This is a genomic window from Oleiphilus sp. HI0128, from assembly GCF_001635365.1.
In genome coordinates, this window is the sequence record NZ_LWGG01001009.1 from 1 (window position 1) to 44,738 (window position 44,738).

At 43.1% G+C, this 44,738-nt stretch carries 44 protein-coding genes and 2 tRNA genes; 20 read left to right on the top strand and 26 right to left on the bottom strand.

The features are described 5' to 3' along the window. Positions 1-407: serine dehydratase beta chain (locus A3763_RS17080; protein ID WP_369823131.1), on the bottom strand; the 407-nt coding region annotated here is incomplete at its 3' end. Between the two features lie 197 nt (positions 408-604). Between A3763_RS17080 and A3763_RS17085 the strand changes: the two genes are divergently transcribed. Together A3763_RS17085 and A3763_RS17090 are read left to right on the top strand one after the other, a co-directional pair. Beyond that, entirely contained in the window at positions 605-1,360 is a 756-nt protein-coding gene (locus A3763_RS17085; RefSeq protein ID WP_068507339.1) for a glutathione S-transferase N-terminal domain-containing protein, read from the top strand. A gap of 124 nt (positions 1,361-1,484) precedes the next feature. Continuing rightward, positions 1,485-2,399 carry a lysophospholipid acyltransferase family protein gene (locus tag A3763_RS17090; RefSeq protein ID WP_068515098.1) on the top strand — a complete coding sequence of 305 codons (915 nt, stop codon included), beginning with the start codon at positions 1,485-1,487 and terminating at the stop codon, positions 2,397-2,399. Here the strand turns inward: A3763_RS17090 and A3763_RS30180 are convergent. Continuing rightward, a complete protein-coding gene (locus A3763_RS30180) occupies positions 2,349-2,606 on the bottom strand; it encodes an efflux RND transporter permease subunit (RefSeq protein ID WP_197469648.1) in 258 nt (85 codons plus the stop codon). The two genes, A3763_RS17090 and A3763_RS30180, sit on opposite strands and share 51 nt — an antisense overlap. 272 nt (positions 2,607-2,878) lie before the next feature. On the opposite strand from A3763_RS30180, the gene A3763_RS17095 reads away from it, so the two are divergent. Beyond that, positions 2,879-3,835: an AEC family transporter gene (locus A3763_RS17095; protein WP_068515095.1), complete on the top strand. Its 957-nt coding sequence runs from the start codon at positions 2,879-2,881 to the stop codon at positions 3,833-3,835. Between the two features lie 36 nt (positions 3,836-3,871). Here the strand turns inward: A3763_RS17095 and A3763_RS17100 are convergent, their stop codons facing one another. Both A3763_RS17100 and A3763_RS17105 read right to left on the bottom strand, forming a co-directional pair. Beyond that, entirely contained in the window at positions 3,872-4,651 is a 780-nt protein-coding gene (locus A3763_RS17100) for a crotonase/enoyl-CoA hydratase family protein (RefSeq protein ID WP_068515092.1), read from the bottom strand. Positions 4,652-4,690: 39 nt separating this feature from the next. Further along, a complete protein-coding gene (locus tag A3763_RS17105) occupies positions 4,691-6,505 on the bottom strand; it encodes an acyl-CoA dehydrogenase (RefSeq protein WP_068515089.1) in 1,815 nt (604 codons plus the stop codon). 130 nt (positions 6,506-6,635) lie between these two features. Between A3763_RS17105 and A3763_RS17110 the strand changes: the two genes are divergently transcribed. Next, entirely contained in the window at positions 6,636-7,628 is a 993-nt protein-coding gene (locus tag A3763_RS17110; protein ID WP_068515087.1) for a GlxA family transcriptional regulator, read from the top strand. A gap of 305 nt (positions 7,629-7,933) precedes the next feature. Here A3763_RS17110 and A3763_RS17115 read toward each other — a convergent pair. Further along, positions 7,934-8,024 (bottom strand) — tRNA-Ser (locus A3763_RS17115). A 237-nt stretch (positions 8,025-8,261) separates the two neighbouring features. Here A3763_RS17115 and A3763_RS17120 point away from each other — a divergent pair. The 6 genes from A3763_RS17120 (at position 8,262) to A3763_RS17145 (ending at position 11,458) form a co-directional block, all read left to right on the top strand. Then, complete coding sequence (locus A3763_RS17120; RefSeq protein WP_068509429.1) at positions 8,262-8,912, top strand: Bax inhibitor-1/YccA family protein; 651 nt, start codon at positions 8,262-8,264, stop codon at positions 8,910-8,912. A 75-nt stretch (positions 8,913-8,987) separates the two neighbouring features. After that, positions 8,988-9,380: a sulfurtransferase complex subunit TusD gene (tusD, locus tag A3763_RS17125; protein ID WP_068513642.1), complete on the top strand. Its 393-nt coding sequence runs from the start codon at positions 8,988-8,990 to the stop codon at positions 9,378-9,380. An 11-nt stretch (positions 9,381-9,391) separates the two neighbouring features. Then, on the top strand, positions 9,392-9,754 hold the full coding sequence (gene tusC / locus A3763_RS17130; RefSeq protein WP_068509772.1) for a sulfurtransferase complex subunit TusC: 363 nt from the start codon (positions 9,392-9,394) through the stop codon (positions 9,752-9,754). A gap of 17 nt (positions 9,755-9,771) precedes the next feature. Beyond that, positions 9,772-10,062, top strand: a complete 291-nt coding sequence (gene tusB, locus A3763_RS17135) for a sulfurtransferase complex subunit TusB (protein ID WP_068513640.1) — start codon at positions 9,772-9,774, stop codon at positions 10,060-10,062. Positions 10,063-10,087: 25 nt separating this feature from the next. Further along, complete coding sequence (locus A3763_RS17140) at positions 10,088-10,420, top strand: TusE/DsrC/DsvC family sulfur relay protein (RefSeq protein WP_068513637.1); 333 nt, start codon at positions 10,088-10,090, stop codon at positions 10,418-10,420. Between the two features lie 30 nt (positions 10,421-10,450). Continuing rightward, on the top strand, positions 10,451-11,458 hold the full coding sequence (locus tag A3763_RS17145; RefSeq protein ID WP_068552770.1) for a glycosyl transferase family protein: 1,008 nt from the start codon (positions 10,451-10,453) through the stop codon (positions 11,456-11,458). On the opposite strand, the gene A3763_RS17150 is transcribed toward A3763_RS17145, so the two are convergent. Then, a complete protein-coding gene (locus tag A3763_RS17150) occupies positions 11,455-12,999 on the bottom strand; it encodes a sulfotransferase (RefSeq protein WP_068510798.1) in 1,545 nt (514 codons plus the stop codon). The two genes, A3763_RS17145 and A3763_RS17150, sit on opposite strands and share 4 nt — an antisense overlap. A 141-nt stretch (positions 13,000-13,140) precedes the next feature. Then, the gene (locus A3763_RS17155; protein WP_068510800.1) at positions 13,141-14,349 is read right to left on the bottom strand and encodes an HD-GYP domain-containing protein; all 1,209 of its coding nucleotides are present in this window, start codon (positions 14,347-14,349) and stop codon (positions 13,141-13,143) included. Positions 14,350-14,539: 190 nt separating this feature from the next. Between A3763_RS17155 and A3763_RS17160 the strand changes: the two genes are divergently transcribed. After that, positions 14,540-15,595 (top strand): methyltransferase domain-containing protein, encoded by a 1,056-nt coding sequence (locus A3763_RS17160; RefSeq protein ID WP_068510803.1) that lies wholly within the window; start codon positions 14,540-14,542, stop codon positions 15,593-15,595. A gap of 53 nt (positions 15,596-15,648) precedes the next feature. Here the strand turns inward: A3763_RS17160 and A3763_RS17165 are convergent, their stop codons facing one another. Both A3763_RS17165 and A3763_RS17170 read right to left on the bottom strand, forming a co-directional pair. Beyond that, entirely contained in the window at positions 15,649-16,524 is an 876-nt protein-coding gene (locus tag A3763_RS17165) for a hypothetical protein (protein WP_068510805.1), read from the bottom strand. A 31-nt stretch (positions 16,525-16,555) separates the two neighbouring features. Beyond that, positions 16,556-17,587, bottom strand: coding sequence for a hypothetical protein (locus A3763_RS17170; protein ID WP_068510807.1), 1,032 nt, complete (start codon positions 17,585-17,587; stop codon positions 16,556-16,558). 116 nt (positions 17,588-17,703) lie between these two features. On the opposite strand from A3763_RS17170, the gene A3763_RS17175 reads away from it, so the two are divergent. Next, positions 17,704-19,137, top strand: a complete 1,434-nt coding sequence (locus A3763_RS17175; protein WP_068510809.1) for a 3-oxoacyl-ACP reductase — start codon at positions 17,704-17,706, stop codon at positions 19,135-19,137. Positions 19,138-19,197: 60 nt separating this feature from the next. On the opposite strand, the gene A3763_RS17180 is transcribed toward A3763_RS17175, so the two are convergent. Both A3763_RS17180 and A3763_RS17185 read right to left on the bottom strand, forming a co-directional pair. Next, the gene (locus tag A3763_RS17180; protein WP_082880459.1) at positions 19,198-20,061 is read right to left on the bottom strand and encodes a M23 family metallopeptidase; all 864 of its coding nucleotides are present in this window, start codon (positions 20,059-20,061) and stop codon (positions 19,198-19,200) included. After that, positions 20,045-22,447: a Lon protease family protein gene (locus A3763_RS17185; RefSeq protein WP_068510812.1), complete on the bottom strand. Its 2,403-nt coding sequence runs from the start codon at positions 22,445-22,447 to the stop codon at positions 20,045-20,047. The genes A3763_RS17180 and A3763_RS17185 overlap by 17 nt, the downstream gene beginning before the upstream one ends. A gap of 226 nt (positions 22,448-22,673) precedes the next feature. Between A3763_RS17185 and A3763_RS17190 the strand changes: the two genes are divergently transcribed. After that, positions 22,674-23,072, top strand: coding sequence for a hypothetical protein (locus A3763_RS17190; protein WP_068510814.1), 399 nt, complete (start codon positions 22,674-22,676; stop codon positions 23,070-23,072). Between the two features lie 6 nt (positions 23,073-23,078). Here the strand turns inward: A3763_RS17190 and A3763_RS17195 are convergent, their stop codons facing one another. Next, positions 23,079-24,107 (bottom strand): AraC family transcriptional regulator, encoded by a 1,029-nt coding sequence (locus A3763_RS17195; RefSeq protein ID WP_068512642.1) that lies wholly within the window; start codon positions 24,105-24,107, stop codon positions 23,079-23,081. A gap of 144 nt (positions 24,108-24,251) precedes the next feature. Here A3763_RS17195 and A3763_RS17200 point away from each other — a divergent pair, with 144 nt between their 5' ends. Beyond that, positions 24,252-25,013 (top strand): SDR family NAD(P)-dependent oxidoreductase, encoded by a 762-nt coding sequence (locus tag A3763_RS17200; protein WP_068512644.1) that lies wholly within the window; start codon positions 24,252-24,254, stop codon positions 25,011-25,013. Between the two features lie 105 nt (positions 25,014-25,118). Further along, the gene (locus A3763_RS17205; RefSeq protein ID WP_068512646.1) at positions 25,119-26,273 is read left to right on the top strand and encodes an acyl-CoA dehydrogenase family protein; all 1,155 of its coding nucleotides are present in this window, start codon (positions 25,119-25,121) and stop codon (positions 26,271-26,273) included. A gap of 5 nt (positions 26,274-26,278) precedes the next feature. On the opposite strand, the gene A3763_RS17210 is transcribed toward A3763_RS17205, so the two are convergent. From A3763_RS17210 to A3763_RS17270, 13 genes are all read right to left on the bottom strand, one after another. Further along, positions 26,279-27,586, bottom strand: coding sequence for an AarF/ABC1/UbiB kinase family protein (locus A3763_RS17210; protein WP_068512650.1), 1,308 nt, complete (start codon positions 27,584-27,586; stop codon positions 26,279-26,281). Positions 27,587-28,048: 462 nt separating this feature from the next. Then, the gene (locus A3763_RS17215) at positions 28,049-29,035 is read right to left on the bottom strand and encodes an AgmX/PglI C-terminal domain-containing protein (protein WP_068512652.1); all 987 of its coding nucleotides are present in this window, start codon (positions 29,033-29,035) and stop codon (positions 28,049-28,051) included. 2 nt (positions 29,036-29,037) lie between these two features. Beyond that, positions 29,038-29,532 carry a biopolymer transporter ExbD gene (locus A3763_RS17220; RefSeq protein ID WP_068509548.1) on the bottom strand — a complete coding sequence of 165 codons (495 nt, stop codon included), beginning with the start codon at positions 29,530-29,532 and terminating at the stop codon, positions 29,038-29,040. Then, on the bottom strand, positions 29,529-30,053 hold the full coding sequence (locus A3763_RS17225; protein ID WP_068512655.1) for a biopolymer transporter ExbD: 525 nt from the start codon (positions 30,051-30,053) through the stop codon (positions 29,529-29,531). The genes A3763_RS17220 and A3763_RS17225 overlap by 4 nt, the downstream gene beginning before the upstream one ends. An 89-nt stretch (positions 30,054-30,142) precedes the next feature. Continuing rightward, entirely contained in the window at positions 30,143-30,781 is a 639-nt protein-coding gene (locus A3763_RS17230; RefSeq protein WP_068512663.1) for a MotA/TolQ/ExbB proton channel family protein, read from the bottom strand. 335 nt (positions 30,782-31,116) lie between these two features. Next, positions 31,117-31,449 carry a hypothetical protein gene (locus A3763_RS17235; RefSeq protein ID WP_068506862.1) on the bottom strand — a complete coding sequence of 111 codons (333 nt, stop codon included), beginning with the start codon at positions 31,447-31,449 and terminating at the stop codon, positions 31,117-31,119. After that, a complete protein-coding gene (locus tag A3763_RS17240; protein ID WP_068512665.1) occupies positions 31,450-32,073 on the bottom strand; it encodes a tetratricopeptide repeat protein in 624 nt (207 codons plus the stop codon). Beyond that, entirely contained in the window at positions 32,054-34,870 is a 2,817-nt protein-coding gene (locus tag A3763_RS17245; protein ID WP_068512667.1) for a tol-pal system YbgF family protein, read from the bottom strand. The genes A3763_RS17240 and A3763_RS17245 overlap by 20 nt, the downstream gene beginning before the upstream one ends. Before the next feature lie 71 nt (positions 34,871-34,941). Next, positions 34,942-36,702, bottom strand: a complete 1,761-nt coding sequence (locus tag A3763_RS17250; RefSeq protein ID WP_068512669.1) for a lipopolysaccharide assembly protein LapB — start codon at positions 36,700-36,702, stop codon at positions 34,942-34,944. Beyond that, complete coding sequence (locus tag A3763_RS17255) at positions 36,696-37,289, bottom strand: hypothetical protein (protein WP_068512672.1); 594 nt, start codon at positions 37,287-37,289, stop codon at positions 36,696-36,698. Before A3763_RS17255 ends, A3763_RS17250 begins: the two co-directional genes overlap by 7 nt. A 142-nt stretch (positions 37,290-37,431) precedes the next feature. Continuing rightward, a complete protein-coding gene (locus tag A3763_RS17260; protein WP_068512682.1) occupies positions 37,432-38,610 on the bottom strand; it encodes a VWA domain-containing protein in 1,179 nt (392 codons plus the stop codon). Positions 38,611-38,666: 56 nt separating this feature from the next. Beyond that, a complete protein-coding gene (locus A3763_RS17265) occupies positions 38,667-39,509 on the bottom strand; it encodes a MoxR family ATPase (RefSeq protein ID WP_068512684.1) in 843 nt (280 codons plus the stop codon). A 189-nt stretch (positions 39,510-39,698) separates the two neighbouring features. Continuing rightward, the gene (locus A3763_RS17270) at positions 39,699-39,908 is read right to left on the bottom strand and encodes a hypothetical protein (RefSeq protein WP_068512686.1); all 210 of its coding nucleotides are present in this window, start codon (positions 39,906-39,908) and stop codon (positions 39,699-39,701) included. A 99-nt stretch (positions 39,909-40,007) separates the two neighbouring features. Between A3763_RS17270 and A3763_RS17275 the strand changes: the two genes are divergently transcribed. The 5 genes from A3763_RS17275 (at position 40,008) to A3763_RS17295 (ending at position 44,522) form a co-directional block, all read left to right on the top strand. Next, entirely contained in the window at positions 40,008-40,349 is a 342-nt protein-coding gene (locus tag A3763_RS17275; RefSeq protein ID WP_068509768.1) for a hypothetical protein, read from the top strand. 74 nt (positions 40,350-40,423) lie between these two features. Then, positions 40,424-40,499: transfer RNA gene (locus A3763_RS17280), tRNA-Glu, on the top strand. Positions 40,500-40,712: 213 nt separating this feature from the next. Continuing rightward, positions 40,713-41,930, top strand: coding sequence for an EAL and HDOD domain-containing protein (locus tag A3763_RS17285; RefSeq protein WP_068512688.1), 1,218 nt, complete (start codon positions 40,713-40,715; stop codon positions 41,928-41,930). A gap of 42 nt (positions 41,931-41,972) precedes the next feature. After that, positions 41,973-43,187: an acetate/propionate family kinase gene (locus tag A3763_RS17290; RefSeq protein WP_068512696.1), complete on the top strand. Its 1,215-nt coding sequence runs from the start codon at positions 41,973-41,975 to the stop codon at positions 43,185-43,187. A 96-nt stretch (positions 43,188-43,283) separates the two neighbouring features. Then, complete coding sequence (locus tag A3763_RS17295; protein WP_068760251.1) at positions 43,284-44,522, top strand: AAA family ATPase; 1,239 nt, start codon at positions 43,284-43,286, stop codon at positions 44,520-44,522. Here the strand turns inward: A3763_RS17295 and A3763_RS27070 are convergent. Continuing rightward, positions 44,431-44,738, bottom strand: a 308-nt coding sequence (locus A3763_RS27070; RefSeq protein WP_255376626.1) for a DRTGG domain-containing protein, incomplete at its 5' end; no start/stop codon positions are given. The two genes, A3763_RS17295 and A3763_RS27070, sit on opposite strands and share 92 nt — an antisense overlap.

The following is a 44,738-nucleotide window of genomic DNA, read 5'->3' on the forward strand; positions in this document are numbered from 1 at the left end:
CTGAAACCATTCGGATGTTCCGGGTACACGAGCTTCATATCAAACTCTATTCCCGACGCTGGGCCAAAGTTTACACACACACCTTGAACAATTTCGATAAAGTTTTTTTGCTGAAAACTATCAATCGCTTTTTCTAAATTACCGTTGAATGAAAGCTTAGCGGCCTGTGCCGGCGAATAGCCATTGAGACCCAGAAGGATTGCCGTATCTGTACCATGACCAATACCCGTATACGCTAAGGAACCTGTCAAGCGGCACCTAAGATTAAGGCGCTTGCCTTTAAGAAAGGTGGGATTTATAGCCTTTATCTTAGTGACGAAGTCCTTTGCGGCAATCATAGGGCCATTAGTATGAGAGCTGGAAGGTCCAATACCTAGTTTAAATAGATCTGTAATACTCGTGAACATAATACAACCTCACGCGTGATTTCTTTCTATGCAGGTAGCAACAAACCATAATCATCTTATTATAGCCTTAAACCCGTAACTCAGCCTGAACTTACAGCCTCATATAATAATTTATGGGTAGACACAGCCGATATTTGTCTATGACAAACAAACGATTAAGCCTTACAATGCAGCCGTGCTTATTATGGAGGATCGCTATGAAAAACTTATTCGACATCACCACGTCTACCCTTGCATCAACACTACGTGTTTGGCGTGGCACGTCAGCGAGCAAGGTTGCAATACAACCTGAGCAGGAGCTGGTTATATTCGACAGAGAAGGTTGCCCGGAATGTCGGTTTGTCAGGGAAGCACTGACCGAACTCAACCTTGATGCAATGGTAGCCCCCTGCCCAATCGGTGGGCGTGATATAAAAAAACTTGCACAAGAATCCGGCAGCCAGACGCTCCCAAGGTTATTCGACCCCAACACTGACCTCAATATTGCTGGCCGCGATGAAATTGTTACTTACCTATTTAAAGAGTACAGGGGCTTGGAAGTCCCTAAGCAACTCCGCCGCAGTTTAATGAATGATACGGCATCCAAACTGGCTAGTGTTTTACGTAATAATGCAGGTGTCCACGCGCGCCCTGCAAAAGCGGCTAAACTCCCATTGACGCTATATAGCTTCGAATCCAGCCCTTTTTCTCGTGTAGTAAGAGAAAAACTATGCGAACTTGAATTGCCATACTTACTGATCAATTTGGGCAAGCAGCAACTAGCTGATATGGGTCCGGCAAACTTCCGCTTCAGCATTGGCGCTTATCAACCATTAGAAAACACCAAGCGCGATGATTTCTTTAAAAAACATGGAAACGTGCAAGTACCGTTTCTTATTGATCCCAATACCGGAACAGAAATGTTTGAGTCTCAAGAAATTGCTCGCTATTTAGAGTCCACTTACGCGCAATAAAACGCGTTGACACAGCATATATAGCCTCTTATTTTCTTTAGTTAGCCATAAGCGCTAGTGTTACAACTTTAAAACCAGTAATATCCGGCGCTAATTTTGTTCCTTTGATACGGCATTACACCTCATGGCTAAACCTAAAAAACAACGACCGCTTTGGCACCCCTCATTTCTGCTTACCTGGCTCATTGTGTTTGTACTGTTCTCCATTGCACACCTACCCTTATTGTGGAAGCACTCTATTGCTAAAAAGTTGGGCAACCTCACTCACAATAAAATGAAAAGCAGAGTTAAGGCATGCCGACAGAATATTGATGCCTGCTTTCCAGAGTTAAGTGATAATGAACGCGAACAGTTGGTAAAAGATGTATTCACATCTACGTCTGAAGGCTTCATAGAAACACTTCAGTCCTGGTGGCGTGACCTTAGCCCTTATATGAGCAAGGTAGAAGTCTATGGCCTAGAACACTTAAAAGAAGCAGAGAAACGAGGTGGCGGCGTATTTCTTTTAGGTGGGCATTTTGGTATTTTCGATATTGCCCTGCCGTTTATCGCAGCACAACTTCAAAAACCTGGCTATATGTATCGACCCAACAACAATCCGGTAGTTGATTGGATGATTGAAAGTGGACGCCAGAGAAATGTTGATATTGAAAGCTTCCATAAAAGACAACTGAAAGAAATGATTCAGTTTATGAAAGAAGGCGGTGAAGTCTGGTATGCACCTGACCAGGATTTCGGCAAAAAGTGCGACCTTTTTGCTCCATTCTTTGGTATCGATGCCGCCTGTATATCGACTCCTAGCTGGATCGCTCGCGAATCTGGGGCAGCTGTCATCCATGTCTCGCAATACCGCCTCCCTAATGGCCGCTATGAAATCTACTTTTCTCCCATCCTTGAAAACTTTGGTGAAGACAATGAAGCCGATGCCAGAGCATGGAATAAGCTCTTAGAAGAGTCGATCCGAAGGCATCCTAGTCAGTATTTATGGCTACACAAGCGCTTTAAAACACGCCCCCCCGGTGAAGCTAAATTTTATTAGCACACAAACTTCGCTTACAGCGTCTTCGACGCTACTGCCATGCTCAACACGCACTGTTATAAAATCAACAATAAGCAAAGAATTCCTTACAGCTACGCCTGCCAGAGCAATTACATCTATCATTGTAGCTGCAGAAAAGCTTTGCCTGAGCAGCCAATGACTTGGAAAAACACCAATTAACCCCAGCGGAATAAATACCATCACCAAAAGGTGGGAGACGAAAGGATTAGTAACAAATACCTAGACAACATCAGAAGACGCAATTGATCAATAAACTACATATTCGGTTTGCGATTAATTCAGGAGCTTCATGCCAAACTTTACCGCTCGAAAAGACAGCCACACAAGCCTAGGGAAAACGCTGAGGAGACATAAAAGCTAAATTTGTATCGAAACTAGCTTTGCTTAAAGCACTTTTCGGAACTCAACTGATAAATCGCATATACTTAGCTACAAATTACGCTTTTTGAGAGACTCCATTGTCATCTTTTCTTGATTTACTATTGTACACCTCAAATATTACCTTACCCATTTTTATCATTGTATTTCTAGGGTGGTTCCTTCGACGAACAAGCTGGTTAACTGAAAGTTTCATCAATTCCGGCTCAAAACTCGTTTTCACCATCGCATTACCCGCTCTGTTATTTATCAAAGTACTGGAATCTGACCTATCAGCCGTTTTTGATACTAGGCAAGTTATGTTTGCTTTGCTTGTAACTGTAGCTGGATTCCTAGCCTGCTGGCGGCTAAGCGGCACGATGAAACTTCTACCAGAAAATAGAGGCGTTTTTGTACAAGGAGCCTTTCGTGGAAATATGGGTATCGTTGGCCTAGCACTTTGCATGAACATGTATGGCGATGAAGGTTTAGCTGTCGGCTCTATTCTACTGGCTTTTTTAACACTGCTTTATAATGTCCTGTCTGTCTTTGCGCTGACATTACCGTTCCATTCAGATAAACGTTTTGATTGGCTATCGATGGCAAAAGACATGGCGAAAAACCCGCTGATCATCGCCATTGTTACAGCACTTGTGCTTAACCTCCTGCAGTTAGAGCCACCAGCCATCATTATGAAAAGCGGCGAGTACTTTGCAAACATGACTTTGCCTCTAGCATTGATTTGCGTAGGCGGTTCGATCAAGTTAAATGAATTAAAAGATAGCAATCATCTTGCATTAAAAGCAACTTTACTGAAGCTTGTTGGATTGCCATTGCTGTTCACCCTTGCCGCCTTAGTGATGGGTTTTAAAGATTTAGCATTGGGTACTTTGTTTCTTATGTTCGCAAGCCCCACAGCTACAGCGAGTTTCGTAATGGCTAAGGCCATGCGAGGCAACGCCGAATTGGCCGCAACGATTATCGCTTTATCCACCGTACTGTCACTATTAACAGTAAGCACAGGAATATTTGTACTGCGGGCATTAGGTTTGGCCTAAGCGTGCCTCGTCTTTGTTAAATTGATCCTTCAGGGCTTAACGCCCTACGAAGACCGCATCACGACGCTCGATAAATGACTGAACTCCCTCATTCATATCTTCTGACTCAATGACGGGCTTTAAGCTAGGAAAAAGTTGCTTTATGGCCGATGCCTCGCCTTCTTGTCTTGCAAGCTTAGATGAAGTCAAGCTTCCACGTACAGCCAAAGGAGCTGCCTTAGCGATCTTCTGTGCTAGCGCTAAGGCACATTCTAACTGCTTCCCTGGCTCACATATTTCCTGAATCATTCCCATGCGATACGCATCAGCGGCCGACCACTCGTCACCCGTGAGTAAATATCGTTGAGCATTGGCCCAACCCATTTCATTCTGTAACCGTATCGTTGCCCCACCACAGGCAAACAAACCACGCTGAACCTCCAGCTGAGCAAAGCGTGCATTCTCCGAAGCAACTCTGATATCTGTATTGAGCATCATCTCAACCACCCAGGTATAGCTATAACCTTGCACCGCCATAATAACAGGCTTCGACAAGCTTGGGCCTGATAATGCAAAGGGGTCTATGGTTCTCTCAGGCAAAGGCGGCAAGCCTCCTGATTTAAGAGGCTCTAACCAATCAGTGAGCTCCAAGCCAGCTGAAAAATGTTCTCCCTCTGCGTAAAATACGGCAACACACAAATTATTATCATGCTCCAGCTGGTAATAGGCTCGTGCAATATCGTGATACATTTCGACCGTTAGCGCGTTATACTTTTCCGCTCGATTAACCTTGATCAATAAGATCGAACCTCTTACATCGACTTCAATATAGCTCACTTTTTCCTCCGCTTTCGAATTTGGTTTATGTCTCAAGGTCTAGAACCAGTTTGGCTGCATTTCAAAACAGGTATCGTCTCGCCCCAAAAGTAGATCTGCTTCGTGCTTAGCTAATGGTAATTGCCATTTAATATAATATTGAGCAGCCTGGAGTTTGCCACGGTAAAACGAAAGCTCTTCATGGTTTGCGGGCTCAGTTTCGGCAATCCCCTTTTCTGCCGCTAAGGCCTGGCGTAACCACAGCCACGACACCACCACGCGAGCAAACATCGAAAGGTAAGAACTGGCATTAGATAAGGTCAAGTCAGGAGATTCTTTCTGAAGGTCAGCGCCTAATTGCATAGTAACCCTATGCACTAGTGACAAATGTTCTTCAATTGTTTGCGCCCACGCTTGAAGCCTTTCACTGGATTCTTTAGCACGAGAAAGGTCTAAATTCACCTTAGAGACCAGAACTTGAAGTCCTTTACTGTTGCGCTGCCATAGCTTGCGACCCACTAAATCCAAGGCCTGGATACCATTCGTTCCTTCATGAATTGGGTTTAACCTATTGTCGCGCCAATATTGTTCGACAGGGTACTCTCTGGTATAGCCTGCACCGCCAAGCACCTGAATCGCTAGATCATTCGCTTTTACACCAACTTCGGAGCTCCATGATTTGATCACGGGTGTCAGTAAGTCCAGTAAGAGCTCTGATTTTTCTCTTTCGTCTGCATCAGGGTGTGTATTGACATCATCTAATAAGAAATAACCAAACAGGCATAGTGACATTGCACCTTCAACGTATGCTTTTTGCTCTAACAGCATTCGACGCACGTCGGCGTGCTGGATAATCTCAACAGGCTTGTCATCCGCCTTTTGGCTCGCCAAGCGGCCTTGTAAGCGCTCATTTGCATAAGACAGTGAACTCAGATACCCGCGATAGCCAATCATCGCGGCACCCATCGAAACGCCTAATCTCGCTTCATTCATCATTTGGAACATATAGCGAAGGCCCTGGTGCTCTTCGCCTATCAGATACCCTACACATTCATTGTTATCACCAAATGAAAGCATGGTCGAGGTCGTACCGCGGTAACCCAATTTATGAATGAGCCCAGCTAATGCAACATCATTACGATCTGCCGGTTTACCATCGTCATCCAATCTATATTTAGGAACCAGGAACAGCGAGATTCCTTTTACGCCCGATGGCGCACCGTCAATTTTAGCCAAGACAAGGTGAACAATATTGTCGGCCATTTCATGATCGCCACCCGAAATGTACATCTTATTTCCTTTGATCAGGTATTGACCTGCGGTGTCTGATGCTTTTGCTCGGGTTGTGATATCGGCTAAAGATGACCCAGCATGAGGCTCTGTCATTGCCATGGTGCCAGTGAACTTACCGGCTAACATAGGGCTTAAGAAATTACCTTTTAGCGCATCCGAAGCATAAGTTTTGATTAAATTGGCTGCGGCTATCGTTAAAAATGGATAACCCGCTGATGAAGCGTTAGCACTTGTGAAATACCCCATACACGCAGCCATAATAACTTCTGGCAACTGCATCCCACCTAACTCGTAGTCATCTCGCCCTGCAAGAAAGCCTGCTTCAGCCAACGCATCAAAGGCCTCTTTTACCTCTGGCAGAATGCTTACCTTCGCACCATCAAAACTGGGCTCATTACAATCTAGTTTGGCATTATGGTTAGCAAACTTATCCTCAGCAATTTGTCTTGCTGTAGAGATCGCTGCATTAAAGGTTTCAACATTATGTTCATTAAAACGAGCGCGCTCAGTAAGTGCGGCGGTTTCAAGCACTTCATACAACTGAAACTGAACGTCTCTTTCATTTAATAAATCGGTTTCCATGCCTTACAAGCCTCTTAATGATGAATAGGTTATTTACCTATCACTGTCTCATATCGAGAGGGATTACATAACTGGCTTTTATGACTTAAACTATGCCGTTTATGCCACCAGTATTCTTGGATACACAACAATGAAGCAAGTCACCATTCTCGGGTTTGATTACGCCTTTGCTACAGCAATTATCGGTATGGCAGATTTACTCGCTTCGGTTGGCGTTACTTGGAATTACATTCATGGAGATAAGCTATCCAGACAATTCAATGTCGAAATTGCTAGCTTAAACGGTGGTAAAATTCGGTGTGCTAATAATATTGAAATCAATGCGCATAAAACCATTGAAGAAATCAGTTCAAGTGACCTGCTTGTCATACCGACCATCGCTGGCGATATTGCTCAGACACTGGCTTTAAATAAAGCAGCACTCCCATGGATCAGAAAACTATATGAAGGTGGCTGCGATATCGCATGTAATTGTACCGGCGCTTTTCTGCTTGCCGACACAGGCATGTTAGATCACAAAAAAGCGACGACGCATTGGGGCTTCGTCGAGCAGTTTGCACAGAAATTTCCAAAGGTAGACTTACAGCCGGACCAGTTAATTACAGAAGATGGGCAAATATTTTGCTCTGGTGGCGGCACGGCCTGGTTTGATATGAGCCTGTTTCTGATTGAGCGCTATTGTGGCTATGAACTCGCGCAAGCTAGCTCCCGGTCATATGTTTTCGACATTGGCCAAGATAAGGTTAGTAGCATTAAACGTATACCCGGCAAACATTACCACCAAGACAAGCAAATCATAAGCTTACAAAACTGGCTAGAACATCACTTTGCTGAAGACTTTTCAATCGACGAACTTGCCGAGCGTATCAACATGACACCAAGGACATTCAAACGCCGCTTTAAAGCGGCTACCAGTGATACACCAATCACCTACGTACAGAAGCTTCGGATTGAATCTGCCAAAAGGATGCTAGAAGGCAGTAAAAAGTCTTTAGAACAGATCACCCAAGAAGTCGGCTACAACGATATGTCTTCTTTTATTCGCCTGTTTAAAAAACATACATCTATGTCTCCTGGCGCTTTTCGTGTTCGTTTTTCACGTAGGCCTGAAGTGCCGAGCTAACAACTTGGAAGCACAGGGCCTGTGCAGCAAGAACGCTAGTCCTTTCTGAGAGGAAATTTCTATCGATTATTCACGAGAGGTACAGCAGACAAATAACCAAGGCCAATCTTAGTTTACCAAACGAGACCTTGTCAGAGTACTTGGTTACAAGGCTGGGTACTTGGATACTCCGGTCTATTTATTTCACTAGAGTCTGAACCATTTGATCAAACAGTAAAATCAAGAATAGAGTTGAGAAGATATTTCTAGAAACTAGACAATGATTTAGCGTAGGAAAGTTTTCACTTATTTCTGGAAGAAATAAATGGCGGTGAGCCAGGGATTCGAACCCCGGGTGGGCTATTAACCCACGCTGGTTTTCAAGACCAGTCCATTCAACCACTCTGGCAGCTCACCGCAATTGCTTTCATGTCGAAAGCGAGGTGTATACTAATGATTTTTTTAGCGGTGTCAACGATTTATTTTTAAAGTTTTTGAGAGTTGAATTTTCTATACTCGCCACTATTATAGGCATGTAAATGTAGTATTATTCTAACTAAACATACTTGGTTTAAAACGGAGCATTACATGCAAGATAATAGACATCCACAAGCTCAGGCGGCTCACACTCAAGGTGATAACCTCGCCAATATTATGGGTGCTAATTCGCAAGCGGCTTTAGGTGCTGATGTTTCATCGGTACTTAAGAACACATACATGCTATTAGGTTTAACGCTGGCCTTTTCAGCTGCCGTTGCCTATATCGCAATGGTTATTAACGCGCCACACCCTGGCATGATCATAACGCTGGTTGGTTTTTACGGTTTACTGTTCGGTATTCACAAAACGGCTAACAGCGGCATGGGTCTTGTACTTACCTTCGCACTGACAGGCTTTATGGGTTATACAATTGGCCCCATCCTTAGCATGTTCATTGGCGCAGGCGCTGGCCACTTAGTTGCTAACGCACTTGGCTTAACCGCATTCGTATTCTTTGGTCTTTCGGCTTATGCCTTGATCACACGTAAAGACTTTAGCTTCTTGGCAGGTACGATTACTGCTGGTTTCTTTGTTCTTTTAGGTGCAATGGTTATTGGTATCTTTACCGATATCGCGGGTTTACAGCTAATGATCTCTGCGGGGTTTGTACTTTTCTCGTCTATGATCATTCTGTATCAAACCAGTGAGATCATTCACGGCGGCGAAACAAACTACGTTCTAGCTACCGTGACACTATTTGTGTCGATCTATAACTTGTTCCTAAGCTTGCTTCAGCTACTCATGGCATTTAGCGGGGACGATTAAGAAATAAGCAACCCTTTAAAGCCATGCCTTGGTCTGTACTAAGCATGGCTTTTTTAGTTTTTAGCCCTTTAAAATATGAACATATCTGTATTAGTCCTTAACGCTCCCTACGATTCACAGTCGTCTTACAGCGCTTATCGATACACTAAAGCTGCCCTTCAGAATGGGCACAAGCTTTCTCGCGTCTTCTTCTATCAAAACGGTATTCATAGCGGTACTAAACTCGCGACACCACCACAAGACGAGTTTGATCTTTATAAAGCCTGGCAAGACCTTGGTACCAAGCACAACCTTGACCTGGTTATCTGTATTGCCGCCGCAGCACGCCGAGGCTTGATCGATAACACAGAGCAAGCTCGCCATCAAAAGGACGCAAACAATCTCGCTGAAGGTTTCGAGCTTTCCGGGCTTGGGCAACTAGTAGAAGCAATGGCCGTTTCTGACCGCTTCATAACCTTTGGAGCTTAAACAGAGGCAAGATGGATAAGAAATCTATACTCATTATATTAAACTCAGCCCCGTTCGGCTCCAGCGATGCAAAAGAAGCTCTCGACCTTGTGCTGGCTGCGGGTACCTTCGAGCAAGATATCAGCCTGCTACTCGCAACTGATGGCTGCTATCTATTATTGGAAGATCAAGACCCTGCAAACATACACCAGAAGAATATTCGCCAAATGATGAAAGCGCTTGCTATTTATGGTGTAGATAAAGTGCATATAGATAAACAAGACGCTGAAGACCGAAACATCCCGTTAAGCGATTGCTCACTTGCGATAAGCGAACTTAGTAAAGCACAAGTAAGCAATAAGCTTAACGATTCCGACATTATTTTAAGATTCTAGCTTCTTGGCCCCACTTTATGACCCTGCATATACTGAACAAACCACCCTCAGAAGTCGCTGTGAACCAGCAACTTTCAGACACGATCCTGGACGGTGACTGCGTAGTACTCATTGAAGATGGGGTTTTCCAATGCCTGGGAACCTCGTCTGAAGCCAGTCAATGGTCTTGTATTGCCGCGACGATTTTTGTACTGACTGAAGATGCCTTGGCTAGGGGTGTAAAAATCCCGGTAGACTATTGTAAAATTGATTACAATGACTTGGTTGAACTTACCATCAAGCATGAAAAAGTGCATAGCTGGTATTAAATCTAGCCTTTGCTAAACACATATTATGAGCGATCAAGACACGCTAAAAAATATCCAGTTTGATGAGCAAGGTTTTCTAGTAAACCTGGATGACTGGTCACGCGACATTGCTGCGGCAATAGCCCTGCAGGAAGGCTTAACGCTAACGCCCGGACACTGGGAAATATTAGACGCCCTGCGCAGCTTTTACCTCGAATACGATCTCTCACCTGCTATGCGCATTCTTGTTAAGCATATAAAAGAGACCTTAGGGGAAGATAAAGGAAATAGCATCTATTTGATGACCCTGTTTCCGGGAAGCCCCGCAAAGCTAGCCAGTAAGATCGCAGGCTTACCCAAACCAACCAATTGCCTATAAACTTACCTTTTTTAAGGAAGTCGACCCCGTATGACAGACGTAAATATTAAACAAGCGAAAGCAGAACACCCATTTGCACCCTTTGTAAGAATACTGGGCAAAGGTAAAAAAGGCAGCCGTTCCCTTACTGAACAAGAAGCTTTTGAAGCAATGAACATGATATTAAAGGGAGAAGTCGAAGACGTGCAGCTGGGCGCCTTCCTTATGCTATTACGCGTTAAAGAAGAATCTGCTGAAGAGCTCAGCGGCTTTGTAAAGGCCGTTAAAGAGCAACTTAATACCCCCGCAATCGCGGCCGATCTTGACTGGTCATCCTATGCCGGAAAACGACGCCACCTACCTTGGTACCTGCCAGCAATTTTCTTGCTGGCTCAAGCCGGTTATCGAGTCATGATTCACGGCGCAAGTGGTCATACTGCAAACCGCCTGTATACTGAAAATATTCTTAATGAACTAGGAATACCAGTCTCACGCTCATGGGAAGAAGTTGCAGACAGTATGAATGTTAGAAGCTTTGCTTACCTGCCACTCGATGCGATTAGCCCACGCTTGGCCGAAATGATCAATATGCGTCACTTGATGGGGCTGCGTTCCCCTGTTCATTCTTTATCGCGACTGATCAATCCCTTGAACGCAGATAGCGTACTCCAAGGAATATTCCACCCCCCCTATAGCGGCCTTCATCAAGAGGCTGGAGCACTACTAGGGTACCGATCACTTTCAGTAATAAAAGGTGAAGGCGGAGAGATTGAGCGAAATCCTGATAATGCCATGGTCGTAAAGTCAGCGATTAAGGGAGAGCTTACTGAAGAAGAGTGGCCTTCTCAATTTGAGCGAAGACACGTTAAAGGGCAGGATTTAACGGTTAACTACCTTAAGCAAGTTTGGCGTGGTGAGCAAGAAGACGAATATGCCTTAGGTGCCATTATCGGTACAACAGCCCTCGCCTTAAAATCTTTAAAACCAGAGTTCTCACAGAAGGACGCCTTCGCATTTGCCGAGAAACTTTGGAGTGAACGCAAATTAGACTTGATCTAATCTACGTTCTGTAAAACCTCTATCAAAGGCGCCAAATATTTTTCATACGGCGCCGATGCTCGCTTGGCATCTTTATATATAGGCTGCCTTACTTGCGCGACACTCGCTGTTCTCACTGCGCGCTTATTTTTATGAAATTCGAAGCAGCCACCCTCTGGCTCCAAATGGCAAAAGGCGAGTAAGTTGTTAATCTGGTGCTCTGAGTTATCCACCATCGCTTCATAATTAGCCTCATAAATACGATCACCAAATAGGTTCTGCCAATGCTTCATCATGTCTTTATAGGCGATATAATACTGGCCCAGCTCTGTTAAATCATTAGTGTATGCTGGGGAACCAGAAAAATTTTGTTTATAAATAGAAAAACAGGTTTCAAGCGGGTCACGTGTACAATGAATAACTTTAGCGTTAGGCATTACAGTTAAGATAAGCCCAACAAACATGAAGTTATAGGGCATCTTGTCTGTAAAATACGTAGCTTTCTGTCTAGCTCTAAGCTTATCTAAATAAGCAGTCATGACTGCGACACACGCGCTAGCCTTATCATCTGCTGAGATATCGCTATTCAATATCTCGCCGTGCGTTCTAAAGCTTTCTCTCAGGTCAAGAATCTCTCCTTCCGCTTCGACCTGCGAGTGACTAGATATAATCTGCTCGATTAGCGTCGTTCCTGAGCGCGGCATACCCAATATGAATATTGGTGAATCATCTGAAAGTTGCGCCCCCTTTACTTCATTTAAAAAACCTTCGTCAAAAGCGTTTAAGATAGCTTTGAAGTCATTTTCTGTCTGGGAATGCTGATAATTTACGCCTTTGCGAGCAATGTCATTTCCCATTTTCAGGTACATGAATGATTTATCGGTCTTCTTACTTCGCTCATAATACATTGACAGAATATACGCGACGTTCATTTGAACTGCTGGCGCTTGTGTTTGCTGAGAAAAGCTTTTCTCCAACTGAGGAATGATGCTTTCTAATAGAGGCTCTTTTCTCCCCTTACCATACAAGATAAGATTCCGAATCACTGCTATTTGGCCAGGGTTGAGTTTCAAAGATTTTTGAAAACAGCTGTAGCCTTTTTCCCCCTCACCTAAACGACTTAGCGCTAAGCCTTTTAAGTTATAGGCATTTGCATTTTTCGGTGAGACTTTTATTAAAGATTTACAAACGCCTAAGGCATCCTTTTCTTTGTGATTCCCAATTAAGACGCCAGCCAATTGCTCTAAAGCTTTTTCATGCTTGGGCTTAAGTTGAAGAGCTTGCTTTAACCACGTTTCGGCTTGTTGATTATGACCTAGCTGTACTGCCAAGCCAGCACCCTGTAAAGCGACTTCATGCTCTTCAGGCAAGGCTTCAATTGCTTTTTTTGCGAAAGAGAAAGCCTCCGGCAGCTTTCCAGCTTGTTGAAGCAATAGAGAAAGTTGTGCGCATATCACGGGCTGACCTGGCGCCTTATCAAGAATCTGACGGTAGATATTTTCTGCTTGCGCTAGCTTGCCTTGCTGATGTAGTGCAAGGGCCTGATTGAATATTTCTTGCATTGACTTACCTAGTTAAGAGTCAGTTTACAGTAGATAATGGCACAAAAATGAGCCAAGTATGTGCTCTACTTTCGAGTAAAACTAATAGCGCTAGTTACCCAAATAGAAACAAAAGATTGATTACCAAGCTAGACGAACAGACTAGCGAAAAATGCTACAACGACTGCCTTCCAGTAACTTAATATTTTTATATAAAAGTTCATTGGCATTGGCGACTAAATTGTAATTGGCATCATACTTTTTGGAGGAAAGAATATCACCCGTCAGTACCCTCATTCGAGAGAGAATCTCAGGTAATCCTTTTAAAATGATAGCTATGTCACGAACAACAGTACATTCATGAATATTATGGAGCTCACAGCAGTCGTTATCGATCTTCATCCCAATAACGCCCTCAGTGCGCTGCCTAAACAGGCTCGGATCAAACACTCCGGTATCGGTTGAAAGCCTAACGAGACGATGAATCATTGAACGCAAACCATGGACACTCAGGTCAAAATCATACGGAAGTAGCTCAGCACTGACGACGAGTAAGCACGACAGCATTTTCTCGAGCTCTTTAATCTTGCTTTCAATATCAAGAAACAGATTTGAGTTCTTTGGTGACTCGATCGGGCTAGACAGGTGCGCTTCAACTAAGGTGATCCAATGCTGATGCGCCCTTTCAAAATACAAAAAAGAATTGAGCCTAAGGTTTGATAAGGTATGAGATATCTGATTGTGACCACCTAGCTGATCAAGGCGGTCACTTAACTCATTGGCGATCACTAAAATCTGGGCGTCTAGACCAAGTTGAGGCTCACCAATGAGATTTGGAAAGCCAGTTCCGTCATTTCGTGCGTGGTGGTGTAGAACCAGCTCCGCAAGCCCTTCTAGCTCAGGTAGGTACTTTTCAACTAAACGTGAACTAATCAGAGGGTGAATATCTCTGCCGTCAAGCGAGCTAGCTGGAGAAAAGAAAGGGCCATTAACCTTTGTGGGAAACTCAATCGTCTCGGTATCGGGTGCGTGTTTACCAATATCTTGCAGTAAACCAGCGACGAACAGCAATCTTTGGTTAGCTTCTGTGAGGCCAGCTGACCGGCCAATCAATAACGCACACCAACTGCAAAACAAAGCCCTTTCGAAGTCGATTTGCGAACAAACATGGACACGAGTAAGTGCCTTCATGATCTCAGGAAATTTTTCAAGCTCATTGCAAAAGAAAACCATTTTTGGCCAATATGAATTGGCTTGGTTTATTTTGAAAAGCGTCGGATGGGAGTCAATAAACATCCGGTATTCGAGAAGCAAGCTTGCTGCGCTGATATAATAATTACCGCCAAGGTAATCAAAACTGCTATCACTCATGGCACTAAATTTCCAGGACAATGTTCGAAAAAGGTATGATTTAAAGATAGGCTACAAGCCCTATATATTCAAAGACGAAAGCGTGATAATTTACTCGTTTTATATATTTGAACGTTTAAGACTATTGCTTGTCTTACTTGTCTCCAAGTTCAGAAACACGCGCTAACAATTCAAAGAGAGATCTCCCTGCATGCATGATGATGTTAAAAACTATTACGGGAAAGTATTAGAAAAAACCGAAGATCTTAAAACCAACGCCTGCTGTACAAGCGCTGGTTTACCTAGACATGTAAAGACGGCATTAGCCAAGGTTCATGATGAGGTACTAGCCCGTTACTATGGCTGCGGTCTAATTGCCCCACCCGTGCTTGAAGGAATGCAGGTAATGGATCTTGGCAGCGGGTCTGGCAGAGATTGCTACGTTCTATCCCAATGGGTTGGCGAACAAGGCCGTGTCTTAGGTATCGACATGACAGAAGAGCAGCTTACCATTGCACTTGAGCACGAATCTTACCATGCCGAGAAATTCGGCTACGCAAGCAAGAATACAGAATTCAAGCTGGGTTATATCGAACGTTTAAACGAACTTGGCCTTGAAGAAAACAGTTTTGATATCATCGTATCAAATTGCGTTATCAACCTTTCACCAGACAAGGAAGCCGTATTGCGAGAAGCCTATCGAGTACTAAAACCAGGAGGTGAGCTTTACTTCTCTGACGTCTATTCAGACCGGAGAGTTCCCCAACACCTTGTTGAGGACCCAGTCCTATACGGCGAGTGTTTGAGCGGCGCACTTTACTGGAACGATTTTGAAAACCTAGCTAAAAAAGTCGGTTTTTTGGACCCGAGGCTTGTAGAAGACGATGTCATCACTATTGAAAATGAATCGGTGCAAGAAAAAGTCGGCCATATCGGTTTTTATTCGGCAACCTACCGTTTATTTAAAATAAAAGACCTTGAACCGCACTGTGAAGATTATGGCCAGGCTGTTATTTACAAAGGCGGTATCGAGCACTTTGAACACGCTTTCGTTCTTGATAAGCACCATATCATCGAAAAAGGTAGGATTTTCCCTGTTTGCGGCAATACCTGGCGCATGCTGAATGAAACACGATTTAAAAAGTACTTCGAGTTTATTGGTGACTGGAACACTCATTACGGCATTTTTGAAGGCTGTGGATCTAGCTTACCCTTCGATGGTGACCCTATATTCGAAACAGGTGACGGCGGCTCTTCTTGCTGCTAACTTGAGCTAGCGCTCTATCTGAAGAGCTAAGCTATAACTATCCGCTTAGCTCTTCACCTCCTCTTCAACGCTCTAATATCTAGACCATTTTCGATCATATACTCTTGCATATCTTTCGCGTACATAATCCACCCTTTCGGGCTTAAATGAATTTCATCATCCCAATATTTTGCTGCTGACAAGTCTACTCCCCGACCAAAAGCATCATAACTTAGCGTATTCTGATATTGCCCCATTGCGCCTATAATTGTTTCAGAAAGCTGCGCATGCAGATAGCGAATCGCCCGCCTCCTTATACAGTTATCTATATTAGAAGTAAGCATAGGTGGATAAGCTTTCGCATCAAATGCTGTTTTTATCCAAGGCCCGGCCTTTAGGAATGCCAACTTGAAGCCTCGCTGGCGTTGATCTGGCGACGCATAACAATGCGCAAGGACAGGCACGCTAGGTAGATATCGGTCTCGGTCTCTCAATACCTTATGATAATCATCTCTGATGTTTTGAAGTAAGCGCTCTTTCCCTGAATTAAAGCACTCTGAAGGCGATTGATTTTTATCATCATAATCTTTAAGGATAAACTTTAAGCCAGCGAATAAATCATTCCCGCCCATACTTAGACAATATACATCGAGTCTAACTCGATTGTATTTAGCATAGCGAAATACACTGGATTCACGCGAAACCTGCTTTGCCGTAGCCATTGAGACGCTACTATCCCACCAGTTTGCGCCAGTAGGAATAATCTGCATCAGGGCCTGATGTAAATTATTCGGTCCGTAGAAAAAATGTTTCTGCCTGCCAGGGTAATCAAACCAGGAGTCACCTTGCACTACAACATTAGGGTATCGACGACGATATAAACTTTTCGCAACCGTTACAAAACTTGGTCCTGAGCCAGCAAGGAAATGCGCCCCTCTGTAACTATCCATGTTTTTTACTTCCCGCTAATACACAGTCTCTTTATGGAATAGCTATTTTGTCATAGTCAAAGGTAGAAGCTTTAGCTTTTTCAGTGGCCTTATCTTTGGCGGGGGCGCTAGTAGAAGGAATTGGCATAAGTACACGCGGCTTCTGTATCTTAATTTCTTCCAAGCCATCAAAGCCACTTGCCGTAGCGTTTGCTCCTTGGGCGCTATTGCTTGGCGCGCTTAGCGTGTTGCTTAACGCTGGTTTAGAAGCAGTAGGGTTACTAGCTGGACCTATCGGCGCCATAAGGCTAGCAAGTTTATCTTCGAGTAAGCTATAGTCGCTTTTAACAGTGGTAAGTTCTTCCGTCAAAGATGTCTTCGAAGCGCTTAACTGTGAAATCTGTGTTTGTAGCGAAGTAATCCGCTGCTCCTTAGACTCTAGCTCCTGATTGAGTTTATCGTTGTTCGATGCAAGATAATCAATCTCTGAGCGTGTCTCTTTTTGACGTTTTACAACCGCAAGATAAGCGCCTTTTCTATCTTTTAACTTCTTATTTAATACCTTGATTTCATCGCTTAATCTTGAATTTTCTCCGGCCAGCACTTCGCTATTGCTTGCGCCACTCAACAAAGACGCCCTAACCTGACTCAAGGATGCTGCTAGGGCCTCGTTTTCCTCTTTAAGCAAAGCGAGTTGTGAATTCAGGTTGTCGATAATATCCTGATTGACCGCAAGCGCACCCTCCGACTCCTGTATTTTTTCCTGCTGAGCCTGGTTTTCTCTTGTCAAACGCTCGTGCTCAGCTTTGGTTTCAGCAAGAGATTGTCCAGACGTAGACATTTTGGCTTGCTGATTTTTAAGCTGAAGTTCGAGCTTACCTATTTCTTGCTTAGATAAGACGCTGTCCAGGAGTGCAGTTTGACCCTGGTGATAAAAATAAAATGCTGAGAGCCCGAAAGCCAAGGCCATGATAAGAGTGACTATCCACGTACCGTTAAGCAGGCTATTGCGCTTGCGCAGATCATTTATCCACTGCTGCGCATATTGGTCAGCGTTATTCAAGGAATTGTCATGTGTCGTCATAAAACGTTATCTCAAGAAAAATAGATTTTTTGTAAGATATTATAATAGTTTGCGTTACACTAGCGCATGCCGCGCACGAGGCTCTATTGTTATTTTTTAAAGGGTAAAAAGTCGACATGAGTGATCTATATCTAAAGCTTGCGAACTCTCAGTATACACAGCCAATCATCCAAGCTTTGAACTTGCCCAAACCTCTTAATCTTGCTCGTAGCGAACATGAAAGCTTATATAATATTAGCGGTAAAATCCTGCTTGCCGCGACTAAGCATAATTTTGCGACTAATAGTGTATTTAAGGCTCTCGACTCCGACAACATTACCCTGTTTAGTGCACGCTCTAATACCGAGACACTAAACTTATCGGCCGCACCTACGAGTTATAAAGCTAAATGTACAGAAATTCAGATCGACAACCTTGAAGATCAAAAGTTTAAAGCTTTAGTTTTTGATGCGACGGGAATAAAAACAAGCCAAGAACTGAAGCAATTGTACAGCGTCTTTACTCGTTCCGTTAAGAAAATTAGTATTAATGGACGCTTTGTCATTATTGGGCAATCACCTTCGCAACTTGAATCACCGGAAAGCGCTTCTTTGCAAGGCTCCTTAATAGGGTTTGCAAAATCGCTAGCTAAAGAGTGTGGTAAAAAAGGGATCACCAGCAATGTTATTTACCTGGAAAAAGGCGCTCAGAAATATCTAGACAGCTCTCTCAGGTTTTTCCTTTCGCCCAAGTCAGCCTACATAAGCGGACAATCTATTCAGCTTTGCAACAAAGCAACCAAGCAGAAAAGAACAGACCAGGCTAAGCCACTACTCGGCAAAACTGCTCTTGTAACTGGAGCTGCTCAGGGGATTGGCTATCACACCGCAAAAACATTAGCGCGCGATGGTGCAACAGTCGTCTGCCTGGATATACCTGCCAATGAAAGTGCTACACAAGCTCTCGCTAAAGAGATTTCTGGACACAGTGTTGCATTGGATTTAAGCGCAGAAAGCTCGGTCGACTCTATATGCAATACTATTGGTGCGCAACTCGGCGTAATAGATATCATTGTTCATAACGCTGGCATTACTCGCGACAAGACTATTGCTAACATGCCAGAGCACTTTTGGGATCAAGTGATAAACATCAACTTGTCCAGGGTGCTGGATATCAATCGTGCGCTAATAGAAAAGAAGCTACTTGCTAACAATGCACGCATCATCTGTATATCTTCTATTTCCGGGATTGCAGGTAACTTCGGACAAAGTAATTACGCCTGCTCTAAAGCCGGAATAGCCTCTTATGTTGAAGCGATGAGCCAACACACCGCCGACCAGGGCCTTCAGGGGCTAACTATTAACGCCATTGCACCTGGCTTTATAGAAACTGATATGACCCAGCGAATCCCTTTATTGACTCGTGAACTAGGGCGACGTATGAATGCATTATCACAGGGTGGCTTGCCGCTAGATATCGCAGAGGGAGTGAGCTTTTTCAGCCGCCCCGATGCTAATGCGCTTAACGGAAATGTACTTCGTATATGCGGTTTGAGTTTACTAGGTAAGTAAATGTAATAATGGAATGGAATGCGATGACCATCTTGCAGCAAGAATGCCATCGCTTTAAGTTTACTTATCACCAGCTATCAAAAGAACCAGCTGAGGGTCAATTCTCGTACCATACCAATTAACACGCCAATCAAGGTGCGGACCTGTAGAACGACCTCCAGCCCCTACTTTGGCAATTTCCTGGCCTGCCACAATATCTTCACCTTCTTTTACGACAACTTCACTTAGATGAATAAAGGTTGAAGATAGTCCATAACCATGGTCAACAATTAAAGTGCCACCGGAGTAAAACATGTCTTCATGGACCAGCGTAACTTTACCGCTAGCAGGAGCATAAACTGGCGCCCCAACTGGCCCAGCATAATCAACACCATAATGTGGGCGCTTTGGTGTACCGTTGTAAATCCGTTGACTACCGTAGACACCAGTAATAGGCGCCCTCATAGGTGCCGTAAAGTCATCCAAAAAGTAAAGCAAGCTGGAATCAGTTTTACGAGCATTTTTAACCAGCGCCGTTTCGCGTTTTATACGGGCTAGTTTATCCTTACTGGGTGTCACGGTTTTTTGAGGAACACCTTTAATACTTTGAGTCGGATAAGTCCTTTGCTTCACATCAATAATTAGAGAATGACGTTCACCATTAGGAGCGCTGAATGTTAATTTGTGCTCCGGCGCAGCATCGCGACCAAAGCCAATAATAAAATCCCCTTCTCGCGTAAGCCGAATTTCGCGTTCATTCAGTTTTACGTCGTACGAAGGCTTAACATTACCTTTTAACAAACCGCCCTGTGCAAATACCCCCTCAAGCACCACGTCGTCGGTCATTAGCTTTTCTGAGAGCAAGTCATCCGCAAAGACATTAGCACAAGTCACTATAAGGAGTGTAAAACCTGTTCGCTTTAGTCGCTTAAGCGTTTTTCTCATGAGCACCCTTTTCTTCGCTATCTTTACTCTCTTCTTTCTCACGTAAGCTGGCCATCTTCTCGTGCACTTTGCCGAAGATGCTGCCATCCTCGTACATACCGTCTTTAAGCGTTCCCGTCTTTAAACCCGTTAGCAATTCCAATGCTTCATTAACATGCGTTACTGCATAGATATTAAAGCGCTTTTTCTTAACGGCATTAATCACCTTCTGGCTTAACATAAGATTGGCAATATTGCTTTTAGGGATAATAACCGCTTGCTTCTGATCACTGCCGATTAACTCACAAGCATCGAGAAAGCCTTCTATTTTCTCATTTGCGCCACCAATTGGCTGAACTTCACCAAACTGATTCACTGAGCCGGTCACTGCGAAGTGCTGAAGAATTGGCACATCAGCAAGTGAAGAAATTAAGGCGCAGAACTCGGCCATCGACGCGCTATCGCCATCAACCTCACCGTAAGACTGTTCAAAAGCAATACTTGCAGATAGAGGCATCAGATCATCTTTTGCAAATAAGGATGACAAATAAGACGATAGGATCAAAATCCCCTTAGTATGGATATTGCCGCCCAACTTGGCATGATGCTCGATATCTGTGATATCACCATCACCAAAATAACAATTTGCAGTAACACGGTTTGGCATTCCGAACTCCGAACCCGCCGTGGAGTACACTGACAGTGCATTGATCTGCCCAACAACCGAACCGCTAACGGATAGCAAAGTAGAGCCATCTCTTATCGTATCAAACAGTTGATCTTTGATTCGCCCATTGCGGTGTTCGGCACTTTCTAAAGCGCGCTCTACGTGAGACTGTCTGATCATTGTTGAACGTTGCTCACGCGCCCAGTAGTTTGACTCTCGCAGCAAATTAGATATTTCAGAGGCGTGAAGTGACAACTTATTCTGATTTTCAGCCTGGCGGGAGCTAAACTCAATTACCCGAGCCACCGCTTTCTTGTCACAGTGAAGAAAGCCTTTTTCGTGTACGAGACTAGAAATGAATTTTGCGTAAAGCATCTGTGATTCAGGCGTACGATTCATTTCGTTTTCGAAGTCCGCTGTCACTTTAAACAGTTCTTCAAACTCAGGGTCGTAATTCTGAAGCAATAGATAAGTTTCGAGGTCACCAAAGAGAATAATCTTAACATCTAATGGAATCGGTTCCGGTTCCAAAGAAATCGTTCCAGACAAAGTCACTTCTCTTTCCAGGGAATTGATTTGCAGTTCCTTGGAACGCAGGGCTCGCTTGATCCCGTCCCACACAAAAGGTTGTTCAAGCACCTTCGCCGCATCAATCAACAGGTAGCCACCGTTGGCACGATGTAAGCAACCCGAGCGAATTAAGGAGTAGTCGGTAAACACCGTGCCTTTGTAGGTCACATGCTCCACATAACCAAACATCGTGTGATAGTTTGGGTTTTCTTCAACGATAACAGGCTCTTTAGAGTCCTTGTGCTGAACCAGTACATTAACCTGATATCTACGAGGTAGTTTCTTCTCAAGCGTTGCATTGGACATAGCGCCCTGCTCTTCGCTGTCTTCGAGAAAAATATCTAAGTTATTGACGATATCATTTTGTATATCATTCAAATAATCAATTACTAAAGAGTGCTTATGATATTTGTGAGCAAGTGACTCAACCAGGTGCTGTGTAACGCCCAGTACAACCTCTTCATTGAGCGCTTGCTGCTTATCTACAAACTCCTGTTCCCAGTTTGCTATTTTTCTAATCACCCCTCTTAGCTTTAATTCAAGCTTAGTGATTACATCATCAAACTGATCTTTCTCATCTTCCGCAAGTGCTTCAAAGCTTTCGACTGTATGTACATCTTCACCATTCATTGCAGTGAGACGGTATCCACCAGGGGTTGTCAAAGATAGCTTTACCTTTTTTCGCTTCGCTTGCTTAGCGACTTTCTCTAATGCCGCTTCTTGCTTTTCAGCGTATTCTAGCTTGAGTGCTTCTGAGCGCTGAAAGTACTGATCATTCTCGAAAGCCTGAGGAATGCCTTTGACCAAACGGGTCATAAGCTTTTCGACATCCTTTTTTAAATTAGCGCCCATGCCAACCGGTAACTTAAGTACTTTGGGTGATCTAGGCTCATCGAAGTTAGCAACGTAGCACCAATCGTATAACTCTCTATTTTCTTTACGGTGATGATCTAGAAAACGCAAGATCATCGTACGCTTGCCCAAGCCATTGCGGCCAATTGCATACACATTGTAACCAGAGTCAGGCATTGACATCGCAAAGCGGACAGCTTCCTGTGCACGGTCCTGACCTACAAATTCATTTAATGGCGGCAGAGCTTTAGTACTGGAAAAGCCCAAGTCAGCATCATCACATGTTTTGTATAATTGTTTCGTAGATAGCGGTTTCAATGTGAGCCCTTAAATATTATGAAAATGATTACATGCAAAGCATTAGTTCAAAGTATCTAAACGATATTAACAAAACAGACTGGCTTAACAAGACTAATTTTTACCAACAATTTAACCTATATTCATTTACTATAAGAACAGCTGTCAGTTGAAAGTTGATTTGTTGGGTGTTTAGCGTTTAATATCCCTCTCCTGATTCGACCTAACCCCATACCATTTTATACCTATGCATAAAATTAAACTCATAAATTGGGCAGAGCGCCGCATTAAAAGACGCCATAAAGCGCCTGATTTACGAATATCAATACAACCTGTCGGCTTAAGAAAATTCTTCAGCTCCTCACAGGAAGTTAAATGCCTCGATATCAATCGCTATGGTATGGCGATCAGGTCGCGTCGTCCCTTTAAGGCCAAAGAACGCATTCTAATTAACTTTAGAGGTAAGTATATTTCACTTTCCAAGGTTGGGGGCATCGTCACCGAGTGTGTGAAAGTTCGGCATTTTTACCGAATCAGTGTTGTTTTCAGCTACGCAAAAGACAGCAAAGAATACTGCCGCAAGACAGATAATGCTCTTTCAAGAATTGAAAGCCTTTATAACCAGCAAACAAAAGAAGCCGGTTAACTCTTCTCAAGCACTTCCAATCGAGTGTTTATCACGATAGGCACGCGGTGATAAGCCCATCCAGGTTTTAAACGCTCTAGAAAATACCGAGGCTTCATCAAAGCCTAATTCCAACCCTATCTCGCTTATTGATCGATTACTATCATTTAGCAGGCTTAGCGCTTTTTCACATCGTAGTTTTTGCTTAATTTGTTGGTAGCTAGTGTTTTCTTTTTCCAAGACACGCCTTAAATTTCTTGGGCTCATATTGAGTTCACTGGCCAAATCATCAAGCTTCTTAAACTGCATCGTATCATCAACAATCATATTCATTACTTGAGTACTAAAACTTCGTTGAAAGTCCGGCTTTGACAGCAAATCGGTTGGCGAATTTTGTAAAAAAGTATTCAACTCTTTCTGGCCCTGTTTAATAGGCAAATCCATAAGAGCTGATTCGAAGACTAGTGCGTTTTGCGTTTCACCAAACCTACAGTGACAAGGAAAGAGCAAACTATACTCCGCAACATGCGGTGGACTCTGGTAACTCAAGCTAACATATTTTAAAGGTAATCGTTCAGTAACAAGCCAGCTTGCAAAGCGATGCCAAACCAATAAAAAAAACTCTACGAGGAAATTGGCAGTATCCAACTCGGGCCGTACAGGCTGAAAAATAAGACGAGCTCCCTCCGTAGTATTTTCAAGTTGCAGCACGATATCGTTTCTAAAGGTACTGTAGAGCAAGCTTGCCCGCCTTATGCTTTCACCAATAGTTTGCTCCCTTATCATTTGTTTAGCTACGATGGCAAAAACACCTTGTTTACAGGGCTGATCGGTAAAGCCCATGAACTCATCATCCATTAGTCGCCAGATAGAACGAATTAGTGTTGATACTCGCTCAGATGAAATACGATCGCTCCCCCCATAGCAGCTGACAGAGAGAATACCTGAACTAAGACCGCAATCACTCATCACCTTGCTTACATCGACTCGGGCCCTCAAGGCACCCTGCAGAAGTGCATGTACATAGTACAGTGAAATTGAATTTCGCTTGTCCATATCGTCCGCTTAGGTAAAGTTTATACATAGTATATGTATCATTTAGCTAGTTTTCGTCCTATTTTGTCAAACCATATCCTGATTTGCTCTTGCCCGGCGCACAGTCTTCGATCAAACTTTTAGTTTTTCTTATAGGTAAATTCAATGGACATTAAAGGTACACCCGCAATTGTAACTGGCGGTGCATCAGGTCTTGGAAAAGGCACTGCACTCTATCTTGCAAGTTACGGCGCCAAGGTCGCGATTCTTGACTTACAAATCGAAAAAGCGCAAACCCTTGCTGAAGAAATAGGTGGCATTGCAATTGAATGCGATGTAACAAGTGCTGAAAGCGTTGAAGCAGCTATCAATAAAGCACGCGAAACTCACGGGCCCTGCGGTATAGCTGTTAACTGCGCCGGCATTGGCAATCCAGGACGTATTCTTGGGCGTGACGGCCCAATGTCTTTAGACTTTTTTAATACCGTAATTCAAGTAAACCTTGTTGGCTCATTTAATGTACTAAGGCTGGCGGCAGCAGACATGCAAAGCCGAGAAGAAAACGCAGACGGTGAGCGAGGCGTAATCATTTCAACAGCCTCAGTAGCGGCTTATGAAGGTCAAATTGGTCAAGCTGCCTATTCTGCCTCGAAGGGAGGGATCGTATCAATGACCCTTCCCGCTGCACGTGAGCTCGCAAAGTTTGGCATTCGCGTATTAGCGATCGCACCCGGCCTCTTCCTAACGCCTATGATGGAATCATTTTCTCAAGAAGTACAAGACAGCCTTGCTGCAACATTACCCTTTCCATCTAGACTAGGTAAACCCGATGAGTTTGGTAGGCTAGTGCGTGATATTGTTGAGAACCCAATACTTAACGGTGAAGTGATACGTATTGATTCCGCTGTCCGTTTGGCAGCAAAATAATACCAAGCGCGGCATTTTGGGAACATCATAAAGTCGTTACACGTGACCTAGCTGCTAAATAGTCCGCTATTATACAAACACTAACTCACTAAAAGAGGAACCCATATGGACTTATCACTGAACGAGGAGCAAATTATGATTCAGAGTATGGCACGTAAATTTGCCAGCTCTGAACTGATGCCTATCGCCGATAAGCTTGATATGGGGGAGGCACAGGAAACCTTTGTTAAGAATCTAAAGAAACTGGCTGAGCTCGGTTTTATGGGGCTCAATATCTCGAGTGAATACGGCGGTACCAATGCCGGTACCGTTTCCTTTAGTTTGGCCATCACTGAAATAGCCAAGGCTTGCGCTTCGACAGCAGTTACAACATCGGTAACAAACATGGTTGCTGAGGTTATCCAGGCTGTTGGCAGCACACAACAGAAACATTCTTATCTACCAAAACTTTGCTCTGGTGAATATTCTGCCGGAGCATTCTGCTTGACTGAGTCTCAGGCCGGTTCGGACCCTTCATCAATGAAATGTTCCGCTACTAAAACAGCTTCGGGCTGGGCGCTAAATGGCAGCAAGCAATTCATTACCAGCGCAGAATATGCTGGCGTATTTGTTGTCTGGGCTCTGACGGATAAGAGTGCGGCAAAAGGAAAAGGCATTTCTTGTTTCCTTGTCGAGGCGGGGACTCCCGGCCTAATAATAGGAAAACCCGAACAAAAGATGGGACAAAAAGCCTCTTCTACTTGTCAGCTTAGTTTCGATAACTGCAACATTGATGACAGTGCACTTTTGGGTGATCTAAACAAAGGCTATCGTGTCGCCGTTGGCGAACTGGCCGGCGGCAGAATAGGCGTCGGCTCATTAGCACTTGGTATTGCTCAGGCAGCCATCGACTATGCAACGATATACACAAAAGAACGTGAGCAATTTGGCAAGGCAATCGCGAACTTTCAAGGTATCCAGTGGATGTTAGCGGACACCTACACAGAACTAGAAGCTGCACGTTTGCTCCTTATGAGCGCGGCCTACACAAAAGATTCTGGCGCGCCGTTTTCAAAACAGGCATCAATGGCCAAGCTATTTTCAACAGAAGCCGCCAACAAAGCTTGTTATACAGCACTGCAGTTGTTAGGAGGCAATGGCTATATTAAAGATTATCCTATAGAGCGTCTTACTCGTGATGCACGCGTAACAACAATCTACGAAGGTTCCAGTGAAATACAGCGCATTATTATTGCTAAACAAATACTCAGTGAAGCATAGCTTAATCAGCCTTGCAGATAAGGGGCCAACTTAGAACGGAATTCCGCCTTAACCCCCATACTTTTGAGTATCCAGTACTGACCACTTATCATCCGGTCAATATATAAGCTTTCAACCGGCGGGCTAAAGTGCGACATATGTTTAAAGAACAAATGAGTTTGTTTGGCCGCTTCGATATGCAAAGAAGCAGATTCATAGTCATAGTCGTCATTTGTCAGAAAGGGCTCAAATAAAATATTCCGCCAAACTTTGTAGTAGTCTGAACCTGGTGAAGGTTTACTCTCGACCCGCGCACCTAATCTAATAAGCGCATCATCTAGCGCATCATAATCTTCCGCCAAACTAGCAACAATCGCATCTTTATAGGCTGCTAAAACTTCATGCTTAAGCGTTTTAATACAACCAAAATCATAAACAATAACTGAACCGTCTTTTCGAAAAGCAAAATTACCGGGGTGCGGGTCGCCATGAATCTGTTTGAAGTCAAATAGCTGCTCAGCCATAACTTCAAATAGTCTTTCGCCGAGTTGATTGATCTGATCCTGAGTATACTGCTCACGCTTTAGTGCTTGTATATCGTCTCCTGGTAGGTATTCCATCGTTAGAATATGCCTATTTGATAAGTCTTCGATAACCGATGGAATGAGTATCTTTGGATGCTTATCATGAAAACTTTGAAACATCGCAATATTTGCAGCCTCATTATTATAATCGAGCTCCTCATGTAAACGATCCCTAATCTCGGCAAATAGAGCGTCTACACTTTCTTTTGGCATCTTCAGCAAGCCACCTAGCTTAAGCGCTAACCTCAACTGCTTTAAATCAGAGTCGCATGACTCAGCAACCCCTGGATACTGAACTTTGACGACAACTTCTTGCCCTTGCTTAGTACAGGCACGATGAACCTGCCCAATTGAAGCAGCGGCATGCGGCTCTTCATCAAAACGACTGTAAAGCTCATCCAAAGGCGCGCCTAACTGGAGCTCAATCTGAGCCTTAATTATACTAAATTCAACTGGGGGCGCTTCTTTCTGGAGTTTTACTAATGCTTCTGAAAACTCTTTGGGCAATAAATCTTGAGTTTGTGATGCGATCTGTCCGATTTTCATCACAGCCCCCTTAAGCTCACCTAAAGTATCAACGACATCACCAGCCATTTTAGAATAGGTTTCGCGTTTACTTAAGGCAGCATTATCATCAGATTTAAAAACCGACTTGACCCGGTCAGAGGCATAACGACCGGCTACAGAGGCTGTCATTCCAGCTAATTTGATAAAACGTCCTTTCCGGGAACTAATTGTTTTTTTGGGCATAGTTTATATCGAGAAGCATTAAAGGGTGATTTTGACAAACAGCTGTCATTTTAACGATTACGTTAATCTATTTAACACTTAAATTGAGGTGCTCTGCAACAAAGAGGGGCTTAGTTGGGACTGAATAACGGCGCTTTAGTCCTAGAATTTACTTTAACAAAGTGAAATAAGTGGTAATTACGCCCAAACTAAGCCCTTTGGACGATTCAACTACGCCCCCCTCGCCTGTATTATTCCCTCATCGGTAAACAGGAAGAAGAGCACTCAGGCCGCTAACTTCTTCCTGTTTGCAGCTATCTAACGAGGTTCCTTAATTGGCATGTTAGAACTGATAATTTATTCTCCTTAAAAGGCACTTAGTATTTTCGGCTACTAGTGCCTTTTTTTTATGCCTGAATAAGTAGTCTCACTTTATAAACACTAGCTCACTCCTTTCCCTCATCGCTTACCTTGCCAAACGACCTAGTTTGGGCGAAAAGGGAATGGGATATTTATGGTGGTTTGCATTACATTCTCAACACCAAAGTCAGCTAAATACATTCGTTTAACAATTTTATTCTCGAGAACAGGGTGATTAAGCTCGGAACTTACGATACGGCAGAAAGAAACCTCCCCGCTTGGTTCGATTATCACTTCTAGCATTAACAAGCCCTCAAGAAAAGGGTCTTTTCGCAATTCCCGAACGTATAATTTGTTAAAGGCTGACTTTAAGGACTCGGCGACGAGACGAATATTTTCTTCGCTACGCGAAAGCATACCCGAAGCTGCTTCTTCTTCAGCAAGAGCTAAAGATATCTCATCTTCTGTTGCATCTAGCACCTCATTCTCACGCGCACTTAGTGAAACGGTTTCCGCTGGAGCCGCTAAGGCTTCAGTAGAAATCCCACTACTGCGCTTGAGCACTTCTGAACTAGCAGGTCCGCTTGCTTTCGCGGCAATGGTCGCCTGCTTACTTGGTGCAACTTTCTTTTTCAAGGCAGCGACATCGACGACTGTCTTAAGTTCAGCAAGATCTGACTGCAAAGCTAACAAGCCGGACTTTTTAGCAACTTCTCTCGCTTTTTTGACTTTTGTAGTCAGAGGTTTTTTAATCGGCTCCGGCTTTTTAATTGGCTTAGGCTTTTCTTTAGGCTTAGGCTTTTCTTTAGGCTTAGGCTTTTCTTTAGGTTTAGGTTTTTCTTCTTTAGGCTTTTCTTCAACCTTTTTAGGTTTCTCTTCCTTTTTGACTGGCTTGGGTTTGGGTGGCTCTTTTTTCTTCACTAACTTTGCTAGTTGCGGTGGGAGCTTTTCAAGTGATTTGCGATCTTTTTCAGGCACAGATGCATTAGGTATCCATACCGCTAGTACCAAAAAGACCATGAGCAAGGTAAGCAGAATACTGCTGAAACGTTTACTTTCACCAGCTTCTTTCGTCCAAGGTAGATTTAAGCGGTCTTGTGGAAAAATCATCCCTACCCCTTACCTTCAAGCTTTCTTGATACAGCCAGGGAAACCCGGGTATAGCTGGCGGCAGTACAAGTTGCCATAATCTTTTTTAACAGCTTATAAGGCACGTTTTTATCTGCGATTAAAGTAACAGGGTATCCATCACGAACATTCTGCAAAGACTGATTTTTACTTGCTTGATAGTCCAGCTCTGACTTTAAGCCAGGAAATAGACCGTCATCTGAAACCTCACTAATGCTAGATACTACCCGCCCCTGAACAAGGATATTGCTGCCACTTACAGCAATTACGATATTTTCCTTAGGCTGCTGCTTAGCCACCGACAGCGGCAACTCAACAGACTTATCCTGCTGAAGTACTTTTACATCTGAAGAGTTCACCATCAGAAAGAAAACTAAAATGGTAAAAATATCCATGAGTGACACAAGGTTTAAGCCACCGGTTTTATGCATTCGTCGGTAATGACGTTGCATCCTCTTCGCTCTTCTGGATAGTTTCATGGTGTCGCCCCCCCACCAGTACTTTCAACATCCAAAATGGGTGCGTCACCAATAGATATATCGGGGAAAAGCTCTGCATTAACAACACTTGCTGCAACAACAGTCTCATAAGAGCGAGTTAAATCCATGGCACTAACAAGAGTTTGATAATTTATCTCTTCGCCCAAAAGCAATGTGATATCAGTCTTCTCAGGGAACCTGTTTTTTAACTGCTTAAGGACTTTCACTAAGGAATCAAAGTCGTAACCTTGCTCACTACTCTGAATCTTTCTTATTAAACCCTGTTTCGTATCAGCCAATGTCAGGCTGTTTTTACGTATTATTAGTTGCAGTTGCAATTCTTCGGAATTATCTGGGAGTTGCGCATCGTCCAGTACTGGAAAATTAAGGTCTAATACTGCTGTTTGAGAAAAAACCATACTTAATAGCAATACCGGCACAAGTACAATCATGAGATTCATGAACGCAGTGATGTCCAATTCTGCCTGCTGAACAAGCTTTCTATGCTTCCTTCGTGCCATATATATATCGCTAGTTAGTAATACCGGTTAGTTATCTATCTTTTGAATAAATAAACTACTGTCAATTGAGTTCATAAAAAAGATGAGTGCTAGGACTGACCAGTTTTATCGGAAATCATATTTAGTAATTTCACACCAGCCATCTCAAAACTATCGACAATTTCATTGGTCTTAGTCTGTAGCACTGCATGGCAAAGCAATAGAGGAATAGCAGCCATCAAACCAAAAGCAGTTGTATTCATTGCAACGGAGATGCTTTGAGAAAGAAGAGAAGCTTTTTCTGCTGGATCGGCATTGGCTACTGCAGTGAACGCAGCAATCAAACCAATGATAGTACCCAGCAAACCAAGCAAGGTAGATACGTTAGCTAATGTCGCTAAATACTGTGTACGCTTTTCAAGGCGAGGAAGTGTTTCCATCAAGCCTTCTTCCATAGCGAACTCAATTTCATCCCGGTTAGCATTGTTTAATAAACGACTTAAACCCGCACCCATAATTGCTGCAATAGCAGCCTGTGAGTCGTTAGCAAACTTTAGCGCTTTTGGGTAATCGCGCTTTCTAAGAATCGGTAACAGCCCCTTATCAAAGGCATTTCTATTAGAGTTCTTTGCTGCGGTTAAATATATAAAACGCTCAATAGCAATCGCTAAACCGATTACTAAAACGACTGCGATTGGGTACATAAACGCCCCACCTTCCTGAAAAAATCGCAAGATCGTATCTAACATGATTTGTGCCCCTTAATGTTCTAATTAAAGCGTTTTGCAAATACTACGAGTACGTAATGCTCATAGAATCGCTACCGCATCTATTTTTTGTATTCAAAGTAATTGTTCGGCGTTGATGACTAAATAAACATCAACGAAATAAAACAGAGTTTGTCGTCAGCTATAATGCTGATTTTCATTATGTCTTTACCTGCACCTTAATACGTATGAACAGGTTCACGTTCCTTGTTGACGAACGACTATGTGATTGCAAGTGTATAGACAGCAACCCAGGAATTCCGGGACACGCTCATAAATTCCCTACAAATTTACAAGGTTTTACGCTTTCCATTACACTATCGAGGTTTGAAAGACGGAGAATCGACTTCCAAAAACCTTGAAAAATGAATCTGCTGTCGGAACCGGACAGGTTCAATGCTATCTAAAATGCCAGGAATACTTTTTGGCGGAGACGCTTCATCACGCTTCTCTATAGTTGGTAGTTTCCATGGCAGATCAAAACTTACATTTGGCAGTTCAGAGCTGCCAATAATAGAGACTTCCGACAGCGTTTCAACCCTCTTTTCATCTTGATTCGACTTAGAAACCGCAAAAGGAGACATAAGCAACAAAATGACAGATATCAGACAAGAAATTGCTTTAATCCTTCTCAATTTGATCAAATTCATTTACTTACGCTCCAGCATTTTTATCCAGCGCTCTACAGTCTTTGTGTCGTCTTCACCCGCATTTTTAACATAAGCCTGGTAATGTTCAATTGCTTGGTCGTAATCACGTAGGTACAACTCATAAAGTACCCCGAGATTGTAATTAACCATCGGATGATTTGAATCCTTTGCTAAGGCTGACTTTAAAAATCGTTCACTGTCCTGAAACTTACCTTCATCCTGGCTAATCAAAGATAATTGAATCAAAGCGTTTACGTTTTTAGGATTAATATCTAGTGCTTGCTGATAGTAGCCTTCAGCTTCAGCTAACTGCCTATTTGAATGACGAATCAAACCAAGGTTAACGTATGCACCAGCCAGGGTCGGATATCTATCAATTAAGCCCTTAAATATCTCTTCTGCTTCAACGTAAGATTTTTCTTTGATAAGAGCTAGACCTTGCTTGTATGCAATTTTATCGTCTTCCGTGAGGATTGGCTTAACAATAGCGCTAGCCGGCTTCTCAATCTGGATAGGCTCTATTTTTTTGCTAGTACTTGAACAAGCTACGACAAAATACAAAGCACCTATAACAAGGATTACCTTAGATATATGACTCATAGGCTTAGAAATATTCATCAGCATGTAAGATCGCCTTTGATTTACGTTCAAACTCTGTTGGATTCATTTCAGCTAACACTTCATAGGTGGCTGCAATCCATCTATCGTACTCACCATCAGGAACCTTATCGAGGTTAATCTGATAAATCTCCAAAGCTTGCTCTTCGAATGAGTACGCCTGCTCCTCCAGTAGAATGTCGTATTGCTCTAACTGAAGCTCTGTAAGTTTGTCGGGTCTTTCGGAAGACATGATATCTTGCGCTAAGGTTCTATATATCGTTCCGATTTTATAAGTAGCCGCTGAAATAACCTCGGACACTTCGTAATCGGCAAGGCTTTCGAGTTTAGCTACCAAGGCTTTTAGATTTCGTGTTTTTTGATCCAAAGACTTTTTGAGCGGTAAGCTTAAGCTAATCGCTTCAAACTGAAGGATGTCTTTGTTTAATAGCCTAAGCGCTGCATTTGCTGCAACATAAGCAGAACGCCCGTTTCGCTGAGAGATCCTATCCTGTTCATATTCTACAAGCGCTGCACGCCACTTATTAGCATTAGAGTCCTCTTTTCGACGATCAAAATAGCGAATACTTTGGAAATATGCCTCAATATTTAACTCGAACTGATCGGGATAGCGCTTAACAAAACCGTCCAAAAGCCCAACAGCTTCATAGGCAAAGTCATTTTCTAAGTAAATTTCTGCAGCACGATAAAGTGAGTTCGACGCTTTAGCCAAGTCCGCAGTAGAATTCGATATCTCGACTAGTTTTTCTGCAGCAGGAATTGGCTCTTCATTCTCCAAGTAAGCATAGACGAGCTTATCTGAGGCATCCTCATACAACTCACTATCAGGAAAACGCTCTTGGAAAACGTTTAAGGTGGCGATGGACTGCGGCCAATTTTGTATTTGTAGAAACTGTGTCGACGCATCAAAAAGTGCCGTAGGAGCAATACTCGAATCCGGCACTAGGTCGACGACTCTCAAATAAAGTTCGGCACTTTTCCCAATCGCACTTTCTTTCTCTGCTTGCTTGTAAACAGACGCAGCTAAGCGCTCGCTTAAGACCTCTACATCAGACTTCTTATTATAAGTAACAAGTTTTTGATAGGCTTTTTCTGCAAGAGAATAGTTTTCTAGCTCGAAATGACTATGAGCGTTAACCAACCAACTAGAATACAATATCGCAGCAGGTGCCGATCTGGACTGTACAACTCGGGAAGAAACTTCTACTGCATTGATATAGTCTAGTTCGCGATAATATTCATTTGCTAGGTCGTTCAACAATCCTGCCGTCTGATTAGCCATAGGAAAATGCGCAGCAAAACGCTCAATCGCTTCTCTGCGAAGTAGCTTATCAGATGGCCCGAGATCTTGGGTATTGCCGCTATTTGAAACTTTGATGTCGTCATATGTCAGAACTGAAGCATAGCCAGCTTGAACTGCCTTTGGATGGCTAACATTTTCATAAGCTGCACGTTCGTATAGAGAAATTGCACGACGATAATCACCAATTTTATATGCAGCCTCAGCTGCAAGGTAAAGGTTCTCACCGCTATAGCGATCTTGACCTCGCGTGAGAACCAGCTCTTCGTAATAGTCTGCAGCCTGCTTACCAAATACATAATAGCTTGACGCTTTAGCTGAAATTTCAGCAGGCTCACTCTTAACTTCGGAGTCTTTGGCGTAAGCCGTTTGCATTCTTACATAATATAGGTGTGCCAACTCATCTAGGGCCTCAACAAGCAAAGGTCTGACAATCTCTAATTGAGAGGGTTCAAGCGTTTTCCAATAAGGGCTATGAACACCGAAATTCTTTACAAAATTTTCTTTCGCTTCCCATTCTAGAATATCGAAATTACCACGACGATAGGTTTGTATTTCATTTTGTGCCATTCGATAAGCATCAAAATTCATTTGATAGTTATCGGTAAAGCCCCTGGCTACGAGACCCGCATCACGAAATCGCTCAGATCTTAGGTGGAATCGAAATAAGGAGTCATAAAGCAAATATGCATAGTCCTTATGCCCGATACTCTGTTGTAGCACCTCAATACTCTCGCCGCTTCTGTCTTGAGAAAACATAGTAGAGAAAAGTCGGAAGGTATCGTCAACAATATCTTGATCCTTGAGGCCCAAGGTATCGTACCCGATTGCATTCCTTAGCTCAGGGTACTTATCTAATACCTTACTAGCATGAACTGCTGAGTCGGCAAACCTGTCCTGTCTAAAAACAGCCCAACCTAACTTAAAGTTTGCTCTATGATGGAAGGTAGAATCTTTTGTAAAAGCCAGTACTTTCTTATACTGCGCTTCAGCTTTATCAAACATACCCAAATCAAAATATGTCTCGGCAATTCGGAACATACTTTCATCAACCAGATCAGACTTTGGGTAAAGACCTACTAACAATTTAAGTCGTTTTATAGATTCTTCAGAATTACCTATAAATTTTGTTGCCTTAGCTGTTTGGTAAAGCAATTCATCCATGCGTTGATAAAATACACCTGAATCGACAATACGATCATAGCTATCGAGCACCACCTGACTTTGAGTAACTTTATCAATCGTAAGTTTCTTGCTATCGAGTTTGTACTTTTCCCTTAAGTTATTAATACGATTCAAAGCATCAATTTTTACATTAGGCGAGTTAGCGTTTTCAAATAATTTTATGTAGCGCTTTAAGATGTAATTAATTGAGACCTTGGGTAAAGGTTTATCTTGGTAGACGATAAAGCTCGGTTTGATATCACCAATGGTTTCGAGATCACTTTTCAACTCAAAAATAAATGGGTCATCACTAGCAGCATAAGAAGTGTTTGAAAACATACCTACAGCTAAAAGAAGTACCCAAGAATAAAGCCTAGGAACGTTGTTTCTAGTCGATTTAATAAAATACATCATCGAGAATAGCGCCCGTCTTTACTTTTCTTTCGCTTAGTCGATTTATTTTCAGCGATACCCTGGAAAATATGCACCAAGCCTTGCTCAGCTCTCTCATAATTGGACATCATCACCTTTCTTAGCTCAGAAAGATGCTGCCGGCAGACATTAGTAATCTCGCTATCCAACTTATCTAGCAAAGCCTCTATCTTCACTTTTTTCGCTGCGAGTCGCTGCCCTAGAGCTGCGCTTTCAGATAACTGGCTTGAAAGTAGTTTAGGACCATTATTTACTTTGCTTTGAAGCTTACCAAGCCTACTTGCCAAAGTATCTACACCGTTTTTCATTGCCTCAATCTGCAAGCTCTTACTAAGCTTTGGCGTCATCAAGTTACTTGAGGAAAGTTTGCCAACTTTTTTATCATAAGCATTAATTCGGTTAGCAATTTCAACAGAATTAAAACGCTTTATTTGTTTACTGAAATTACTCTTTTTAGAGTTCAAGGCCTGAGAAAATACGGATAATTGAGTCTGCCAATACTCGATATTTACCACTAGGTTGTGCATCTCGGTGTATAGCTTAATATCGTCATGAATATCCCTATCCTGAGCGAAATAACGGTAATAAGCAGCGCGTGTAGTATTCTTAACAACACCTTTTGACAAAAACCACTCCAGCCCCTTAATTTCACTACCATCAATCAACACTGCATGCGCACCATGTTTTTCAAGCGCCGTATCTAGCTTGTTAATCGTTCTCAATTCGTTTTCAAAGCCGGAACTGGCTTCTTTATAGGCTTCAAGAGCCTGACTTATATAGCCGGAGCGTTCGTATGCGTAAGGAATGGCCAATGCTGCTTCAGCAACACTTTGATTTGTAAGAGGGTAAGTCTTGGTACTAAACCAGGATTGAGTGGCAGCACGAAAATCACCAAGCTCCAGATGTGCCAAGCCATTCAGGTATAAGCCTGCAGCCGTACTGTCAGAGTCAAGGCGAACCTTTTTGAAAAACTCTAAAGCAAGGTCTGGCTTTCCCCCCTCCAAATAGAGTGAGCCGGACGCAAGATTAATTCGGTCAGCCAAAGCCAACTCTTCTTCGCTTTTACCTTTATTCAGTGAACTCGCTATCCAAAGCGTGCCGAGCGCTTTAGTTTTGTCATGGCTCGCTTCAGCATAAGCTATAGCAAGATTGTAATAAGCATAAGCAGCCCAGACTCCTCCGACCAAATCCCTTAGTGCTTTCGCTGCTCTCTGTGGGCTACCGAGCTCTATAAAGCAGTTTGCTCTATAAAAAGTCCAACGCTGTTTATCATCTAGTGACAGCTTATTCTTTAGTCCCTTGAATGACTTAAGCGCATTAATACAATCGTTATCGTTATAGTAGACTTCACCAAGCGTAAATCGCTCAGAATCACTAAGTTTGTTTTTTTGCTTGCCATTGATATCTAACAGCTTACGCGCTTTGTTAGACATGCTATAACCATGTAAGGCTGCGTTATAGTCGGCAGGATATTTTGAAATATAAGGCTCGTTCATCATCGCCAGTGCATTGAAGACGTCACCGCTATTTAGCTTGAATTTGACCATGCCCTCGTAGAGTTCTTCTGGAATGCCTTTGCTTTGGCTGGCGGCAAGTACAACTGTTGGAACAGATAGCAGAATAGAAAGAGTCAGGCACGCAAGAGCAAAGCTAAAAAGTTTGGTACATTGCAAGGCAACATAACGAGATGAGAACTGAAGAATACTACCTGACATAGAAAGCATGATGACAGCTACCATTGCTTAACTTTGAACAAGGGCTCTCGCTTACCAGCACTTTCAATAACTTCCATCTGTATGTATTTAGCCTTATTTTCCTTAGTGAATTTCAAGGCTTTCTTACGACGAAAATAGCTATTATCTGCACCCTGTCCGTTAAACTGGGCTGTTAATTTGTGCTGTCCATCAGCCAAACTTCCAAGATAGATTTTTTGAACCCCGCCCTTCTTTAAGGCTGCCAACTCAGACTTGTTGTACAAATGCGTAGCGACTAATTTGTCATCTAACAGAACTTCAATTGAATCAAGCGTAAAAGTAGTTTTGGCATCAAGGGATAGAAAAACAGCCAACTGGGTTTCAGTTGGATATAGTAACTGTTCTTCAAAATTATAAAGTTCTCTATTTAGCTCAATTAAGTCTGACTTGATCTGTTCGGCCTCTTTGGCAAGCTTAACCAACTCGGGAGACTTTTTCTTTACAGGAGATTTCTGAGACTGGCTTGCAGGAAGGCTATTGTTAGCGGGCTGAGCAACAGGGGGCGCTGCATTCAACTGCATACACGATATAGAGATTAGAACAACGAAAACAAGAAACCGCTGGATACCCATAACAAACTTCAAAATTTTATAAGTGATTGTTATTCTGATAATAGCAAGTCTTAAAGAAAAAAATCTGTGCTATGTCACTAAATAAGTAAGTAATTGTAATCGTGAAAGAAATATTGATTAAAGATTATCCAAACACCCCAACTTAGCGACTGAGATAGCGCATTGCGTCTTCGAGCCCTTCAACCGTCATTGGGTACATATTGTCCTCTAAGAGCTGCTTGGTTATCCCCAAAGAGCCGCCCTCCCCCCAGTATGACTCTGGCAGAGGGTTAACCCAAGCCACTTTATCAAAATGATCGGTCACACGCTGCATCCATACAGCGCCAGCTTCTTCATTCCAATGCTCGATACTGCCACCTGGCTGAGTTATCTCGTAAGGTGCCATTGATGCGTCACCAACAAAGAGTACTTTGTAGTCAGAAGAATATTTGTGAATCACATCGTAGATCGGCATGCTTTCGTTTGAACGACGAATATTGTTCTTCCATACACTTTCGTAAATAAAGTTATGAAAGTAGAAATACTCCATATGCTTGAATTCAACACGCGCCGCAGAAAACAACTCTTCGCAAACTTTTACATGAGGGTCCATTGAACCACCAATATCAAAGAAGATCAGCACCTTCACAGTATTGTGGCGCTCAGGCACAAGCTTAAGGTCAAGGTAACCGGCATTACGCGCGGTAGACCTTATTGTATCATCCAAGTCCAACTCATCAGCTGCCCCCTGACGAGCGAACTTACGCAAACGACGCAGCGCAAGTTTGATATTTCGAATCCCAAGCGTTACATCGCCATCAAGGTCTTTGTAGCCACGCTTCTCCCAAACTTTAACAGCACGACCATTTCGACCGTTTTTCTGTCCAATTCGAAAACCTTCAGGGTTATAGCCATTCGCACCAAAAGGTGATGTACCACCGGTACCAATCATCCGGTTCCCGCCTTGGTGCTTTTTCTTTTGCTGCTCGATCCGCTCTTTAAACGCTTCCATTAGCTCTTCGAGGCCGCCCATGGCTTCGATTTTATCCTTTTCTTCCTGAGTTAAGTTCTTCTCAAACTCTGCCTTGAGCCAATCTTCTGGAATCATTTCTTCGAAGAGATCATCAAGCGCTTCGATTCCCTCAAAATATTTGCCATAGGCGCGATCAAATTTGTCGAAGTTTTTCTCATCTTTTACAAGGCACAAGCGGCTTAAATAGTAAAACTCATCGATATCAGCAAAGACTATATTTTTCTCAAGCGCCTCCATTAAGTCTAAGAACTCCTTAAGCGTTGCTGGAACCTTAGAACGGCGCACTTCCTGAAAAAACTCTATTAACATCGAGATACCTCTTTTCTACTAATACAAACCGATTGCGAGTAAAAAATACTTTTAGGCTAACCCTTGCGCCTTGCCATAAATGCCAAGCGCTGCAGCAAGTGGACATCCTGTTCATTCTTAATCAATGCACCATACAAGGGTGGTATTGCTTTAGAGGGGTCTCGCTCTTGTAGAATTTGTTCGGATACTTCGTCAGCCATCAATAGTTTAAGCCAATCGATCAATTCGCTTGTTGAAGGCTTTTTCTTCAAGCCAGGAACTTTACGCACATCAAAAAACACATCGAGCGCCTCTTTAACCAAGCTCTGCTTCAAGCCGGGGTAGTGAACCTCCACAATTTTCTCCATTGTTTCGTGGTCTGGGAAGTTGATGTAATGGAAAAAGCAGCGTCTTAGGAATGCGTCCGGTAGTTCTTTTTCGTTGTTACTGGTAATCAATACAATTGGTCGATTTTTCGCCACAACACGTTCTTGTGTCTCGTAAACAAAAAATTCCATTTTATCGATTTCAAGAAGCAAATCGTTTGGAAACTCGATATCGGCTTTATCAATTTCATCAATCAATAGCACAACACGCTCTTCTGCTTCGAAGGCTTCCCACAACTTCCCTTTCACTATGTAGTTAGATATATCGTGAACACGGTCATTTCCTAACTGGGAATCTCTTAGACGTGACACAGCATCATATTCGTACAAGCCCTGCTGAGCCTTTGTTGTCGACTTGATGTGCCACTGAATTAAACGCGTGCCAAGTGATTCTGCTAACTGCTCAGCCAGCATAGTTTTACCAGTACCTGGCTCACCCTTAATAAGAAGAGGCTTTTCTAATTGAATCGCAGCATTTACAGCCATCTGTAAATCACCGGTCGCTACATAATCGCTAGTACCCTTAAAACTCATACTAATACCTTTTGATATAGACTCTTTGCCTCAAGCAGCCAAGACAAACTAAAACCAACAAATAGACAGACTGAAACTAAAGCCTGAATAGGAAAAACGTGAATTCTATTCTAGTTTTAAGTGCAACGGAAATCCTGGCAATAGATTATTTCAACAACAGTGTGTTCCAGAAACCATCCATATTGAGTTTTAAGCGCTATAATAAGGTACTAAAGCATGTGGAATTTGTGCAATTAATAACCTTAAATCATCAGTGAGCTCTTCCAATTGAAACAAGTTTTTTTCTTGATAGTGACGTTTATTTGCTTCTTCACCACTACCACAAACGCCCAACAAAGCCCTAGCGAAGTCGGCAATAAACAGACCCACCTTTCCTGCGCCATAATTACCAGCGAACATCTAACAATTTTACAATTATTCCAACGAGGACTACCTCAACAAGTCGCAATTGATTCACTACCAGATATAAGCAGAAAAGCCCGTAAGCGCGTCGAGTATGTGTATCAACTGGCCAAAGATATTGGTACGTTAAACGCCTATTCCGATATCAACACAAATTTTGCCCGCTGTTCAACTCTTGTATACAAGAACAAAGGTCTACCCGCCATAGATTTGGCCGAGCACGCATACTATTTTTGCTCTGGTGAAAACAAACTTCGATTCGAGATTATCCTGCTCATCGACCAGGGACTTTCGCAAGAAAAATTAGAAGCTCAGATTCCTACTACGCATCATAAAGTATTAAAACAGTACCAAAATCTAATAAAACGTAAGGGCACTCTTGCAGCATTTGACCTCACTGCAAACAATCTCAAAGCTTGCTTACAACAAATTGAATAGTTTTTTATTTAAAGTGTTGACTTGGTCGAGCCTCTTCTCTAGTATACGCGCCACTTCGACGGAGAAGCAGTTGCGTCCCCTTCGTCTAGAGGCCTAGGACACCGCCCTTTCACGGCGGTAACAGGGGTTCGACTCCCCTAGGGGACGCCATTTTCCTTCTTAACTTCTCCAATACCTCTCGAATACTTCCAAGAACTTAGTCTCCCCCTAGATATAGATACCAACCCAATCTTTTTACGTTTTTTTGCACCATTTTCCACCTGTTTTTACCCGCGTCAACTAAACTGCTTATAGACAAACTACGCGCCCAACTTATCCGAACAAGTTTTGGTGCGATTTAGGGATTTTCTATTGAGACAAAGTATGACCGATAAAAACGACGTATTACTTGCCAGACAACCAATTTACGACCGTTCAAAAACAGTCACTGGTTACGAGCTACTCTTTCGCAGTGAATGCGACACCCCCATTAGTAGCTTTGATGGCAACCTAGCAACGTCACGGGTTTTACTTAATTTATTTACAGAAAGCGATATATCAAGCATTACGAATAACCTGCCTGCCTATGTCAATTTTACTGCTGAACTCCTGCATAACCCACCACTATTCAACCCTGATACGGCGGTAATAGAAGTACTGGAAAATATCGAAATTACAGACAAGGTTGTTTCCAGCCTAAAAAAGCTTAAACAACGCGGTTTCACGCTAGCACTTGATGACTTTATTATGGATGAACGTTATCAACGCATATTGCCACTGGTAGACATTATTAAACTAGAACTACCTGAAATGGACGATGATGAATTACAGGCAACTATTAAAAACCTTAAGCAGCATGACGTAACTCTTCTGGCGGAAAAGATCGAAACACCTGAGCAATTTAAGCGCTGCCACGAACTTGGCTGCGACCTCTTCCAAGGCTATTTTTTATCCAAGCCCGAGATAATTAAAGGTAAGAAAATCGCTGCAGGAAAAATGACAATAATTAACCTAATTTCTGAAATTCAAGCACCCGAGATTGATATGGATGGCTTAACCTCCATCATTTCCCGAGACCCGGCACTAAGCTTCAAGCTACTCAAGCTTATTAACTCCGCCGCCTTTAAACGAAGCAACACCATAGACTCTATTCACAAGGCTGTCACCTTACTGGGCATAGATAAAATTAAGAGCTGGGCCAGCTTGCTGGCATTAAGCAAGTTGGACGACAAGCCCGAAGCGCTGCACTATATGGCGCTGGTACGTGCACTAATGTGTGAAAGGCTATCGGAATATATTGAACCAAGCCTAAAAGACCAGTTTTACACCGTCGGCCTGCTTTCTTGCCTTGATGCATTTTTTGATCAATCACTAAGCGATATCGTCTCTCATATTTCATTAGCACCGGGAATAAATGATGCGCTCACTCTATTAAAAGGTAATGCCGGACTTGCCCTATCCACCACAATTGCCTTTGAACAGTCTGAATGGCAAAAGTTAGACTGGACAGCATTAGCCAAATTCGAGTTAAATGCTAAACAAATCAATGAGATCTATTTCGAATCATCTCGAAGGGCCTTGGAAATTTCTGCAGAGAATTAGTACTCAGGCCACCCCAATAAACTTAGGAAACGTTTATTTAGCATGGCTAACTCCCTTATTCTTGTTATCAATTGTGGCAGTTCATCTTTAAAGTTTGCACTCTACTCAACCCACCCTGAAACAAGCCTTCTCGCAGAAGGCTTGGCAGAGTCGCTTAATCAGACAGAAGGCAAACTTACTGTTAAGCACTCAGGTGAGAAAGAAACCCTCTTATTAAACCTATCTTCGGAACTTGGCAACAGCCATGCGCTTGCCCTACAAGCAGCAATAGAGAAACTTGCTCGGCACTTTCCAATCAAAGAAGAACTCAAGGCCATCGGACATAGAGTTGTTCACGGCGGTAATATCTTTAGCGAATCTGTTGTGATTAGCGAACAAGTACTTGAGCAGATCAAAGCCTGCATCCCCCTTGCTCCATTGCATAATCCAGCCAATATAGTGGGTATCGAGAGCTTACAAGTGCTGCACCCTAATCTCCCACAAGTTGCAGTATTTGATACGGCATTCCATCAAACAATGCCAGCCAAAGCTTATACTTACGCACTACCCTACAAGCTTTATTCTGAACATAATGTTCGCCGCTATGGTTTTCACGGTACCAGTCACCGCTATATTGCTAAGCGTGCATCTGAAACGATAAATAAGTCATTGCCAGAGCTAAACATTATTACCGCTCACCTGGGTAACGGCGCAAGTGTTGCGGCAATAAAAAACGGTAAAAGCGCTGATACAAGTATGGGCATGACCCCACTTGAAGGGCTTGTAATGGGCACCCGATCTGGCGACATCGACCCAGGTATTTTTGACTTTCTAATCAGTCAGAATTACTCACCCGAGGAGATATCCGAACTCCTAAACAAGCAAAGCGGTTTACTCGGTATATCTGAGCTGAGCAACGATATGCGCACAATTTGTGAGAAGGCAGATGAAGGTCATACCCAATGCAAACTTGCTTTGGAGGTATTTTGCTTTAGAGCGGCCAAACACCTGGCCGGCATGATGACCTCACTAGAACAAATAGATGCACTGGTGTTCACCGGTGGAATTGGCGAGAACTCAGCTGTCGTTAGGCAAAATATTGTCAAACACTTGTCAATTTTCGGCTTTACTATTAACCATGCAGCAAACAATCAGCCTTCTTCACGTAACGAATGCTACAACGGGCTTTCTATTCATGAAGACCAATCTATCCCGGTACTCGTCATCCCAACTGACGAAGAAGCTATGATTGTAGAAGACACTCTATCGCTAATATAACAAATGCTATGCGGCCACTTCTACCAGCTATTGCAACGAACCATTATGCTCTCAAACCCTTAGAATATTTGAGAACAGATTTAAGGAAAGTCTAATATGTCTAAGTCATTTTTTATTGCACCAACCGCTAAAAATGCCGGCTTAACATCCGTCAGCCTTGGCCTACTCAGAGCGCTTGACCAGATAGGTGTAAGAGTTGGTTTTTTTAAGCCGATTACACAAATTACCCAAAGTCACCCCGATCACTCTGTCCACTTTGCTAATGCAATCAATCATATAGACAGCCCAAAGCCTATTCCACTGAAGACAGCACAAGATTACCTTACACGCGGCGACAAAGACCTTCTTATGGAAGAAGTAATCGAAAACTTCCATAAGATAAAAAAGCTGTACGACGTAATAATCATTGAAGGAATTGTTCCAACAACAGACGAAGCTCATACCAGCGTGCTCAATAAGGAAATGGCAAACAGTCTCGACGCAGAAATCATTCTGCTTGTGCCAATGACCTCCTTGCCAAGCAATTGTTCAGTTGATACCTTCGATGACCACCTAAAAACATCCTTGAGCCTATTCTCCTCAATTAAAGCCGGTGTCATTGGCTGTATTTTGAATAAAGTAGGCTGCGCACAAAACGCCAAACAACTGCACGATGATGCGATTTCGCTCACCGAAGCAACAGAGGTCGAAAACTGCCAACAACTACTCAGCACCAGCACCTTAATAGAAGCATCCACAGTGCTTAGTGAAAGTTTTCATTCTATAGGCCAGATACCGCTTGTACCGGCTTTACAGGCGCCGCGAGTCTTTGATATCGCAAATGAGCTACAAATGAAGGTTGTACCCGGAACGGGTAACGAGGAGATTTTGCGTACCCGAAGGGTTACGAGGATCGCCATTTGCGCGCGCAGTGTTAGCAATCTCATCAGTGCCCTAACCCCAGGCTGCCTGCTGGTAACCCCTGGCGATAGGAGTGACGTGCTACTTGCTGCTGGAATGGCGGTACAAAATGGCCTTCCTCTAGCGGGCATCGTGTTAACGGGCAACTACCAACCCGACGAAAGTATTCTCGACTTCTGCCGCCCGGCACTTCAAAACGGCTTACCACTGCTTAGTACGCATCATGACACCTTTGAAACCGCCGTCGCATTATCCAAGCTTGAAAACAAAGTTCCGCTAGATGATTTAAATAGAATGGATGAGGTAATGACGACAGTTGCCGACCATCTGGATATAGACTGGCTCAAGCTACACTGCGCGCATTTTCAGATAATTGATAGCGAAATGCCGGCGGAGAAAGGCGTGTTGCGCGTTCTTTATCGCAGTGTAGCTTGAGCCAGTCTATATCCAGATGGTCGGCAACTGTCGTCATTACCTCATCCATTCTATTTAAATCATCTAGCGGAACTTTGTTTTCAAGCTTGGATAATGCGACGGCGGTTTCAAAGGTGTCATGATGCGTACTAAGCAGTGGTAAGCCGTTTTGAAGTGCCGGGCGGCAGAAGTCGAGAATACTTTCGTCGGGTTGGTAGTTGCCCGTTAACACGATGC

Excerpts from the sequence above, each read along its gene's own strand:
- A3763_RS17085 (WP_068507339.1), top strand. The coding sequence starts at position 605 with ATGAAAAACTTATTCGACATCACCACGTCTACCCTTGCATCAACACTA.
- A3763_RS17090 (WP_068515098.1), top strand. The coding sequence starts at position 1,485 with ATGGCTAAACCTAAAAAACAACGACCGCTTTGGCACCCCTCATTTCTG.
- A3763_RS17105 (WP_068515089.1), bottom strand. The coding sequence starts at position 6,505 with ATGGAAACCGATTTATTAAATGAAAGAGACGTTCAGTTTCAGTTGTAT.
- A3763_RS17110 (WP_068515087.1), top strand. The coding sequence starts at position 6,636 with ATGAAGCAAGTCACCATTCTCGGGTTTGATTACGCCTTTGCTACAGCA.
- A3763_RS17120 (WP_068509429.1), top strand. The coding sequence starts at position 8,262 with ATGGGTGCTAATTCGCAAGCGGCTTTAGGTGCTGATGTTTCATCGGTA.
- tusD (WP_068513642.1), top strand. The coding sequence starts at position 8,988 with ATGAACATATCTGTATTAGTCCTTAACGCTCCCTACGATTCACAGTCG.
- tusC (WP_068509772.1), top strand. The coding sequence starts at position 9,392 with ATGGATAAGAAATCTATACTCATTATATTAAACTCAGCCCCGTTCGGC.
- tusB (WP_068513640.1), top strand. The coding sequence starts at position 9,772 with ATGACCCTGCATATACTGAACAAACCACCCTCAGAAGTCGCTGTGAAC.
- A3763_RS17140 (WP_068513637.1), top strand. The coding sequence starts at position 10,088 with ATGAGCGATCAAGACACGCTAAAAAATATCCAGTTTGATGAGCAAGGT.
- A3763_RS17145 (WP_068552770.1), top strand. The coding sequence starts at position 10,451 with ATGACAGACGTAAATATTAAACAAGCGAAAGCAGAACACCCATTTGCA.
- A3763_RS17150 (WP_068510798.1), bottom strand. The coding sequence starts at position 12,999 with ATGCAAGAAATATTCAATCAGGCCCTTGCACTACATCAGCAAGGCAAG.
- A3763_RS17155 (WP_068510800.1), bottom strand. The coding sequence starts at position 14,349 with ATGAGTGATAGCAGTTTTGATTACCTTGGCGGTAATTATTATATCAGC.
- A3763_RS17160 (WP_068510803.1), top strand. The coding sequence starts at position 14,540 with ATGCATGATGATGTTAAAAACTATTACGGGAAAGTATTAGAAAAAACC.
- A3763_RS17165 (WP_068510805.1), bottom strand. The coding sequence starts at position 16,524 with ATGGATAGTTACAGAGGGGCGCATTTCCTTGCTGGCTCAGGACCAAGT.
- A3763_RS17170 (WP_068510807.1), bottom strand. The coding sequence starts at position 17,587 with ATGACGACACATGACAATTCCTTGAATAACGCTGACCAATATGCGCAG.
- A3763_RS17175 (WP_068510809.1), top strand. The coding sequence starts at position 17,704 with ATGAGTGATCTATATCTAAAGCTTGCGAACTCTCAGTATACACAGCCA.
- A3763_RS17180 (WP_082880459.1), bottom strand. The coding sequence starts at position 20,061 with ATGAGAAAAACGCTTAAGCGACTAAAGCGAACAGGTTTTACACTCCTT.
- A3763_RS17190 (WP_068510814.1), top strand. The coding sequence starts at position 22,674 with ATGCATAAAATTAAACTCATAAATTGGGCAGAGCGCCGCATTAAAAGA.
- A3763_RS17195 (WP_068512642.1), bottom strand. The coding sequence starts at position 24,107 with ATGGACAAGCGAAATTCAATTTCACTGTACTATGTACATGCACTTCTG.
- A3763_RS17200 (WP_068512644.1), top strand. The coding sequence starts at position 24,252 with ATGGACATTAAAGGTACACCCGCAATTGTAACTGGCGGTGCATCAGGT.
- A3763_RS17205 (WP_068512646.1), top strand. The coding sequence starts at position 25,119 with ATGGACTTATCACTGAACGAGGAGCAAATTATGATTCAGAGTATGGCA.
- A3763_RS17210 (WP_068512650.1), bottom strand. The coding sequence starts at position 27,586 with ATGCCCAAAAAAACAATTAGTTCCCGGAAAGGACGTTTTATCAAATTA.
- A3763_RS17215 (WP_068512652.1), bottom strand. The coding sequence starts at position 29,035 with ATGATTTTTCCACAAGACCGCTTAAATCTACCTTGGACGAAAGAAGCT.
- A3763_RS17220 (WP_068509548.1), bottom strand. The coding sequence starts at position 29,532 with ATGAAACTATCCAGAAGAGCGAAGAGGATGCAACGTCATTACCGACGA.
- A3763_RS17225 (WP_068512655.1), bottom strand. The coding sequence starts at position 30,053 with ATGGCACGAAGGAAGCATAGAAAGCTTGTTCAGCAGGCAGAATTGGAC.
- A3763_RS17230 (WP_068512663.1), bottom strand. The coding sequence starts at position 30,781 with ATGTTAGATACGATCTTGCGATTTTTTCAGGAAGGTGGGGCGTTTATG.
- A3763_RS17235 (WP_068506862.1), bottom strand. The coding sequence starts at position 31,449 with ATGAATTTGATCAAATTGAGAAGGATTAAAGCAATTTCTTGTCTGATA.
- A3763_RS17240 (WP_068512665.1), bottom strand. The coding sequence starts at position 32,073 with ATGCTGATGAATATTTCTAAGCCTATGAGTCATATATCTAAGGTAATC.
- A3763_RS17245 (WP_068512667.1), bottom strand. The coding sequence starts at position 34,870 with ATGTTTTCAAACACTTCTTATGCTGCTAGTGATGACCCATTTATTTTT.
- A3763_RS17250 (WP_068512669.1), bottom strand. The coding sequence starts at position 36,702 with ATGGTAGCTGTCATCATGCTTTCTATGTCAGGTAGTATTCTTCAGTTC.
- A3763_RS17255 (WP_068512672.1), bottom strand. The coding sequence starts at position 37,289 with ATGGGTATCCAGCGGTTTCTTGTTTTCGTTGTTCTAATCTCTATATCG.
- A3763_RS17260 (WP_068512682.1), bottom strand. The coding sequence starts at position 38,610 with ATGTTAATAGAGTTTTTTCAGGAAGTGCGCCGTTCTAAGGTTCCAGCA.
- A3763_RS17265 (WP_068512684.1), bottom strand. The coding sequence starts at position 39,509 with ATGAGTTTTAAGGGTACTAGCGATTATGTAGCGACCGGTGATTTACAG.
- A3763_RS17270 (WP_068512686.1), bottom strand. The coding sequence starts at position 39,908 with ATGTTCGCTGGTAATTATGGCGCAGGAAAGGTGGGTCTGTTTATTGCC.
- A3763_RS17285 (WP_068512688.1), top strand. The coding sequence starts at position 40,713 with ATGACCGATAAAAACGACGTATTACTTGCCAGACAACCAATTTACGAC.
- A3763_RS17290 (WP_068512696.1), top strand. The coding sequence starts at position 41,973 with ATGGCTAACTCCCTTATTCTTGTTATCAATTGTGGCAGTTCATCTTTA.
- A3763_RS17295 (WP_068760251.1), top strand. The coding sequence starts at position 43,284 with ATGTCTAAGTCATTTTTTATTGCACCAACCGCTAAAAATGCCGGCTTA.